Source organism: Cupriavidus sp. 2SB (assembly GCF_005503625.1).
In the GTDB taxonomy this organism is placed as follows: Bacteria; Pseudomonadota; Gammaproteobacteria; order Burkholderiales; family Burkholderiaceae; genus Cupriavidus.
Map to the genome: position 1 here is coordinate 1 of NZ_SCMX01000061.1, position 43,123 is coordinate 43,123.

The following is a 43,123-nucleotide window of genomic DNA, read 5'->3' on the forward strand; positions in this document are numbered from 1 at the left end:
CCCCAGTCAAGCCCCGCCGGATACCCGATCCCGACCACGCGCCCACATCGTCGGACGTCGCCCCCCCTGCACCGGATGCGGGCGATGGCCTGACCGATACCGCTCGGCGTATCCTGGAAATCGCAGAACGGCTATTTGCCGAACAGGGTGTCGAGCAGGTGCCCTTGCGGCAGATCGTGGTGGAAAGCGGCCAGCGCAACAGGTCCGCGCTGCACTACCACTTCGGTTCGCGCGAGGCACTCGTCAGTCATCTGTTGAATCTTCGGCTCCATGAGGTGAACCGCGTGCGCCATCGCCATCTGGACGAACTGGAAGCCAGTGGTCGCCCCATCGACATCCACGCCGTGGTGCAGGCCACCGTCCATCCATTGGTGGAAATCGTGCTGCATACCAGTTGGGGCACCAACTACCTGCAGGTGCTGGCGCAGACCACGTTCAGCCCGGGCCTCCTGAACAAGGGACTCGTCGACAAGACGGCGATGAGCGCGCTGTACCGCGTGCGCGACCACATCCACGCCCTGCTGCCCGGCGTACCCCGCGATGTGATGCGGCTACGCATGATCTGGTTCATGGATACGGTGGTCTACTCGCTGGCCCACTGGGTACGCGAACGCGGCAAGCGCAACCGGGCTGCGCCGCCGGTGGATGAACTGGTGGACTTTTGTGCGGCTGCGCTAGAGGGGCCGCGGCGGGTTGGTTGATCTTTCGCACGGTTGTTGCTCCCCTCTCCCGCTTGCGGGAGAGGGGACCGGCTCGTGGTCAATCAAGGCTCGACGTTCTCACCCCGCCGCCCTCACCCCGTCCATCGCCGTCCGTGCCAGCACCGGCACCAGTGCTGCTCCGGTATGGCTGGCCGCGATGCGCGACAACGCTTCCGGATCGGCCGCACCGACAATCGTGCCGCCCTGCGCGCCGCCTTCCGGACCCAGGTCGATGATCCAGTCGGCTTCGGCAATCACGTCAAGATCGTGCTCGATCACCACCACGCTGTGGCCCCCGTCGGTCAAGCGGTGCAGCACGCGGATCAACCTTGCCACGTCGGCCATATGCAGGCCCACGGTGGGTTCGTCCAGCACGTAAAGCGTGTGCGGCGCCTTCTGGCCTCGGCGGGTAATGTCGTCGCGCACCTTCGACAACTCCGTCACCAGCTTGATCCGCTGCGCCTCGCCACCCGAAAGCGTCGGTGACGGCTGTCCCAGCGTCAGGTAGCCCAGCCCCACGTCCTTCATCAACTGCAGCGGATGGCCGATCTGCGTGATGGCCGAGAAGAACTCCACGGCCTCGTCGATTTCCATCGTCAGCACGTCGCCAATATTCTTGCCGCGCCACGTCACCGCAAGCGTTTCCGGATTGAAGCGCTGGCCGTGGCAGACATCGCAAGGTACTTTCACGTCAGGCAGGAAGCTCATGCCGATCGTACGCACGCCCTGCCCCTCGCAGGCCGGGCAGCGACCATCGCTCGTATTGAACGAGAAACGCGACGCCGTGTAACCGCGCGCCTTGGCTTCGAGCGTATCCGCGAACAGCTTGCGGATGGCATCCCACACACCGATATACGTGGCCGGACACGAGCGCGGGGTCTTGCCGATCGGCGTCTGGTCCACTTCGAGCACGCGATCGATCGTCTCCCAGCCCGTGATGCCTTCGCAGCCATGCCACGCATGCTCGACGTTGAGAGATTTCGTGGCCGTCGGCTTGCCCGCCTTCTCCGCCGCCGAACGCGCCCGTCGCGTGGCCGGCGATGACATCACCGAGCGGCCAACAGCATCGAGCAGGTTCGTCATCAGCACGTCGCGCGCGAGTGTGGACTTGCCAGAGCCCGATACACCGGTGATGGCCACCAGCCGGGCCAGCGGAATCCGTGCCGTGACGTTGCGCAGGTTGTGCAGATGCGCGCCCTGCACTGTCAGCCATTGCTCTGGCTCGGCCACCCTGCCCGCACGCGGCGGCCGCACGGGGCGTCGCTCCTGCAGCGGGTGAACAATCGGATTGGCCAGGAAGCGACCGGTCGTCGAGTCCGATGCCGACGCCAGCGTCTCGACGCCACCTTCAGCCACCAGCCGGCCCCCTCGCTTGCCGGCGCCGGGGCCGATGTCGATGATGTGGTCGGCGCGACGGATCGTGTCTTCGTCGTGCTCCACCACCACCAGCGTGTTGCCCTTGTCGCCCAGCTTGCGCAGCGCATCGAGCAGGATCTGGTTGTCGCGTGGATGCAGGCCGATGGTCGGCTCGTCCAGCACGTAGCAGACACCCTGCAGGTTGCTCCCCAACTGGGCGGCCAGTCGAATCCGCTGCGCCTCGCCGCCAGACAGACTCGGTGCGGCGCGATCCAGACTCAGGTAGCCGAGTCCGACTTCTTCCAGGAACTGCAGCCGGCTGGCGATTTCCGTCACCACATCGCGCGCGATATCGGCCTCGCGGCCCTCGAGTTTCAGGCCATCCACCCAACGGCGGGTGTCGGACACCGTCCACTGCGCCACATCGGAAATCGCCTGCGTATCGAACGTGACCGCGCGCGCAGCCGGATTCAGCCGCGTGCCATGGCAATCCGGGCACGGCGTATCGCCCACGCCTTCGGGTTCCTGCTCCTCGGACGGCAGGCTCTGCTCGCGGCCCCGGTCGTCGCCGCCCAGCACCGTGTCGTCATACACCTCGCGCTGCTCGCCCGTCAGCGCCAGGCCAGTGCCCACGCAGGTGCCGCACCAGCCGTGCTTGCTGTTGTACGAGAACATGCGTGGATCGAGTTCCGGATAACTCGTGCCGCACACCGGACAGGCGCGTTTGGTCGAGAACACCACCGTTTCGCAGGCATGCGGTGTGCCGCACTCCATCGCATTCTTCAATCCATCGAGCGGGGCCAGCAGATGCATCACGCCCTTGCCGGCTTCCAGTGTCTGGTCCAGCAGCTCGCGCAGCGCGGCCTCGTTGTCGGGCGAGACGACGATGTCGCCCACCGGCAACTCGATGGTGTGCTCGCGGAACCGATCCAGGCGCGGCCACGGATCGACCGGCAGGAACTCGCCGTCTACGCGCAGATGCGTGTTGCCGCGCGCCTTGGCCCATTTCGCCAGATCCGTATAAACACCCTTGCGATTGACCACCAGCGGCGCAAGCAGGCCAACGTGCTGGCCACGGTAATCGCGCAACAACTGTGCGGCAATCGACGCCGGGCTCTGCGACGTCACCGGCGCACCATCGTGGACGCAATGCTGGATGCCGAGCTTCACGTACAGCAGGCGCAGGAAGTGCCAGACTTCGGAAGTCGTCGCCACCGTGCTCTTGCGTCCGCCTCGCGACAGCCGCTGCTCGATGGCCACCGTCGGCGGAATGCCGTAGACGGCATCGACTTCGGGCCGGCCAGCCGGCTGCACGATGGAGCGGGCATAGGCATTCAGCGATTCCAGATAGCGTCGCTGACCCTCGTGGAACAGGATGTCGAACGCCAGCGTCGACTTGCCCGAACCGGACACCCCGGTGATCACGTTGAACTTGCCGTGCGGAATGTCGACGTTCAGCGCTTTCAGGTTGTGCTCATGGGCGTTGACGATGCGCACCACGCCCTCGCCTTCCACGGCACGACGCGCCCGCGCGGCCTGTATGGCAGCCTGCAGCGGCTTGCCCTGGCCTTCGGCCTCCGCCTGTTCCGCAGCCAGCGTGCCATCGCCAAGCGCCTTGTCGTAGGCGATCAGCGCATGGCCCGTATGCGATGCGGTGCAAAGCTTGACGTCCTCGGGTGTACCCTCGCACATCAGTTCGCCACCGCCGTCGCCCCCTTCGGGACCAAGATCGACAATCCAGTCGGAGGCGCGGATCACATCGAGGTTGTGCTCGATCACGATCAACGAATGGCCACCATCGAGCAGCTTGCCGAAGGCGCGCATCAGCTTGGCGATATCGTCGAAGTGCAGACCCGTGGTGGGCTCGTCGAACATGAACAGCCGCTTGGGCAACACCACCGCCTTGCGGTTCTTCACCGGCTGCGCGGCAGCGGTCTCGGCCAGGAAGCCAGCAAGCTTCAGACGCTGTGCCTCGCCGCCAGAGAGGGTCGGCACGGGCTGACCCAGCTTCACGTATTCCAGGCCCACGTCGGCGATTGGCGCCAGTACGCGCAGCACCGCGGCATCCCCTTCGAACAGCGCGGTCGCTTCGCTGACCGTCAGTTCAAGCACATCGGCCACGCTGAGCTTGCGCGGCGCCTGCCCCCGGGCAGCGCGCTCGATCTTGACCTCCAGCACTTCGGCCCGATACCGCGTGCCGTCGCAATCCGGGCAGCGCAGGTAGACATCCGACAGAAACTGCATCTCCACGTGCTCGAAACCCGAGCCGCCGCAAGTCGGGCAACGACCATCGCCCGAGTTGAAGCTGAATGTGCCAGCCGTGTAGCCGCGTTGCAGTGCCAGCGGCGCCTTGGCAAACAGCTTGCGAATCTCGTCGAAGGCACCGACATAACTGGCCGGATTCGACCGTGCGGTCTTGCCAATCGGCGATTGGTCCACGAACACCACATCGTTGACCTGGTCTGCCCCGATCAAATCGCGGAACGCACCCGGGGATTCCGTCGCCTTTCCGAAATGGCGGGCCATGGCCGGGTACAGCACGTCCTGCAGCAGCGTCGATTTGCCCGAACCGGATACACCCGTCACGACGACCAGCCGGTTCAGCGGGATGCCGACCGTCACGTCCTTGAGATTGTGTTCGCTCGCGCCTTCCAGCGTCAGGCGCGGCGTATCGGCATCCACGGGCCGCGACTGCCACGCCGACGCATCGGTCACGCGGCGGCGCCCGCCCAGGTAATCGCCGGTCAGCGTCCGTTCCTTGCGGATGGCATCGGGCGAACCGTCGAAAATGATCGAGCCGCCGCGCTCGCCCGGCCCCGGACCCATGTCGATCAGGCGATCGGCAGCCAGCATCACGGACGGATCGTGCTCCACCACCACCAGCGTATTGCCCGCGTCGCGCAGCCGATGCATCGCCTCGACGATGCGGTTCAGATCGCGTGGATGGAGGCCGATGCTGGGCTCGTCAAGCACGAACAGCGTATTGACCAGCGAGGTGCCGAGGGCCGTGGTCAGGTTGATCCGCTGTACCTCGCCGCCCGACAGCGTCCGGCTCTGTCGGTCCAGCGTCAGGTAACCCAATCCCACATCGCACAGGTATTTGAGCCGCGTGCGGACTTCAGCGAGCAGCAGCTTGAGCGCATCGTCAAGCAGCGCGCTCGACAGCGTCAGGTCATCGAAGAAGCGCCGGATGCGCGCGATCGGCATCAGCATCAGGTCGTGCACCGTAAGACCTGGCAGGGCCTCCAACTGCGGCCGATCCCAATCCACGCCGCGCGGAAGAAAGCGCGCTGCCGGGGCCAGCACGGTATCGGCATTATCCTTGCTGCCCAGGCGCCACAGCAGCGCCTCGGTTTTCAGGCGCGCACCGCCGCAGGTTTCGCACGGCGTGTAGCTGCGGTACTTCGACAGCAGCACGCGGATATGCATCTTGTAGGCCTTGGACTCCAGGTAACTGAAGAACCGCATCACGCCATACCACTGCTTGTTCCACTGCCCGTTCCAGTCCGGCGAGCCGTGGATGACCCAGTGCTGTTCGGCCTCGCTCAGCTGATTCCACGCCAGATCACGCGGAATGCCTGCCTTGGCCGCGTAGCGCATCAGGTCGTCCTGGCACTCCTTCCAGGCCGGCGTCTGCATCGGCTTGATCGCGCCATCGCGCAGGGATTTGCGGCCGTCCGGAATCACCAGTCCCAGATCGACGCCGATCACGCGCCCGAAGCCCCGGCACGTTTCGCAAGCGCCATAGGCGGAATTGAACGAGAACAGCGCAGGCTGCGGATCGGCATAGCGGATATCGCTCTCCGGGCTGTGCAAACCCGTCGAGAACTTCCAGACGGGACCGTCGCCTTCGTCGGTCACTACCTGCACACTGACCCGGCCGCTACCGCGCTTGAGCGATGCCTCGATCGCTTCCACCGCACGGGCTTTTTCCACGTTGCCGATGCGGAAGCGATCCGCCACCACATCCAGCACCTTGCGCTTGCCCGTCGCCGATTCCACGATCCGCTGTCCATGGATGCGCGTATAGCCACTGACCGACAGCCACTGCTCGACTTCCGCTTCGGTCGCCGTTTCCGGCAACTCGACCGGAAACGTCATCACGAGCCGCGCATCGGCATACGGCTGCCCGGCTGCCGTACGGGCAACCAGTTCGGAATAGATCGTTTCGGGGGAGTCGTGCTGCACCGGCAGTGCGGTTTGCCGGTCGAACAACTCGGCAGCGCGCGCGTAGAGCAGCTTCAGGTGATCGTTCAACTCGGTCATCGTCCCGACTGTCGACCGCGAGCTGCGCACCGGGTTCGTCTGGTCGATGGCAATCGCGGGCGGCACCCCATCCACCTTGTCGACCTGCGGACGGTCCATCCGATCCAGAAACTGGCGCGCGTAGGCACTGAAGGTCTCGACGTAGCGCCGCTGCCCTTCGGCATACAGCGTGTCGAATACCAGACTCGACTTGCCGGAACCCGAAGGCCCGGTAACCACGGTCATCTGCCCGGTATGCAGGTCGAGATCGACGTTCTTGAGATTGTGCTGACGCGCCCCACGGATGCGGATAGTGCCGGAATCTGACAATTTCTTGCCTCGAATCAATAAGTTGAAACCGATTTCTGAAGTGCTTTCTTGATGCGTTTCGGACGTGCGGAGTCCGAAAGATCTCGTAACTATACTGTATAAACGTACAGGTCTGCAGCTCGATTGGGATATGAGCCGATTCTGAAAAGCGTTCCATGTCCGGGGAGGCTTTGTGGAACGTCAAGCCGATTCCGATGCCTCTTTTCTACAGTGCGCAGCACCCCTGATGCGCCTGTATCTCTTGTTCGTGACTGCCGCTTAGCTGCTGATATGCGCGCTTCAGGCCGTGTCAACAACGCGACACCCATTGCAAATTTAGTTTGCAATGGGTTAGCAATAAGCTAACATCGGCATGTACTCAATCGAATTTACCAAAGTTGCCGGACAGCAGTTGATGACCATGCCGCGCAACATGGCTTGCAATGTCCGCGCCAAGATCAACCTGCTTGCGCAAGACCCCTATGCCACCAACCCGAATGTTCGCAAGCTCGCCGGCCGTGACGGCTGCCGGCTTCGGGTAGGTGACTGGCGCATTCTTTATCGTGTCGAGGCAGATCGGCTTGTCATCGTAGTCATGAACATCAAACCACGCCGGAGCGCATATCAATGACCGCTACAACCATTCAGTTCATCGAACGCGACGGACGTCGCGAATTCGCGGTGGTCCCCATCGACCTTTGGGAGCGGGTAAAGCATCTGATCGAAGATGCTGAAGACGCCCTGCTCTACGATGCCGCCGTTGCGGCGGATGACGGCGTCCGTATTCCAGCCGCCGTGATCGACTCCCAGCTTGCCGGCGACCATCCCATCAAGGCATGGCGCGACTATCGGCGGCTGACGCAGGAGGCGCTCGCCACCTCGGCCGGCCTCAGCAAGCCCTACCTCAGCCAGATCGAGAACCGAAAGCGGGACGGGAGTGTGGAGTTAATGCGAGCGTTGGCGCAAGCCCTTGCCGTGCCGTTAGACATTTTGGTCGAACGACACGCTCAGGCTCCCCAACGAGATGAAACCGATTGATCTCGGTCTTCGTTCGGTATGGCTGGAAACTTCAGATCGCCGCCCAACACCCCTCACCCGCGTGACGGCAGCTTCCACCCCGGTCGCACGAAGTGGCAGGTGTACCCGTTCGGCAATCGCTCCAGGTAGTCCTGATGTTCCGGCTCCGCCTCCCAGAACGGACCGGCCGGGGCTACTTCGGTCACGACTTTGCCGGGCCACAGGCCGGACGCGTTGACGTCGGCTATGGTGTCTTCGGCCACGCGTTTCTGTTCGTCGTCGCGATAGTAGATAGCCGAGCGATAGCTGGTGCCGATGTCGTTGCCCTGGCGATTCTTCGTGCTCGGATCGTGGATCTGGAAGAAGAATTCGAGGATCTGGCGGTAGCTGATCTTGGCCGGGTCGAAGACGATTTCGATGCCCTCGGCGTGAGTGCCGTGATTGCGGTACGTCGCATTGGGCACGTCGCCGCCGGTATAGCCTACGCGCGTGGTCAGCACGCCCGGGTAGCGGCGGATCAGGTCCTGCATGCCCCAGAAGCAGCCGCCTGCCAGGATTGCGGTTTCAGTTTGCGTCGTCATGATGTGTGCCTTGCCAATGAGCGATGGTTCAAGCCCAGTAATATACGCACACCCCGCAAAATTCGCTGAAACGCCATGAATTCCCCTCACCCCGCGATGGGCGCAGTTGAAGCGCTGCGTCGCGAGATCGCGGCCTGCACGCGCTGTGCGGCCGATCTGGCCGCCGGGCCTCGTCCGGTCGTGCAATTCAGTGCCACGTCGCGCATCGTAATCATTGGCCAGGCGCCGGGTGCACGGGTGCATGCCAGCGGCATCCCGTTCGACGATCCAAGTGGTGACCGGCTCAGGGACTGGATGGGAACCGCCAAGGACACGTTCTACGACGCCTCGCGCATCGCCATCGTGCCGATGGGCTTTTGCTACCCCGGCAAAGGTGCGAGTGGCGACCTTCCTCCGCGACGCGAATGTGCGCCGCTCTGGCATGAGCGGGTATTGGGATGTCTGCCTGCCGACCGGTTGACGCTACTGGTCGGCACCTACGCACAGAACTACTATCTTCCGACCGACCACACGCAGACCATGACAAGTCGCGTGGCAGATTTCAGGCGCTTCGGTCCGAACGTCTTACCACTCCCTCATCCGTCCTGGCGCGTGGTGGGATGGATGCGCCAGAACCCATGGTTCGAGGCGGAACTGCTGCCCATGCTGCAGGCCGCCGTGGCGGCCCGTATCGATTTTCGCGAAATCGCCGCGCCGCGAGCGTAGTGGGATTCCCGGCTCCCGTTGTGGCCAGCACGCCCCTCGGCCATCCCTGTTACGCGAAACACCCAATCGGCGCCGCGCTGTCTGCCGTCTTCGCCGTCTTCGCCATCGCGGCATCCATCTGTTCCGGCGCCGCAAGCATGCGCCACAGTTCCAGCAACGTGGCATTGGCGCTGGCGGCTGGCCGGTAGGCCCGAATTTCGAGGCTGGCCTGCCAGGAGGCATCGCCGGCATGGACCAGGGCGCCATCCGAGAGCGCCTTGGCTGCCGTCGACAACGGCAGCCACGCCAGCCCGTGCCCTTCCACCGCCATTTTGAGGAGCAGCATCGCCATGTCGGATTCGTAGCAGCGAATCAGGCCCCGATGGGCGTCGCGCGCATCGAGCACCGACCCTACGACGCGGCCCAGCGTGGTATTGGGCGAATAGGCCAGGAACGGGGTGCCATGGGCATCGGCGAGATCCGCGGGATCGGGCACCGGATAGAGCGGGCGTCCGCGCGAGGTGGGCACCGAGACCGGTATCAGCGTATCGGACCCGACGGACAGGCTCAGGAACCGGTCGGCATCCAGCGAGACCGGCACGCGCGGATGGTGGTAGCCGAGCATCAAATCGCACTGCCCCTCGGCCAGCGCCACCACGGCGTCGATCACATTGGCCGCGCTGACCCGCGCATGAAAGCTGCCAAACCGCTGGCGGCAACGCGTGAGCCAGTCCGGCAGGAAGGCAAGCGACAGTGTGTGTCCCGCCACGATATCGAGCGTCCGGTCCGGCAGCGTCGATTCGCGATGCAGCGTGGCGCGTGCCTCGGTGAGCAGGTCGGCAGCCTGCCGCGCTGTCTCGCAGAACGTGGCGCCGGCAGGTGTGAGCGCCAGCGGGTAGGTATTGCGGTCGACCAGCTGTGCGCCAGCCCAATCCTCCAATGCCCGGATGCGGCGCGAGAGCGCCGACTGGGTGACATACCGCAACTCGGCGGCACGAGAAAAACTGCGCGTGCGTTCCAGCACGAGCAGGTCATCAATCCATTTCAACTGCATGTTGCGCCCCGGCAATACGCTGGCCTGCGGCGGCCGGTGGCCCTGTCCGTGGCACCGTGCCCCGTGGACCCCCTATTCCGCATCCGCATGGGTCCATGGCCAATCGGCATCCAGTCCTGCACAGACCGTGCCTAGAATCGGTTCCACTTTCCCAGCAGCACGCGGTTTCGCCCCGGCGAGACCAGGCATGACCGATGTGACAGAGCTGCATGCCAGCAGCCAGCGCATCAGATGTTCCGCAACCCCTTGCCCCACCGGCGCACCGGGCCGTCCTGGTCCTCGCCGCGAGGCGACGCTTTCTCGGAGTCATCCCGATCATGTTGAAGCAAGTGCATTCGATTTCCCGCACCATCCCGGCGCACCCGCGCACCATCGCGAGCCGCTGGATGGCACGGGCCGGACTGACCTCGGCCATGGTCGCCGTGGCCCTGACCGGCACGCTCGTCGCCCCGGCCGCACTGGCCGAGTATCCCGAACGGCCCATCCAGCTGGTGTTGTCGTTCCCGCCGGCCGGCGCCACTGACGTGCTGGCGCGCGCCGTGGGCCAGCGCCTGTCGCAGGTGCTCAAGCAGCCCGTCGTTGTGGAAAACCGTCCCGGTGCAGGTGGCGCGCTGGGCATGGGCTATGCAGCCAAGGCTTCGCCAGATGGCTACACGCTCTACCTCGCCGCCGTGAGCAACGCTGCCATCGCGGCTGCCACCTACTCCAGCCAGCCGGCCAACCTGGGCAAGGATTTCGTGCCGATCGCCGGTATCGGCAACGTGCCACACATCCTCGTTGTGCCGGCCTCGTCGCCGGTCAAGACGGTGCCGGAACTGGTCAAGATGCTGAAGGCCACGCCGGGCGAGCACAACTTCGCGTCGCAGGGTTCGGGCACGCTGTCTCATCTGGAGTCGGAGCTGTTCAAGCTGCGCACGGGTGTGGATGTCGTGCATGTGCCGTACAAAGGCAGTTCGTTCGCCCTGCCCGACCTGATGGCCGGCCGCTCGGCCATGATGTTCGACAGCATCCCGTCGGCGCTGCCCCATGTGAAGTCCGGCAAGCTGCGCCTGCTGGCCGTGGCCTCGGAGCAGCGCGTGAAGCTGTTGCCCGATGTGCCGACGATGGGCGAGGCGGGCGTCTCGGACTTCCGCGCCAACAACCTGTTCGGACTGGTAGCGCCGAAGGGCACGCCGCCCGCCGTGATCGACAAGCTCGCCGCGGCATCGAAGGCCGTGCTGGCCCAGCCCGAACTGGCCGAGACAATGGCCGCGCAAGGCGTGGAAATCGCCTACACCCCCGCTGACAAGTTCGGCCGCATGATCCAGCAGGAAATGCGCGACTGGGCCAAGGTGGCGCAGGCGGCGCACGTCAAGGTGGACTGAGTCCGCTGAATCTGACGTCGCCCAAGATTTTTCCGATTTTCTACGTCGCACTGCAAGCCTCGACGCGGGCGGCCCTCCACAGCCGCCCGTCTTTGGCGCCCCCAAGCTCATGACCAATTTCTGGGACACCCCCTACCCATCCCGCCGCATGCCGGTGCTGGCCGATAACGTCGTATCGACCTCGCAACCGCTGGCCGCCGCAGCCGGCCTGCGCATGCTGGCCCGAGGCGGCAATGCCGTGGATGCGGCACTGGCTACCGCCATCGCGCTGACCGTTGTGGAGCCCTGCATGAACGGCATCGGCGGCGATGCCTTCGCGCTGATCTGGGATGGCAAGACGCTGCATGGCCTCAATGCTTCGGGCCGCGCGCCACGCGCGTGGACGCCGGAATCGTTCTCGCGCTATAGCGCCATGCCGCCGATTGGATGGGATAGCGTGACAGTTCCCGGTGCAGTGTCCGGCTGGCGTGCCACATGGGAGCGCTTCGGCGACTTGCCGTTCGAAGATCTGTTCGCGCCGGCGATCGAATATGCGCGCAACGGCTTTATCGTTTCTCACACCGTCCATCGGCAATGGCAGGCCCAGGTGCCGGTGCTCGACGGCCAGCCGGGATTTGCCGAATCCTTCGCACCGCGTGGCCGTGCGCCATTGCCAGGCGAGCGCTTTACATGCCCCGGCCAGGCGGAAACGCTGGAGCGCATTGCCCGCTCCGGGGGTGACGATTTCTATCATGGCGAACTGGCCCGACGGATCGCCGATCATGCACGCGCCACGGGCGGCCGCCTTGACGAGGCCGATCTGGCCGCCCATCGCGCGGACTGGGTCGATCCGATCCGCATGCGTTACCGCGATCTGACGCTCTGCGAAATCGGTCCCAATGGTCAGGGCATTGGTGCGCTGATGGCGCTGGGCATGCTCGAACATTGGGATATCGCCGGCTCCGGGCGCGATAGCGCGCGTGCCATGCACCTGCAGATCGAAGCCATGAAACTGGCCTTCGCCGACCTGCACGCCTACGTGGGCGATATCGACGCGATGCGCGCACCGGGCGCCATCACGCCAGAGGCCCTGCTCGATCCAGCTTATCTGGCCGAACGTGCCAAGGCGATCCGGCCCGACCGGGCCACTTACGCAGGCGCGGGCAAGCCCCATAGCGGCGGCACCGTGTACCTGACCGCCGCTGACAAAAGCGGCATGATGGTCTCGTACATCCAGTCGAATTTCAAAGGATTCGGCTCGGGTGTGGTGGTGCCGGGCACCGGCATCGCGCTGCATAACCGGGGCTGGGGCTTTCGCCTCGAAGCCGCCCATCCGAATCAGGTGGCGCCCGGCAAGCGCCCGTTCCACACCATCATCCCGGGCTTCCTGATGCGCGGCGACGCCCCGCTGGCAGCGTTCGGCGTGATGGGTGGCTCGATGCAGGCGCAGGGCCACGTACAGATGGCCAGCCGCATCGCCGATTTCGGCCAGAATCCGCAGGCCGCCAGCGACGCACCGCGCTGGCGCGTGCTCGACGACAACATCGGCGTTTCGGTCGAAGCGCATTGCCCGGCCAGCACCATCGAAGGGTTGCGGGCGCTGGGCCATCGGGTGGAAGTGGCGCCTGCGGACAGCCTCGACTTTGGCGGCGCACAGATGGCGATGAAGTGCGAGCACGGCTACGCCGCCGCCTCGGACCATCGCAAGGACGGCTATCCGGTGGGTTTCTGAGCGTCGTCCGTCCTGCCCCTACCCCAGCGGCAACGCCGTGCTGTACAGCACCTGCTTGAGCGCGAAGCTCGAGCGGATGCTGGCCACGCCGGGAATGCGCGTGATCTGGTCGATGATCAGCCGCTCCAGCGCCTCCACATCGGGCACCACCACGCGCAGCAGGTAGTCGGCATCGCCCGACATCAGGTAGCACTCCATCACCTGCGGCAGTGCGGCGATTTTCCGCTCGAAGGTGTCGAGCGTCTCGCGCCGCTGCTTGTCGAGCGACACCGAGATAAACACCACTACCTTCAGTCCCAGGCGGCGCGCGTCGAGCAACGTCACGCGCCGCGAAATCACGCCAATTTTTTCCAGCCGCTTTACCCGCGCCAGGCATGGGGATGGCGAGAGGTTGATGCGGCTTGCCAGCTCCACATTGGTCAGGCTGCCGTCACGCTGCAGCTCGCCCAGGATTCGTATATCGGTGGCGTCGAGATCGATGTCCAGCATGTTATTCGCTCAAGGAGTTTATCGGCAGCATTCTATGCTGAATCGAGCCGATCACGCAGTGTGATCCGGACAATGCTGCGGCGCAATGAAACGTAGACTTTCCGCCATGGAGCCGGTTGCTCACAAACCCCTCGCCGGCCACGTCTATCGTCACCATGTCTGCCTCCTCGCTCGCCTCATCCTCCGCGAAGTCCTCATTTCGATCATTCCTGCCGCTAATCGGCGCCGTCATCATCTGGGGCGGCAACTGGCCTGTCATGAAGCTGGGGCTGGCGCATGTGAGCCCGCTGTGGTTCGCGGCGTTGCGATTCGGTTCGGCCGCGCTGATCAGCCTGGCCGTGTTGGGATTGATGCGACGCCTGCGCCTGCCCACTCGCGACGAATGGCCGTTGGTGATCAGCGTGGGCTTGCTGCAGATGGGGGCCTTTACCGCGCTGGCGCTCTGGGCGCTGCAATACGTGCCGCCCGGTCGCGCATCGGTGGTGGCCTACGCCACAGCCATTTGGGTGATTCCGCTGTCGTCGCTGGTGTTGGGCGAGCGTCCGTCGCGCTGGCAATGGCTGGCAACCGCGTTCAGCTATGCAGGCATCGGCGTCATCGTCGCCCCCGCGCTGGGCGGCTGGGAGATGCACACGGTGATGGGTCTCGGTATGTTGCTTGGCGCCTCGCTGGCATGGTCGATCAGCATCATCCACCTGCGCGGCAATCGGCATGTGCGACTCGGCGCGGACATGATTCCGTGGGAGTGCGCTGTGGCAACCGCGCCGCTGCTGGCCCTCGCGCTGCTGCGCGATGGCGCTCCCGATGTGGGTGCGATGGTCGATATCTGGCCGGTCATCGCCTATACCGGACCTTTGGCTACGGCGCTGACGTTTATCGTCGTGCTCAACGTCACACAAAGCCTGCCGCCCGCTGCCACCTCGATTGCGATGCTCGGCGTGCCGGTGCTCGGCCTGGTGCTGTCGGCCGTTGCATGGCACGAAAAGATCTCGGCGGATCTCTCGATTGGCCTGGCCCTGATCGGCCTCGGGGTGGTCACTACCGCGCTGGCGCCCCGGCTCGCGCGTCTGTCCGCAAAGGCTTGAGCCAGTCGTTCAAGGTTCCACCGACGGCTCGCGCTTGAGCGTGCGCAGCACGAATGTGGAGTGGCTGTGCCGCAGGCCCGGCAATTTGTAGAGCTTGTGGCGCAGGAACTCCTCGTACCCTTCCGTCCCCGCCACGGCCACCTTGATCAGATAGTCGTACTCGCCCGTGAGCAGATGGGCCTCGATCACCTCGGGCAGTTGCGCCAGTGCCTCGCCAAACTTGTGGAGCATGTCATCGTCGTGCCGGTCCAGCGTCACCTCGATCAGCACGGTATCGGGCAGGCCCAGCGCCTTCTGGTTCAACAGCGCGGCGTAGCCGCTGATCACCCCCGCATCTTCCAGCGCCTTGACGCGGTTCCAGCACGGCGTGGCAGACAGCCCAACACGCTCTGCCAGCTTCGCATTGGAGAGGCGCCCATCGCGGCGAAGTTCGCGCAGGATGCGGCGGTCGGTGTCGTCGAGTTTGGGCAGATTGGTCACGATTTTCTCTGGAGAATGAAGATTTATCCTGCAATCTACACCAATACAGAGATTCATTCTCCAATCATACGATATTCGGAGAATATTCAGAAGCCCATTCTCGCGCTTCGCTGGTAAATTTACCGGACGTTCTACTCATCACTTCCGGACCCGGCCATGTCGCTCCCTTCGCTCCAGCTTGCCCTCCAACTCGACCGCGCCGATGTGTTCGGCAGCCTGGAATGGGTGCTCGCCAACGCGCGCCGCACGGGCCTGTCCTTGCAGGCGATGGAATTCGACGCCAGCCGCGCCAACGCCGTCCGGATGGTCTGCGAAGCGCCAATGGTCGAACTGCTGGAACTGTTCGTGCGGCGGGTGGCGCATGGCGTGGATCTGGAGATCGTCGATGCGGAGTTTTTCGATGCCGTGGAAGACCAGCCTGCCGCCCTCGCGGCCTGACGCTCAGGCTTCCGCCAGAAGCTCGATGCCATCGAGTTCCGCCGCGCAGGTGTCACGCACGATCGTGACGAAATCCCGCACGTAGGGCCGATCGGCCATCGGCGTCGGCACCATCGCGTACAACTCGCTCCATAGTCCCTTGGCGCCGATCCGCTTGGCCAGCACGTAATCGTGATCGACGTAGTTGCGGACGCCCCAGTTCGGTAGCGCCGCCACGCCACGTCGGCTGGCCACCAGTTGCAGCACGGCCACCGTCAGTTCAGCAGTGCGCCGCTCCAGACGAATGCCTGCTGGCTCCAGCACCTCGCGAATCAGGTCGATGCGCTGCTCTGGCACCGGATAGGTAATCAGCGTCTCGCCGGCCAAGTCGCTGGCCTCCAGCCGCCGCTTGTTGCGCAGACGGTGCTCATTGGCGATGACTGCAAGGATCTCGAAGCGGAACAGCGGCGACACATGCAGGCCGCGCCGCGCTGGCGGCTTCGATCCGATCACCATGTCGGCCTTGCCCTGCGCGATCAGACCCAGCGGATCGGCATGGAAGCCGGCCACCAGATCGATCTCCACCTCGGGCCAGCGACGACGGAACTCGTCCATGACCGGCATCAGCCAGTCGAAGCAGGTATGGCATTCAAGCACCACGCGCAGTTCTCCGCGTGTATCCCCTTTCAAACGTTCCAGATCACGCTCGGCGGCGCTGATCGCGGCCAGCGCCTCGCGCGCCAGCGCCAGCAATCGCTCGCCGGCCGGCGTAAAGCGCAAACCCTGGCGCGTGCGGTCGAACAGCGCCATGTCGTAGTGCGATTCGATGGCCTTGATCTGATGGGACAGCGCCGACTGGCTGACGTGAACACGTTCGGCGGCGGTCGCCAACTTGCCGGATTCGGCGATGGCAACCAGCGAACGGAAATGGCGGACTTCGATCATGAGCCGGAACGCTGCAACGCAGTGAGTTGAATGAAATTCATACAATGTTTAAAACATGTCGCTTGATTCATTCTAGCCGCGAACGGACACTGGCCGCCACTCGAACTTACGGAGCACCGGCATGGCACAGACCCACATCCTCGGCTTTCCGCGCATCGGCGCGCGCCGCGAACTGAAATTCGCGCAGGAAGCGTTCTGGCGCGGCGAAACCTCTGAAGCCGCGCTGCGCGAAACCGGCGCCGATCTGCGCCGCCGCCACTGGCAACTGCAGACGGCGGCCAGGCTGTCGACCGTGGCCGCTGGCGACTTCGCCTGGTACGACCAGATGCTTGGCCTCACCACGCTGCTCGGCGCCCTGCCCCGGCGCTTCGGCTTCGATGCCGAAACCCTGACGCTGGCGCAGTACTACGAACTGGCGCGCGGCAATGCTGCCCAGCCGGCCATGGAAATGACCAAGTGGTTCGATACGAACTACCACTACATCGTCCCCGAACTTGATGCGGAGAGCACCTTCGACGGCGGCGCCAATTGGTACTTCGATGAAATCGAAGAGGCGCTGGCGCAAGGGCTTTCGCCGCGTCCGGTACTGGTGGGTCCCGTGACTTACCTGTGGCTATCGAAGTCCCATGTGGCCGGTTTCGACCGTCTGAGCCTGCTGCCCAAGGTGGTGAGCGCCTATCAGCGCATCCTGTCGCAACTGCGCGCCCGGGGCATTGAATGGGTGCAGATCGACGAGCCCGCACTGTGCCTGGACCTGCCGCCGCAATGGCTCGACGCCTTCGATCATGCCTACCCGGCTCTGGCCGACAGTGGCGTGAAGCTGCTGCTGGCCACTTACTTTGACACCGCCGCGCCGCACGCCGCCCGCGCCGCCGCGCTGCCCGTGCACGGCTTTCATATCGATCTGGTGCGCGCCCCGCAGCAACTCGCAGACTGGCTCAAGGTGCTGCCCAAGACCGCCGTGCTCTCCGCCGGCGTGATCGATGGCCGCAATATCTGGCGCGCCGACCTGCGCCGCCTGCTGGAGACACTGCAGCCCTTGCACGCCCAGCTCGGCAACCGCCTGTGGCTCGCCCCGTCGTGCTCGCTGCTGCATGTGCCGGTCTCGCTCGATGCCGAATCCCGCCTCGATCCCGAACTGAAATCGTGGCTGGCCTTCGCCACCGAGAAGCTCGATGAAATCTGCACACTTGCCACGGCATTGAATGAAGGCGAAGCGGCAGTGGCCGCCAGGCTGGACGCCTCGGACGCCGCTCAGGAAGCGCGCCGCACCTCGCGCCGCGTGGTAAACCAGCAGGTGCAGAAGCGCCTAGCCGCCGTGCAGCCCGCCATGGCCGAGCGCCAGAGCGCCTTCGACATCCGCATCGCGCGGCAACGCGACACGCTCAAGCTGCCTGCGTTGCCCACCACCACGATTGGCTCGTTCCCGCAGACCGCCGCTATCCGCCAGACGCGTGCCGCCTACAAGCGCGGCGATATCGGCGCGCTGGAGTACCTGGAGCGCATCCGTGGCGAGATCGAACTGGCTGTGCGCAAGCAGGAAGAACTGGGGCTGGACGTACTGGTGCATGGCGAGGCCGAGCGCAACGACATGGTCGAGTACTTCGGCGAACAGCTTTGTGGCTATGCCTTCACGGAGAACGGCTGGGTGCAGAGCTACGGCTCGCGCTGCGTGAAACCGCCCGTGATCTACGGCGATGTCTATCGTCCCGACCCGATCACCGTGGACACGGCGCGTTATGCGCAATCGCTGACCACCCGGCCGATGAAGGGCATGCTGACCGGCCCGGTGACGATGCTGCAATGGTCATTCGTGCGCGACGATCAGCCGCGCGCCGAGACCACCCGCCAGCTTGCCCTGGCGATCCGCGACGAAGTGGTGGATCTGGAAGCCGCGGGCATCCGCGTGATCCAGATCGACGAACCGGCCCTGCGCGAAGGCTTGCCGCTGCGCCGTGAAGATTGGGCGGCGTATCTCGACTGGGCGGTCAACGCGTTCCGGCTCTCCGCCGCTGGCGTACGCGACGAGACCCAGATCCATACCCATATGTGCTATGCCGAATTCAACGACATCCTGCCGGCCATCGCCGCCATGGATGCTGACGTCATCACCATCGAGACTTCCCGCTCCGCCATGGAACTGCTCGAAGGCTTTGGCGACTTCGACTATCCGAACGAGATCGGACCGGGCGTCTACGACATTCACTCGCCACGTGTGCCATCGGTGGAAGCCATGACGCGCCTGCTCGAACGGGCCTGCGAGGTGATTCCGCCCGAACGTCTCTGGGTCAACCCGGACTGCGGTCTCAAGACGCGCGGCTGGCCCGAGACCGAAGCCGCGCTGGCCAACATGGTGAGCGCCGCCCGCCAGTTGCGCACCAGGCTTGGTGGTGAGGCGTCGATCGCGTGGAAGCGTGTCACGCGGCCGGCGCGCCCTGCACCGGTGGCCGCACATGTGCATGGTGCGGCATGCGGTGCCGAGTGCGTGGGCCAGGCGGCAGTCTGAAAACGCCTGAGCATATGTGGTGATCCGATCCGCTGCGGCGCTGTGCCACATGGCGCCGCAGTGGGCCGCTTCGTATGCTTCCGGTCGAGCCCAACAAGAACATAGGGGCGTGCCGAGGTTGACCCGGTGCAGCCTTCGACCCGATGAAACGACCCACCCCATGGCGCCGCGCGGCGGCGCTACCCGTTGCTGCGCTGTCCGGCGCGGCACTGGCACAAGGCGCCGTCGGCGCCGCAGGCAGCACGCCTGACGAGGCCAGAATCCCGACACTTCCTACCGTCACCGCCACGGCACCCGCCTCCGGTTCGCTGACCGTCCCCGGCGTGGCCCAGCAGCGCGAATCGCTGTTCCAGTCCGCTGGCTCGGTCGGATTTGTCGATGCTGCCACCTATGCCAACACCTACGCCTTCGATCTGCGCGACGTGCTCAAGAACGCGCCCGGCGTCTATGTGCAGGAGCGCTACGGCCAGGAATTGCGGCTCTCGGTCCGCGGATCGGGCATTGCGCGCGGCTTCCACACGCGCGGCATCGAGATCCTGCAGGACGGTGTGCCCACGAACTTTGCCGATGGCAGCGGCGATTTCTATCAGGTCGATCCGCTCGCACTGTCGGCCGCAGAGGTCTACAAGGGTGGCAACGGTCTGGCCTACGGCAGCACCACGCTGGGCGGCGCGATGAACTTCACCACGCCCACGGCGCTCACCGTGGAATCGCCAAACATGGTGCGTATCGATGGCGGCAGCTTCGGCACGATCCGTGGCAGCGGACAGGTGGCACGCCAGATTGGCAACTGGGATTTTCTGGTCAATGCCACGGTCAGCCACTCGGAGGGCTGGCGCAACCACGAGCGCGGCCAGTACGAGCAGATTAACGCCAATGTGGGCTATCGCTTCACGCCGGCTGTGGAAACGCGCTTCTACTTCGGCGCGTATATCGTGGATCAGTTGCTGCCCGGCGCGCTGACGCTGAACCAGGCACTGAACACGCCGCGCATGGCCTCGGCCAGTGCGCTGGCTGGCGATCAGGCGCGCAACACGCGCACCGAGCGGCTGGCCAATGTCACGAGCGTCAAGCTCGATAACGGCCAGATCGATTTCACGACGTGGGCCATCCACAAGAGCCTGTACCACCCGATCTTCCAGGTCATCGACCAGGATTACTGGACCTACGGATTCGCGCCGCGCTACACAGGGCAGTTCACCGTGGGCGGCATGCGCAACCAGTTGATTGCCGGCGCACGCTTCTTCGGCGGCAACAACGATGCGCGCCAGTACGTCAACGTCAACGGCAATCGCGGTGCGCAAACGCTCAACGCCGCGCAGGATGCCTACAACTACGAGGCATATCTCGAAGACCGTCTCTACGTGCTGCCCACCGTGGCGCTGATGGCTGGCGCCAAGGCGTATCGTAACCGTCGCGAATACACGGACTACGGCGGCTTGCCGACCAATCCCACGGCGAAGGCCGATGCCACGACCTATAGCGGCGTGAATCCGAAGTTCGGCGTGCTGTGGGAACCGAAGCCCGATGTGCAGGCGTTCATCGACATCACGCGCAGCGCGGATGTGCCCGACTTCTCGGATCTGAACCAGACCATCGGCACCACGCAGCGCTTCGTCCCGCTATCGGCCCAGCATGGCTGGACGCTCGAAGTGGGCACGCGCGGCAAGACCGATCGCTTCGGGTGGGACATCACGGCCTATCGCTCGCTGCTGCGCGACCAGTTGCTGCAATACACGGTCAATGCCGATATCCCGGCCTCGACGTTCAATGCCAACAAGACCGTGCTGCAAGGCGTGGAGTTTGGGGCCAGCGCCGATGTGTTGCGAGACCTGTTCGGCAAGGGCGACAAGGTCACCGTATCGCAACTGTGGAACTACAGCGATTTCCGCTTCGACAACGATCCGGTCTACGGCAACAATCGCATCGCCGGTGTGCCGCAACATGTGCTTCGCACCACGCTGGCCTACAGCCGCAACACACGGCTGCGGGTGGCAGGCACCATCGACTGGGTGCCGACCGGCGCCTATGTGGACTATGCCAACACGCTGAAGACACCGGCCTACGTGCTGTTTGGCATCGAGGCCAGCTACGAATTCGAGCGTGGCGTGACGCTGTTCCTCGATGCGCGCAACCTGACCGACAAGCGCTACATCAGCGATTTCAGCACCGTGACCGATGCGCGGGCGGCCAATACCGCCGTGTTCTATCCCGGCACAGGACGCGCGTTCTATGCCGGGATGAAGTACCGCTTCTGAGGTGCAGCGGGTCGGGGTCAGACCTTGCCGTCGTGGATGATCACGGACAACGTGGTGCGCGGCGGCACGACAACGTTCTCGATGAAGGTGCCCGTCACATTGCGTCGAACCATCGGCAAGACCGAGTGGGCCGGCAGCGTGGCGCCGGGCGTCGGCAGCTTGCGCTCCGCGGCGAGCGTCTGCAAATCGATTGCAGGCAACGCGTAGCCGGTTTCCGTACGCGCCGGATAGCCATAACCGGAAGGTGCATTCTCGGCCGGTATCAGCGCTCCAACCGATGCAGCCCAGCGCCGCAGTTCCGGCACGGTGCCCGATTGCGGACGCACCGAGCGGATGGCTGCGTCGAGCATGTCCGTGGAAGACTTGTTCGTACTGTCGTTCAGCAGATTCCGGAAGAAATCGATACCGAACTGGCGGTTCAGGTAGCCGCCCCACGCGCCCCAGACCCCATAGCCGTCGCAGGCTTCGCGGTCTTCCGGCCACTGGAACACCGGGCAGGCATAGAGCGGCGTGCGGGTGTATTGCGGCAGGCGGGTGTCCGCGATCTCGTTGTAGGTCGCCAGCAACCGGCCGCTCATGAAGTCTTCCACCATGACCGCCGTGCCTTCATCGAGCCAGGTTTCCATGACATGGTCCGGCCCCAGCCGCACGCCCCTACGATAGAAGTTCTGCATGTGGATCGATTCATGCGCCAACGTCAGCAGCGCCGTGCCGATGCCGCCCCCGTCTTCGGCATACATGATCGATGTATCGATGAACAACACCACCGCCTGATTGCTGCTCAGCGTATCCGCTTCAGACGGATTTCGCGTGAACGCGTTGTTGGCGGAGAAGAATCCAGCCAAGCCCGTCTCGTCCATTTTCATGAAGACGATATTGACCGTCTGCCCGGTGCCGCCAATCAGTTCGGGCAGGTTGTGGGCGCCCCACAGCGGGCCGCCTACTCCGATCAGGAAGTCATAAATGCCGTCTGCAACGGTGTACTGCGTGGATAGGGTGTCGAGCATCTCTCCGGTGACTTTCTCCGCATCGGACTCACTGTCCTCCAGCCAGAAGTTCACCGTGACGCCATCGCTTGTCGTCGATTGCCGCATCAGAGTGGTGTCGCGTGGCGTGTCGGTCTTGCCGTCGTGCCACTGACGCGAATCGCCAAGCTGGGCAGCTGGCGTTGGCTCGGGCAGATCGCCCCCGTCCCGCGCCGTCGGCGGCACCTCGCCACGCAATGCGCGAAGTTTCTCGATGCGTTGCACCCAGCCGGACTGATTGAAGGCGCGGACCTGATCGCCAAACGATGGTGACACTTCCCGCTGTTCCGCTGCCTGCGGACGACTCCGTGTCGTATCGCCTTGCGCAGTCATCGGCATGAGCTGTGCGTCGCCGCTGTCATTGGAAAACACCAGCGATACGTTCTGCCCTTTTAAATTGCGGAGCGAGACTGGAATTGAGACTGGCTGGTCTGTCTCGTTGGAATAGGCCCACACGCCCGTGCCCTGCCCGCTGTACTGCGTGGGCGAGACCGCACTGCAACCGGAGCACGCCGGTTCGATTGTGGCAACGGGTGCGATAGGTGTATCCGGCTTGCCAGTGCCGGGCGAAGGATTGGACGATGGGCAGCCGGCCACCAGCAGTGCAACGGCCAGCAACGCGCCCGATCTGAAATGATGTGACGTCATGAAGAAACTCCTGTCCGATAACGAGGCACGTGGCCTCTCGGTCAGGATGCTTCCGAGGGAACGTCCGAATATTGACGCCGTGCAATGCGATCACGGCATTCGTAAAACGGCGAGAAATCCGTCCGGCAAAGACAAAGCCCCTCCGCTGTGGGAGGGGCCTTGTCGACACGGCGACGACTACAACACGAATCAGTTCACGCGCTGCACGGGCGGCGGCATCCACTTGCCGTCGAGCAGCACCTGATCAGGCCAGTAGGCGCGCATCATCAGGTTGAAGCCGTCGGGCGGCGCCGGCAACCAGTTGGCCATCTGGTTCGGGGCCGGCCGTTCGTACTGGATGTAGATGTCCAGCGAACCATCGCGGTTGTAGCGCAGGCGGTCGCGGCTGCCGATGGCGTAGCGCTGCAGTTCGTTGCCGACGAATGCCTGCTTGTCGTTGTACATCGTCAGCGACCAGAACGCCTTCACAGGCGGCAACTGGCCTTTCTCGAAGTGCATGACGTAGCGGGCACCACCATCGAACGGACGGCCCGTGGCGTCGGCACGGGCCGTCGGGTAGATCGCGTCCTCGGGCAGGTTGGCGCCGAGCCCGAACATCGCCACGGCCGCACGCCGCGCATAGTCCATGCCATAGGCACCCATATCGCGCGACACGCGCCAGCCCGAACCGCCTGCGGCGCTCTTGCGCGCGTTGGCCGTCACGGTGGCCAGGGCCGCTGTGGCACCTTCCTGCACGGCACGCGCGGTCGACGGTTCCAGCACGGTGGTCTTGAAGGGCTCGCCGGGACGGATACCCATGCGCAGCATCTTCTCCACCATGGCGTCATCGTCCGGGGACGGCGGATTGTCCTGCAGCAGAGAGGCCAGGCGGCTGAAGTATGCCTGCGCGTCCATGGCGGCCACCTGCTCGACCGGCGGCGTTTCCGTATCCACCAGCGTCGCGCGGGGCGTGGCCGGCGGCAGGCTGCGTGTGCCCTTGCGCCAGGCGGACAGCGGCACCAGCCGGAACTGGTCCTGCAGGCGATGGACGTTGCCGTAATCGGCCTTGCCGTTGGTCTGAATCCGGCCGATCAGCCACACCATGTCCGTGGGCGAGCGGATTTCCTGCACGCCCTTCGGCAACGTGCCCTGCCAGTCAGGCCCGACGATCGCGAACGCGCCGCGCTTGGTGCCGGTGGTGCGCTTACCCGGTGAGGCGAACACGTTGGTCCAGGCATCGAGCATCTGCATGACGTAATAGCGTCCGGCGGTATCGGGCACCGACATGACGACGGGCTCCTTCGACACATCCAGCCAGGCCGTGGAGTACAGCGTATCGGCATTCGGACTCACCACGTCCGCAAACGAAGCATCCGGAAAGACACGCTTGTGCGTGAACGTGTTCACCGGCACCCGCGCTGTCATCACCTCTCGCGTGACATCCATCAGGACGAGCGGATACGCGAAGGTGAAGACCTCGGCCGACAGCGATTTCATCGCCTGATCGGAAGGTGGCTGTTCGGCAGCTGGCGCCTTGACTACCGGCTCGGGTGCGGATGCGCAGGCGGACAGCAAGACGGCAAGCGCGACCACGCTTGCCAGTTGGCGGATTGATCGGTTCATGACCCCGTTTCCCTTTGGAGTGGCGGCCTTCCGAAATAACGTGTCACAACGACTGGGGGCGCGTGAGTTGCTCCGGAGGCGCATCTATTCCGGACGAATGATGGGCTGGGGGTTGTCCACTGTCAATGACCCCGACGGCCGGTTCGGGGGGAAAGCGAACACTATGGTAGGAACGGAGGCGGAGGCTGCGAGGACCTGTGTCGAAAACAGCACGTTGAGGACGGGTCGGGCAGAAATCCGGCAAAGAAAAAGGGCTTCCGTTTCCGGAAGCCCTTCCTCATTGCATAGGTGGCGCGGCTGGCAGGATTCGAACCCACGACCCCTTGGTTCGTAGCCAAGTACTCTATCCAACTGAGCTACAGCCGCACGCGAGGCCCGAATTATATAGAAACTGATTCGGCGCGCAAGTGTTTTTTGCACGCCATCTTTTTCAAGCCGCTACCAGCGGTATCGTGCCCCCACCGTCCCCCCGGCATTGCGTCCTGCCCGCGCCTTGACCCACACCTTCAGTCCCGTGTTCGACCGGCTTTGCGCGCCCACATTGAACGAGAGCAGTCCGCGCAGCAGGTCGGTGTCGATACGCGTGCCGTTGATGTTGATGGTGCGCGCACGGTTATCCTGCCACCAGTCGGCTTCGACATAGGGATAGACACCGCTCACCCGCGTGGGCCGGGAGTTGTAGAGCCGCACCGCCAGGCCCGTGGCACTGCTCTCGCCGGGGGGCGCGTCCCAGTTGCCGGGAACCGGCGACAACCCAGGACGATAGGCCATCTCCACGCGCGGTTGCAGGGTCAGCCCGCTGCGCGACAGCGGCGCGTCAAATGCCAGCGCCATGCTGCGCACACGGCTGTCCACGAAATTGGAACCTGTCGAGTTGTCGTCGATATGCAGCGCCGCATCACGCGGCCCGCTGCGAAAACGCTCCACGACGCGATCGATCGATGCCAGGTTGATCGTTACCGTCTCCACATCGACCGATACCTGTCCTTCAGGCATGCGCGAGGCATGCACGGGAATCGGCAGATCCGGCTCGTCGTTCTCTACCACCATGCGGGGCGGAACCAGGGACAGCGTCACGTCCTGGACTGGCGTTGGCAAGGGCGCGGGTGATGCGGCCTCTTCGATCTGCGGCGGCGCCTCGCCGAACGGCGGCGCTTCGGCAAACGCCCGGGCATGCTCGACCGCGCAGGCCAGCAACATGAACGCAACGCACAGGGGAAGACCAGGATGATACGAAGGATGCGCAGGCACACAGCACCCCCGCCCGGACTCACGCCCGGTGCTCTCCTCTCTTCCGCACATCAACAGTACGGACATGATGACCACCCTTGCCGAGCGTTGTGTGAACCATGCCCGGTCAGCTTGAGCATAGGTCAAAGGCTTGCGGATCGTTAGCTGCGAATGTGGGATCGGCCGCCCGACAGAGGGATGAGAAACGGGTTGCGGTGGGGTTAATGCGGAGCTGCTTTTGGTGGTCTCCCCGCTGTCGGTTTTCTCCCCTCTCCCGCGATGCGGGAGAGGGGAGAAAACCGTCGGGGGTATCAAATGGCACGACCGTAAACGGAAAAACCCCTGTTCTTGCGAACAGGGGTTTTCTGAATTTGGTGCCCAGAAGAGGACTCGAACCTCCACAGTGTTGCCACCGCTAGGACCTGAACCTAGTGCGTCTACCAATTCCGCCATCTGGGCTTCGTTTCGCTGTATTGCTACGGCGATGCGAAGAACGAGATCTTAAGAAGGATCGTCACATCTGTCAACAGCTTTTTATCCGAGCCTCGACAAATTCCAGAACTCATTGCCGATGTAACCGGAAATCGACTTGGCCCGGGCGTTCCGGCAGCGATAGCGTGGCCGTGGCCGGTGCCGTACGGGCGATGACCTTGCCGGCGCGCATCACGAGCAGCCGCGCGGCACGCAGGCGGATGGCTTCCACCGGATTGCCGGCTTGCAGCAGCACAAGGTCCGCGCGGCAGCCTGGTTCCAGGCCGTAGCCTTCCAGACCGAGGATCTTTGCCGGCGTTTCGGTCACGGCCGAGAAGCAGGCGCGAATCGCTTCCTGCCCGGTCATCTGGGCGACGTGCAGACCCATGTGCGCCACCTCCAGCATGTCGCCCGAGCCCAGTCCGTACCACGGGTCCATCACGCAGTCATGCCCGAAGGCCACGGGGATGCCGGCGGCGAGCATTTCGGGCACGCGCGTCATGCCGCGACGTTTCGGGTAGGTGTCGTGCCGGCCTTGCAGCGTGATGTTGATCAGCGGATTGGCGATGGCCGCCACGCCAGCCTCCCGCATCAGCGGCAGCAGCTTGGAGACGTAGTAGTTGTCCATCGAGTGCATCGACGTCAGGTGCGAGCCCGTCACGCGGCCCTGCAGTCCGAGTCTTACCGATTCACTCGCCAGCGTTTCGATATGGCGCGACAGCGGATCGTCGCTCTCGTCGCAGTGCATGTCCACGCGCAGGCCCCGGTTGGCCGCTTCCTCGCAGAGCAGCTTGACCGAGGCCGCGCCGTCCGCCATGGTCCGCTCGAAATGCGGAATGCCACCCACCACGTCCACGCCCATGTCCAGCGCACGGCGCAGATTGTCGAGTGCGCCCGGTGCGCGCAGCACGCCGTCCTGCGGAAACGCCACCAGTTGCAGATCGAGATAGGGCTTCACGCGCTCGCGCACATGCAGCAGCGCTTCGGTGGCCAGCAGTCGCGGATCGCAGATATCTACGTGCGAGCGGATCGCCAGCAGGCCCTTGGCAACCGCCCAGTCGCAATAGGCCAACGCACGCTCGACGATGGCCTCCTGCACCAGCAGCGGCTTGAGTTCGCCCCACAGCGCAATGCCTTCGAGCAGCGTGCCGGACTGGTTCACGCGCGGCAGGCCGTACGACAGCGTGGAATCCATATGGAAATGCGCATCGACGAACGGCGGCGAGACAAGCTGCCCGCTGGCATCGATTTCCTCGCCGGCAGTGCCCGGCAGTTGCGGTGCCACGGCAGCAATCTTGCCGCCGGTGATGCCGATATCGATATCGGCACGGCCGTCAGGCAGGTTGCAATGACGCAGGATGGTGTCGAACATGGGAATGGTCTCTTTGTTATCGGTTCGGATCAGCGCTCGCCCTTGCGGTACGGCTTCATCAGCGCTTGCGGATAGGCCGCGCGCCGCGCCACCAGGATCAGGGCAACGATCGAGAGGATATAGGGAAGCATCAGGTAGACCTGATACGGCAGCGTGGGCAGGCCCGGCAGGCTGGCACCGCCCTGCTGGAGACGCAGTTGCAGCGCATCGAACGCAGCGAACAGCACCGCGCCGAGCAATGCCCGGCCGGGACGCCACGACGCGAACACCACCAGCGCCACGCAGATCCAGCCGCGTCCGTTGATCATGTTGAAGAAGAACGCGTTGAAGGCTGATAGCGTCAGGAACGCGCCGCCAATCGCCATCAGCGCGGAACCCGCCATGATCGCGCCGATACGTACTGCATTGACGCGAATGCCCTGCCCTTCGGCCGCAGCCGGGTTCTCGCCGACCATGCGCACGGCCAGCCCCAGCGGCGTGCGATAGAGCAGCCATGCCAGCACCGGTGCCATCAGCAGGGCGAGCAGCGTCAGCGCGGTCTCGGCGGCCATGACGGGACCAATGATCGGCACGTCCTGCCACCACGTCATCGGCGCAAACGGTGTGATCGTGGGCGGCGACGAGACCTGCGCGAAGCCAAGCCGATACGCGTAGTAGGACACGCTCGTCGCCAGCATCGTCACGCCGAGCCCTGCCACATGCTGCGACAGCGCCATCGACACCGTCAGCCAGCCGTGCAGCAGGCCGAGGCACAGCCCCACGCCCGCCGCCACGGCCACGCCACCCCAGAGCGGCATGCCCTGGTACACCGCCAGCCAGCCGGAGAACGCGCCGGCCACCATGATTCCCTCGATGCCGAGGTTCAGCACGCCCGCCCGCTCGCACAGCAATACGCCAAGCGTGCCAAAGATCAGCGGCGTGGCCACGCGCAGCACGGCGATCCAGAACGGGGCGCCGGCCAGAATATCGAACAGTTCCATCAGGCCACCTTCCCCATGCGGTCGAAACGGACGCGATAGCGCGTGAGCATCGTCGCCACCAGCATCGACAGCAGCGCCACCGCCACGATGACATCGGCGATTGCGTTCGGCACACCCACCGCGCGGCTCATGCCATCGGCACCCACCAGAATGCCGGCCACAAATACCGCCGAGGCCACGACGCCTATCGGATGCAGTCCCGCCAGCATGGCGATCACCACGCCCGTATAGCCGTAGCCGGGCGACATATCGAGTGTCAGGTAACCGGTGCGCCCTGCCACCTCTACCACACCGGCCAGCCCCGCCAGTGCACCGGACAGCGCCGCCGCCAGCAGCGTAACGCGTGCCACGGGCATGCCCGCGAATGCCGCCGCGCGCGCGTTGGCGCCCACCGCACGCATCTGCAAGCCGAACACGGTGAAGCGGTTGATGGCCCAGACGAGCACCGCCAGCGCGAGCGCCATCAGCAAGCCCGCATGGACACGCGACCGCTCCATCAATCGCGAGAGTTCCAGCTCCGGCACCAGTGCCACAGATTGCGGCCAGCCCATGGCGAGCGGGTCTTTCATCGGTCCATCGAGCATGGCCGATACCGCCAGCAGCACGATGAAATTCAGCAGCAGCGTGGTAACCACTTCATCCACGCCGAGCCGCATCTTGAGCACTGCGGGCAAGAGCAGCAACAGTGCGCCGGCCAGCATGCCTGCAGCCACCATCAAGCCAAACAGCACGCCATTGGGCAGCGACGCCGCCCAGGGCGCCGCCGCGCCATCGACCTGCCCGCCCACTGCCACGGCGGCGAGCGCGCCGAGATAGAGCTGCCCTTCGGCGCCGATATTGAACAGGCGCGTGCGGAATGCCACGGCCACCGCCAGCCCAGTGAGGATCAACGGCGTGGCGCGCGTCAGCGTCTCCGACCACGCAAAGCGCGAGCCGAAGCCACCTTCCAGCAGCAGCAGATAGGCTTTGCCGACGGGAGCGCCGGCAAACGCCACGAGGATCGCGCAGATCAGCAGCGTCACGACGATAGCGGCCAGCGGTGCCACTACGAGCGCGCTGCGCGACACGGAGGTTCGGGCTTCAAGCCGCATGGGCTACCTCCGCATCGTTGCTGTTTGCGCTGTCGGCACCGGCCATCGCGAGGCCCAGTGATGCCAGCGTCCATGCGGATGTCGGTCGCGCGGCGGTCAGATGCCCCGCATGCATCACGGCGATGCGATCGGACAACGCCATCAATTCATCCAGATCTTCGGAGATCAGCAGCACGGCGGCACCCGCCGCTGCCGCTTCGAGCAACTGGCGATGGACATACGCCACCGCGCCGATATCGAGTCCCCAGGTTGGCTGACTTGCGACCACTAGCCGAGGTGTCTCCGCGCCACGCACGGACAGCGCACGCCCCAGAATCAGTTTCTGCATATTGCCGCCGGACAGCGCGCGCGTGGGGACGTCGATGCCGCCGCCGCGCACATCGAACCGGCTCACCAGTTCGCCCGCAAAGCGACGGGCCGCCGCACGGCGGATCACGCCTGCGCGTACGAAAGTCTCGTTGCCCAGTTGTTCGGCAATGGCGTTCTCCCAGACAGCAAGGTCGCCTACCGCGCCTTCGGCGTGGCGATCTTCCGGGATACGCGCCACGCCCGCGCCGATCCAGCGTCTGGGCTGCGCGGGCAACGCATCGCCATGCAAGGTCACGCGACCCGTGGATGGACTTGCCATGCCGCTCATCAACTCGGCCAGCGCGACTTGTCCGTTACCGGACACCCCGGCGATGCCGACGATCTCACCGGCATGCAGATCGAGCGAGATATCGTGCAGGCCCATGCGGCCCGCCGCTGCCACGCTCGCGCGATCGAGCGAAGCGATTACCTTGTCACTGGCAGTTGTTGTGGTTCGCGCCGGCATTTCCACGCGGCGCCCCACCATCAGCTCGGCCAGTTCGGGCTTGCTGGTGCCCTGCGCTGCCAGGGTCGCCACCAGTCGGCCACCGCGCAGCACTGCCACGCGATGGGATACGCGCAAGACCTCGTCCAGCTTGTGGCTGATGAAGATCACCGCCAGTCCCTCGGCAATCAATTGATTGAGCGTGCGGAACAGGCTCTCCACCTCCTGAGGGGTCAGCACGGCGGTAGGTTCGTCGAGGATCAGCACGCGCGCGCCGCGATACAGCGCCTTGATGATTTCCACGCGCTGGCGTTCGCCAACGGAGAGCGATCCCACTTTGGCATGCGGCTGCACCGCCAGTCCGAAGCGCGCAGCCAGATCCTGTATCCGCGCGAGCGCGGCACGTCGCCGCTGGCGTGGTTGCCAGAGCGACTCGGTGCCGATCACGATGTTGTCGAGCACGGACAGGTTGTCGGCCAGCGTGAAATGCTGATGCACCATGCCCACGCCTGCGGCCAACGCCGCGCGCGGGTTGCCGGGTGGCAGCGGCGTGCCATCCACGTCGACGCTGCCCGCATCGGCCGTGTAGTGGCCGAACAGGATATTGACGAGCGTGCTCTTGCCGGCGCCGTTCTCGCCGAGCAGCGCCAGCACCTCGCCGCGATGGAGATCGAGCGAGATATCGTCGTTCGCCACCAGTGAGCCGAAGCGCTTGCTGATATGGGATAGCCGGAGAACCGGCGGAGAAACCTGGGACATCTAATGTTCGTCAGCAAATAGAAGATGCCCCGTTCACATGCACACCTGCACGGAACGGGGCAGAGACAATCAAGAAAGGCGGATCAAGGCATCGCCATCACGGCGTTGACTTCGGTTCGGTCTCCACGACCTTGACCGCGAACTTGCCGTCGAGAATCGCTTTTTCCTTTGCGCGCACCTTTGTCATCAGATCCGCCGGCACCTTGCTCTCGAACGTGCCCAGCGGCGCCAGTTCGGCACCCTTGAATTTCATCAGCGAATACTGGCCGTAGTCCTCGTTCTTGAACTGGCCGGCCTTGACCTTGGCAAGTGCCGCCGCAACAGTCGGCTCCATGTTCCAGAGCGCTGACGCCACCACCGTGGCAGGATATTGCGGCTGGGTGTTGATCACGTTGCCGATGGCCAGCTTGCCGCGCTCCTTGGCGGCATCCGACACGCCGAAGCGCTCCGCGTAGAGCACGTCCGCGCCCTTGTCGATCATGGCGAAGGCCGCTTCCTTGGCCTTGGGCGGATCGAACCACGAGCCGATGAAGCTCACGGTGAACTTCACCTTCGGATTCACCTCGCGCGCGCCTTCCATGAACGCGTGCATCAGCCGGTTCACTTCGGGGATGGCGTAGCCGCCGACCATGCCGATGTGGTTGGTCTTGGTCATGCCGCCCGCGATCATGCCGGTGAGGTACGACGGCTCCTGGATGTAGTTATCGAATACCGAGAAGTTGGGCGCCTGCGGCTTGCCCGACGAGCCCATCAGGAAGGCCGTCTTCGGATAGTCCTTGGCTACCTTGCGGGCGGCGCCTTCCACGGCAAACGATTCGCCGAGGATCAGTCCCGAACCCTGCTCGGCATACTGGCGCAGCACGCGTTCGTAGTCGGCGTTCGAGACGCTCTCCGAAAACACGTAGTCGATCTCGCCACGCGCCTTGGCCTCGTTCAGCGCCTTGTGGATGCGCGACACCCACTGCTGCTCCACCGGCACCGTATAGACCGCTGCCACCTTGATCTTCGACTGCGCGTGCGCCAGCGGCGACAGACCCAACCCGGCCAGCGCGGCAGTTGCCGCCAGCGCCTTCATCCAGTGACGGCGATCGCTTCCCATGTGCATGACTTCACTCCCCTTTTGCATTGTGTGACGTTGGAATGCTTTGAAAACTTGTTTGGAAACTTCTTCGAGAACTTGCGCGGCTCAGGCCAGTTCCGCTTCGTGGAGCCCGCAGCCACGCAGCAGCAGCGCTACCAGATGCTCGGTGGCACGCTCGAAATCGTCGGCATCGAGCTGGCTCACGCCGAGCACAGCGCAAACCTGCGCATCGAAATCGGCATAGGTCTGCGTGGCGGCCCATATTGTGAAGAACAGGTGATACGGATCGACGGGCGCCATCTGCCCGCCATCGATCCATGCGCGGATGACCCGGGCCTTCTGCGCCACCAGTTCGTGCAGCGCTTCACGCAACACGTTGCCGATCTCGGGCGCACCGTGCAGCAGTTCATTGGCGAAGACACGCGAGGCATCGGGATGACTGGCCGACAGCCGCATCTTGGCGCGGATGTACTGCTCCAGCGCGCGACGCGGCGCGTGATCGGCGCTGATGATGTCGGTCTCGGACAGCCAGAGTTGCAGCGTATGCGCCAGCACCGCGCGATATAACGCCTGCTTGGTGCGGAAGTAGTAGTGCAGGTTCGATTTCGGCACGCCAGCGCGCAGCGCAATGTCGGCCATCGTGGCCCCGGCAAACCCCGCGCGCGCGAACACGTGCTCCGCCGCGCGCAGGATCAGCGCCTCGTTCTCCTGCCGGATCCGCCCACCGGATTCGCGCGCCACCGGCACGCGTGCCAGCGCGTCCATCATTTGGTGCCGTACAGCCGGTCGCCGGCATCGCCAAGGCCCGGCACGATGTAGCCGTGCTCGTTCAGCTCCTCGTCGATTGCGGCGGTGACGATTCCCACGTCGGGATGCGCCGCACGCAGCGCGGTCAGCCCGGGACGCGAAGCGATCAGGCACACGTACTTCATGCCGGTCACGCCCGCCTCCTTGAGCCGGTTGATGGCCGCGATGGCGGAGTTGCCCGTGGCCAGCATCGGGTCCACCACGATCACGAAGCGTTCCTCGATATCCTCGGGCATCTTGAAGTAGTACTCGATCGGCTCCAGCGTCTCGGGGTCGCGGTACAGGCCGATATGGCCCACGCGCGCGGCGGGCAGCAGGTCGAGCATGCCATCGAGAAAGCCGTTGCCTGCACGCAGGATCGACACCAGGCAGAGCTTCTTGCCCGACAGCACCGGCGACTGCATCGGCGCGATGGGCGTCTTGATGGCAATGGTCTCCATGGCCAGGTCGCGCGTGGCCTCGTAGGTCAGCAACTGGCTGATCTCTCGCACCAGGCGGCGGAAGTTGTCAGTGGTAGTGTCCTCGCTGCGCACCAGCGTGACCTTGTGCTGCACCAGCGGATGATTGACGACCATCACGGCAGGCGGTGCCGTGCCCGCTTCGGCTGCGATGGCTGCGTTCGACATATCGGTCATGGTGCGCTCCCTGGCGATTCTGGGTTCTGACAATTCAGTGAAACCTGGCGCAGCGGGTCATTGGCCCGCCGTGCCGGCTGCCTGCAAACCTGGTTTCCCGCGCGCTGGCTCACGCGCGAGGCCGGTAAGTTCTAGAACACGGTGCCGTCGCTCTGGATCGCGAATGGCGGCGGCCCGCCCGGTGCCCGGCGCTGTGCGGCAACGCGACGCCCCGCCGCCCATGTGCCACCCTCCAGCACGCGCGCCAGCGGAAAATCGGCGGCGCTGATGCCCAGCGCCTGCCGCACGGCGTCGGCCACGAGATCGAGACCGGTCACGGTCAGCGCGCGCCATTCCACGATCTCGGGCTCGTCCACGGTATGCGTACGAGCGGCAAATTCGGCATCGCGCGGCACGGTGAGTTCGAAGTCGTAGAGCAGTCCGCCGTTACGGTACTCCGGTAGCCCGGTCAGCGCGTCGAGTCCTGTGACCGTCAGCCCGCCATCTTCCAGCGGCTCCAGCAGCGAGTAAGTCAGCCACTGCGTGAGCTTGTGGAATGGCACCAGCCCGCCCGGCGCCGCCGGATGCCGCCAGCAGTCGCCCAGCGACACACCCTCTACCTGCACGCGTCCCGGCCACACCGGACCGAGCGCCACCAGCAGCGTGCGCAATACGAAGGCCGCTTCGATGCGTCCATCCTGCGCATGGCTGCTCAGGTAATCGAACAGGTTGCCCAGCCGCGCCGGCGTGCCGAACACGGCGGGCGTGGCCTGCATGACCTCGCCCAGTCGACGCAGCAGGCCGGCCCGTCCTTCGAGGCCAACCAGCGGATTGTGCTGGGCCACCTGAAAGGCCGTGGCAATGGTGGAGGCGTCGATCGACGCCAGGCGCTCGGCGTCCGCGCGCAGCGGATCGCCCATCTCGGCCGAGAAGCCGCCACGCGCGAAAAGATCGAAACTGGCCACGCCGAGACCTTCGGAGCGCGTCAGCATCATGTCGCTGGCCGGATCGCGATAACGCCAGTCCGGCCCGGCCCCGGCGTCGAGCAGCACGCTGGGGATCACGAGGTCGATGCCGATACGGGCGCGGTCGGCGCAATGATCGGCCCCGGTCATGCCCGCCCGCTCGCACAGGATCTGCCAGCGGTTGATCGCATCGTTGCCCGGCCCGCCGCTCTCGAAGTGTCGCCAGCGGCTGTGATACGGCACCTTCAGGTCCGGATAGCGGCGCTTGATCGTCCCGGCCACGTAATCGGCAATGGCTGCCACGCGGTCGGGATGCCATGTGAACAGCTCCGATTCGCCCGACGCGACGAATTCGGTCACCACCGCGCAGTGCGTACGCACCGCTTCCCCGCTCAGCAATACGGAGGCGGGATGTTCGGCGGGCACGGGCGTGTGCCAGCCGCGGGTTTCCCCTTCGGCATACTCGGTCATTCGTTCAACCCCCTGCCCTTGGCCAGGGCCAGTTCGTTGGCGTCCGGCGGCGTGAGACTGGTGAAGTAACCCGCCGCCACCTTCGCATCGATTTCCACGCGCGCGTCAGCCGGGATCAGCGCCTCGGGGATGGCCACCTGCTCCACCACCTCGATCCCCTGCGCCGTCAGCGCGCCATGCTTCATGTTGCTCATCGAGGCCCAGCGGTCGATCCGCTTGATGCCGAGCCAGTGGAAGACATCGGGCATCAGCTCCTGGAACCGCATGTCCTGCACGCCTGCCACGCATTCGGTGCGCGCGAAGTAGGTTTCTGCGCGGTCACCGCCCACCTGGCGCTTGCGGGCGTTGTAGACCAGGAACTTGGTCACCTCGCCCAGCGCGCGGCCCTCCTTCCGGTTATAGACCACCAGGCCTACGCCGCCCTGTTGCGCCATCTCGATACACACTTCGATACCGTGGGCCAGATAAGGTCTGCACGTGCAGATGTCCGAGCCGAAGACATCGGAACCGTTGCATTCGTCGTGCACGCGGCAGGCCACGCGGGTCTCCGGCTGTCCCAGCTTGCTCACATCGCCGACGAAATACAGCGTCATGCCACCGATGGGGGGCAGGAAGACTTTCAGGTCGGGTCGCGTCACGAGTTCCGGAAACATGCCGCCGGTCTGCTCGAACAGGCTGCGGCGCAGGATGCTTTCCTTGATGTCGAAGCGGCGCGCGATGCCGGGCAGGTACCAGACCGGATCGATGGCGGCCTTGGTCACGCGCACATCGCCGTTGGCATGGAGGATGTCGCCATCGGGCTTGAGCCGGCCCGCCGCGATGCCGGCCACCAGTTCGGGCATGTTGATATGCGCGCGGGTAACTGCGATGGTGGGACGGATATCGACACCCGCCGCGATGCGGTCGGCAAACACCGTGGAGACCAGATGGCCCCAGGGGTCCAGCGACACGATCTTGTCCGGGTCGCCCCATTGCGCGTGCGGGCCGATGGCCTCGGCCGGCGCGGTATCGGTCAGGTCCGGCCGGTGCCCGCGCGGCAGCGTACCCGAGGCAACGGCCAGCGCACGATAGATGGCATAGGCGCCCGAATGGGTGCCGATCACGTTGCGCTGCGCGGGGTCGGTCAGGCTGGCAATCACAGGTCCGCGCTCCGCCGCCGTGGAGGCACCCCAGTGAATGGCCTCGGCGGGCTTGTCGCGCCGCGCGTGCGAAGTCAGGACGATGTGATCGGACATGGCAGCCTCGTCTTCCGGGTATGGACCGGTACCTGAATCCTGACCAGATGGTCAGGTTTATATGTCCATACTAGGCAACCATCATGCCAACGCCCAACTGGGGTTGTTACCGTTAGTGGCATCCCGTACGCACCGCGCCTGTGCAAGACGGGCACCCACCTGTGGCGGACACGGTACATCGCGGTGCACGCGCACCGAATCCTGAACCTCAAAAGAAAAACGGCACGCCGAGAGACGTGCCGTTTTCCTTCCCGAAGCCGCCGCGTCAGCCGCCCGCGCGCTCTTCGATCCCTGTCTTGCTGCGCGCTGGCGAGCCAGCGATGAGCCATGCCACAACTGCCCGGATCGGATCGGCGGACTCCACATAACGGTGGAACACGGCACCGGCCACGTTGCTGGCGCCCCACGCGACGGCCATGCCCAGGGCATTCCACCACGGCTGGCCCGGTGCAAGATGGAACACGATGGCATTGACGACCAGGCACACCGGGAAATGCACCAGGAACACCGAATAGGAGATGGCGCCAAAACGGGCCGACAAGCGCGCAAACCATCGTGCGGACAGACCGCCGGACCCCCAGTGCTCCATCCATCCACCCCGGCGCGCCAGCGCCAATAGCAGCGCGGTAGCCAGCGCCACGGCAATTCGCAGCCGGAAGTCCACCGCCAGTGCCGCCACTCCCATCGCAGCCAGGAATACCAGCGGCAGCAGCGAACGCCCCGGGCTCGATGCCCAGAAAGCCAGGGCGCCCAGGCCGTACGCACCGAAGAAGTAGACCGCCCAGATGTCCCAATGGGCATCGCGGTTGAACCAGAACAGCGAAGCCGCGGCCAGCACCGCCACGATCGGCACGCCCAGCGAGAGCCACTGGCGAGACACCCCGCGCGCCAGCCACAGCGCCATCACCAGCAGCGCAAAGAGTTGCAGGTCGATGGCGATATACCAGACACCCGCCGACAGCGCGTCCACATCCAGAATGTTGTGCAGCAACAGGATATGGGCGACGAACTGCGCCAGTTCCGGCGCAGCCGGAATCGAGTCATGGTGCATCCATGCACGCGCGATGGCGGCACCGACGATCGCCACGACAATCGCGAAGGCATACGGCACCACAAGCTTCTGGTAACGGCGCCACAAGGCGGCCAGTGGACTTTGCAGGGTCAGGACGCCGCCCGGCGCCAGGCTACGGGCGGCAAGGAATCCACTGATGACAAGGAAGACCTGGACCGCAATGCGCGCGTAGTCGGCTAGCCAGCCAATCAGGCCAGGCGCCAGCGACTGGGCGGCGTCCGACATCGGTCCGTAGAACGCCAGGTGATGCAATACGATCAGCTGCGAGCTGACCGCCTTCAGTGCGTCGACGCAAGCCAGACGGGAAGGACGGGGGCCCATTTGTTATGTAAAAGGTACAAAGTGGGCGCGATTGTAACCGGATTGGTGCGCCCGGAATCGACATCGGGCGTAACGCCGGTAAGCATTTGATACGGCCACAACGGTCGGCGCGCGCACCGGAATGGCGCATTAGCTCATAAGAAAACAGTTGTTTGGGGCAGCCACCGCCGGGTATACCCTCGCGTCTTTGCCTGCACTCGCTCCTGAACCCATGCTGCTCTCCGCCCTCCCGACTGCCTTGCAACGCCTGCTCGCCGGTATCGCGCTTGCCGCCGTGCTGCTGCCCGCCGCCCAGGCGCAGCCGTCGCAAACCCCGGTCCTCGACAAGATCCGCGACACCGGCACGATTACGCTCGGCTACCGCGAATCGGCGCTGCCGTTCTCGTTCGGTGACGACAAAGGCCAGCCGGCTGGCTACGCCGTGGACCTGTGCCTGCGCGTGGCGGAGGCCGCCAAGCAGAAGCTCGGGCTCAAGGATCTGAAGGTGCGCTGGCTTCCGCTGACGCCGCAGAACCGCGTGCCTACCGTGGTGAACGGCCTTGTCGATCTGGATTGCGCGCCGAATACCAATACGCTGGAGCGCCAGAAGCAGGTGGCATTCAGCGTGTCGCACTATGTCTCTACCGTGCGCATGCTGGTCCGTGCCGATTCGGGCATCAAGTCGTTCGACGACCTGCGCGGCAAGACCGTGGTCACCAGCGCTGGCTCCACGGGCGACCGCCACGTTCGCCGCCTCAAGGGCGAATATGGCTTTCATGACGTCTACGCCAAGGATCATGGCGAATCGTTCCTGCTGCTGGAAACCGGCCGCGCCCAGGCATTCGTCATGGACGATGTGCTGCTGGCCGGCCTGCGCGCCAAGTCGAAAGATCCCTCGCAATATGTGATCGTCGGCCCGGCGCTGTCGGTGGAACAGAACGCGCTGATGCTCTCGAAGGCCGATCCGGCCTGGAAGCAACTGGTCGACCAGACGCTGGCCAGGACATTCGCCAGCCCGGACGCCTCGGCGCTGCAAAAGCGCTGGTTCCAGCAGCCCATTGGCACGCGCGGCACCAACCTCGCCCTGGCCCCGTCCGCCGAAGTGGTCAACGCCTGGAAGCATCCGTCGGACGCTGTGACGGAGTAAGCATTTCCGGGGCACAACCCCCGGAGAACTCCTGAGTTGACGGCCCATCCACCGTTGTCCACACTGGCTTGGGCGCGATCTACCTTCCGGTACATCGTGCATAACGCGAACCGCCGGAAAGCGGCAAACTCAGGAGAAACACCATGCAGAAAGTCATCGCCACCGCCATCGCGCTGGGTCTCGCCGCCGCTTCCGTGACGGCCATTGCCCAGGACAAGAAGTCCTTCGACCCGTATTCGCAAGGCGCCAAGGCAGGCGAGAAGTTCGACACGTACAGCCAGGGCGCCAAGTCCGGCGACAAGTTCGACCCGTATTCGCAGGGCGCGAACAAGAGCACCCGTGCCGACCTGACTGACCAGTCCGCCGCCCCGAAGAAGCCGAAGGCCAAGAAGGAAACGAAGAAGGCTGCACCGGCGAATTAAGACAGACAACCGATTGTTGAGGCAATCGGACTGCAACAAAAAAGGAGCCTTTGGGCTCCTTTCTCATTTTGTGCCTCAAACTGCATCAGAGCGGTTCAAGCAGAGTCGTTCTGCCTAAAATGGGTCGCTTCTTTCACATGCGAAGCAACCACTGTTATGGGCGAAGACGAGGCATGTTTGCAAGAAGTTGAGCCACCCAAAGAGTGCCATCAGTGCTTTCCAACTGTCCGATTCCAGGATTCGCACTGGGATCTGCGCCATCTGGATTCGTTTGCGTTTAGGTCGGACATCGGCTTCGAGGCTACGGTGATCGTTCTCTTCTCGTGCCATTGCTTTTCTCGCAGCCTTGGCGCGGATACACGCTCACAAGAGTTGATACCACCGGAGGAAATTTACCGGGACAATCGCGAAATCCGTGTTCTCGATCCACTGCGCTATTGGCTTTCGCGTCGCTATTTGCGCCAGATGGTTCTACACCTGCCGAAGCAACATATTGTTTGTGCCGGCGGCCGGAACCGCAACTTCATGACATGGCGCGTGCGGTCAGAGGAAGGTTTGGATTCGATCTACGCCGCGTTCTTCAGCGTGGAACGCGACAGACGACGCAAAGCTCGCTTGATCATGCGTTTGCAGTCGGCCTACCCGTTGGACGACGGTTTATCCGCCTCACAGAGAAACGGCCGAAAGGTAAGGCTGCACACGCTGTTGAAAGCGGCCTACGAAGGCAGAACAATCAAAGCGTGACGCCACAAAGACCGACGGCTGCCCGGAGGCAGCCGTCGTAGGCGGGGTTCTCTATCTGCATCGCTGCAGACTTCCCACTCCAGGTGGGACCTGGTTTCCCAGGCGGCGCTACGGTCTTGCACCCGCTCGCACGTAGTTTTCGCCAATTCTAGCAATGAGCCTCAGTAGCGTCAACGCTACCTACCGCTGCCCCACATCCTCCATCTCCAGCGCCGTCACATCCACCCGCTGCACCTTGTTGTTCTGACGGATCTCGGTCCGCAGGACGAAGGCTTCGGCGGGGCAGAACCAATCGGTGACGTGCAGCACGCTCGGTTCCACGTGCAGGATTTCGTCGCCCACGCGCAGCGGGCCCAGTGAGGTGCGTTTCTCGTAGGTGATGGGCAGGCACTCCTTGCGGCCCATCACGGTGTCGATCATCTGCTTGCGGCCTACATGGCGGGTACCCACGATGATCGATGCGCGCTGGGCATCCATGTTGCCGACCACCTCGTCGGCGCCCAGCGGATAGATCTTGAGCGACACGCTCGACTGGAAGGTTTCGCCGTCGAGCATTGCGCCTTCACGAATCTCCTGGCCCGCGTAATTGAACACGCCGCTGCCCGTGAACGATGCCTCGCCGAACATCCGGGCATAGCGGCCGCGCGCGTTGATCACCGCGTTCCGGCTATCGATCCGGGTACGCGACGTGGTGGCGTTACGGTCGATGTTGATCTCGTGGACTTGGTCCATGACCACGGGCGGCCCCATGAGCGCCGCCAGCGCCGACTTCGAGCGGACCTCCAGTTGGGCACTGCAGCCACGCGCGGTGCGCATGACATCGCGCAAGGTCATCGTGATCGACACGGGCAGTTCGCCATCGCCCTCCATCTGGACACGCGAGCCAGAGCGGAACCACGGGGCATCGCACAAGGCGGCGGCTCCGGGCATGGGAGGCGTCATGCCGGACGTGGGCACGGATTCCGTCAGCAGGACTTCCTGCGATTGCGCCCCATGCATCACACCCAGAAAGGCGAGGCACAGGCACGGCAGCGCCGATCTCGCGCGTTTCGTCGACTTCATATTGTGTTGTTCCGTTGGATCGACCTTCGGGTATGTCCACCCACAGCGACATCCCCGCTGGCCGAAGTATTGCGCATTGCGCGAAACTTTGCGTCCGGAATTGGTCCGATCAAATTCAATGCCGCCATCCCGGCCCGCTGACCGGCCAGGACGGCCAGGCGGGGAAGTGGCTCGTGCTACCATTGCGCGCCCGCGCAGGCCGCGCCTCCGGATCTGGCGCTTCTGGTGCTGCACAAAGCTGTCCACCAATCCCGGGCGTCGCACGTTGTGGGGTGTTCGCCACAGAGAAGCGATGCGGTACGTCCCGTTTCCGGCAAATTCAGGAGAGATATGCGTAGTTCTTCGCCCGTGCGTGACGCTGGCCTGCCCATGGGCGTGATCGCGCTGGTAGCCATCGCCGTACTGCTGGTCTGGTTTGGCACGCTCGACGCGCGCCATCTGCTACGACCCGACGAAGGACGATACGCCGAGATCGCGCGTGAAATGTTCCGGTCCGGTGACTGGATCACCATCCGCTACAACGGCTACAAGTATTTCGAGAAGCCGCCCTTCCACCTCTGGATCACGACCCTCGGCTACGAGCTGTTCGGTGTAGGCGACTGGCAGGCCCGACTGGCCGTGGCGCTGTCCGGCATCGCCGGCATCGGCGCCATGATGCTCGCCGCCTCGCGCTGGTATGGCTGCCGCGTGGCGCTGCTGACTGGCCTTGCGATGCTCGCCATGCCGATGTGGAGCGTGGCCGGGCATTTCAATTCCCTCGACATGACGTTGTCCGGCGCGCTCGCGGGTGTGCTGGCCTTCATGCTGCTGGCGCAGCATCCCGATACCACGCCCTCTGCCCGTCGCGGCTGGATGCTGGCCTGCTGGGTAGCCATGGGCGTTGCGATCCTCACCAAGGGGCTGGTCGGCATCGCCCTGCCGGGTCTGGCGCTGGTGGTTTATACGCTGGTGACGCGCGACTTCGGCCTCTGGCGCCGGCTGCATCTCGTCACGGGCATCGCCGCCATGCTGGTGGTCACCGTGCCCTGGTTCTGGCTGGTATCGGCCCGCAACCCCGAATTCCCGCATTTCTTCTTTATCCACGAGCACTGGGAGCGCTACACCTCCACGGTGCACGCCCGCAAGGGATCCATCTGGTATTTCGTGCCCCTGCTGCTGGCCGGCCTGCTGCCCTGGCTCGGGTTGACGCCGCGCATGTGGACTGTCGTGCGCGAACGCGCGGGCGCCGTACGCGGCGCGGGGGGCAAGCCGTTCCAGCCGGCACTGATGTGCCTGATCTGGTTCGCCGCGATCTTCGCGTTCTTCAGCCTTTCCAGTTCGAAGCTGCCTGGCTATATCGTTCCGGTCTTCCCGGCACTGGCCCTGCTGGTGGCCGTGGCGCTGGACCAGATCAACGAGAAATCGTGGAATCGCCAGATCAATGCGCTACTGGTGCTCGCCGTGGTCGGAGTCGCCGCCGCGCCGTACGTGGCCACGCTGAGCCGCGACAGCAACCCCAACGAGGTCTTCCGCGCCTTCGCGGTTTACGTGGGCGTGGCCTTCGCGGTACTGCTGGCCGGGATGCTGCTGGCGCGCCGGTTGCTGCGCACGCACGGCCTGCTGCCGAGCATCGCAGCGTTCGCGTTGTCGATGTTCCTGACCTGCACCATTGGCCTGCTGGGCCATGAAGTGATGGGCCGCCGCGCCTCGGGCGTCGATATGGTGCCGGCCATCAACGCCGTACTCAAACCCGATATGCCACTGTATGGCGTGGGTATGCTGGATCACACCCTGCCGTTCTACCTGGGCCGGACACTGACGATTGTCGCGGAACCGGACGAACTCGAATTCGGTGCGCAACAGGAGCCCCAGAAGTGGATTCCGACCATGGAAGCCTTCGTTGCCAAATGGCGCGATGGCCGGCCGGCGCTCGGCATCATGGGCCTGCACACTTTTGATGCATTGACCGCGCAGCAGGTGCCGATGTACGTGGTGGCGCGCGACGGACGCCGCGTCGTGGTCAGCAACTTCCCGCTGCCATCCTCCCCTTC

34 protein-coding genes and 2 tRNA genes are annotated in these 43,123 nt (G+C 64.5%); 14 read left to right on the plus strand and 22 right to left on the minus strand.

All coding sequences use genetic code 11. From position 1 onward, the window contains the following. Window positions 1-20 precede the first annotated feature (20 nt). Complete coding sequence (locus FFS21_RS23465; RefSeq protein WP_249359605.1) at window positions 21-701, plus strand: TetR/AcrR family transcriptional regulator; 681 nt, start codon at window positions 21-23, stop codon at window positions 699-701. 78 nt (window positions 702-779) lie between these two features. Here the strand turns inward: FFS21_RS23465 and uvrA are convergent, their stop codons facing one another. After that, window positions 780-6,632 (minus strand): excinuclease ABC subunit UvrA, encoded by a 5,853-nt coding sequence (gene uvrA / locus FFS21_RS23470; RefSeq protein ID WP_137927138.1) that lies wholly within the window; start codon window positions 6,630-6,632, stop codon window positions 780-782. A gap of 352 nt (window positions 6,633-6,984) precedes the next feature. Between uvrA and FFS21_RS23475 the strand changes: the two genes are divergently transcribed. Both FFS21_RS23475 and FFS21_RS23480 read left to right on the plus strand, forming a co-directional pair. Beyond that, on the plus strand, window positions 6,985-7,242 hold the full coding sequence (locus FFS21_RS23475; RefSeq protein ID WP_137927139.1) for a type II toxin-antitoxin system RelE family toxin: 258 nt from the start codon (window positions 6,985-6,987) through the stop codon (window positions 7,240-7,242). Further along, on the plus strand, window positions 7,239-7,649 hold the full coding sequence (locus tag FFS21_RS23480; protein ID WP_137927140.1) for a helix-turn-helix domain-containing protein: 411 nt from the start codon (window positions 7,239-7,241) through the stop codon (window positions 7,647-7,649). The genes FFS21_RS23475 and FFS21_RS23480 overlap by 4 nt, the downstream gene beginning before the upstream one ends. A 53-nt stretch (window positions 7,650-7,702) precedes the next feature. Here the strand turns inward: FFS21_RS23480 and msrA are convergent, their stop codons facing one another. Then, window positions 7,703-8,209: a peptide-methionine (S)-S-oxide reductase MsrA gene (msrA, locus tag FFS21_RS23485; RefSeq protein WP_137927141.1), complete on the minus strand. Its 507-nt coding sequence runs from the start codon at window positions 8,207-8,209 to the stop codon at window positions 7,703-7,705. A 75-nt stretch (window positions 8,210-8,284) separates the two neighbouring features. On the opposite strand from msrA, the gene FFS21_RS23490 reads away from it, so the two are divergent. Beyond that, window positions 8,285-8,914, plus strand: coding sequence for a uracil-DNA glycosylase family protein (locus FFS21_RS23490; protein ID WP_249359603.1), 630 nt, complete (start codon window positions 8,285-8,287; stop codon window positions 8,912-8,914). Window positions 8,915-8,963: 49 nt separating this feature from the next. On the opposite strand, the gene FFS21_RS23495 is transcribed toward FFS21_RS23490, so the two are convergent. Next, a complete protein-coding gene (locus FFS21_RS23495) occupies window positions 8,964-9,947 on the minus strand; it encodes a LysR substrate-binding domain-containing protein (RefSeq protein WP_137927142.1) in 984 nt (327 codons plus the stop codon). A 317-nt stretch (window positions 9,948-10,264) separates the two neighbouring features. On the opposite strand from FFS21_RS23495, the gene FFS21_RS23500 reads away from it, so the two are divergent. Both FFS21_RS23500 and FFS21_RS23505 read left to right on the plus strand, forming a co-directional pair. Next, window positions 10,265-11,311, plus strand: coding sequence for a Bug family tripartite tricarboxylate transporter substrate binding protein (locus tag FFS21_RS23500; protein ID WP_137927143.1), 1,047 nt, complete (start codon window positions 10,265-10,267; stop codon window positions 11,309-11,311). Window positions 11,312-11,420: 109 nt separating this feature from the next. Continuing rightward, window positions 11,421-13,022: a gamma-glutamyltransferase family protein gene (locus tag FFS21_RS23505; RefSeq protein WP_137927144.1), complete on the plus strand. Its 1,602-nt coding sequence runs from the start codon at window positions 11,421-11,423 to the stop codon at window positions 13,020-13,022. 18 nt (window positions 13,023-13,040) lie between these two features. On the opposite strand, the gene FFS21_RS23510 is transcribed toward FFS21_RS23505, so the two are convergent. Beyond that, window positions 13,041-13,511 carry an Lrp/AsnC family transcriptional regulator gene (locus tag FFS21_RS23510; RefSeq protein WP_137927145.1) on the minus strand — a complete coding sequence of 157 codons (471 nt, stop codon included), beginning with the start codon at window positions 13,509-13,511 and terminating at the stop codon, window positions 13,041-13,043. Window positions 13,512-13,666: 155 nt separating this feature from the next. On the opposite strand from FFS21_RS23510, the gene FFS21_RS23515 reads away from it, so the two are divergent. Next, window positions 13,667-14,596 carry a DMT family transporter gene (locus tag FFS21_RS23515; RefSeq protein WP_137927146.1) on the plus strand — a complete coding sequence of 310 codons (930 nt, stop codon included), beginning with the start codon at window positions 13,667-13,669 and terminating at the stop codon, window positions 14,594-14,596. A 9-nt stretch (window positions 14,597-14,605) separates the two neighbouring features. Here FFS21_RS23515 and FFS21_RS23520 read toward each other — a convergent pair whose 3' ends face one another. After that, complete coding sequence (locus FFS21_RS23520; protein ID WP_137927147.1) at window positions 14,606-15,076, minus strand: Lrp/AsnC family transcriptional regulator; 471 nt, start codon at window positions 15,074-15,076, stop codon at window positions 14,606-14,608. A gap of 156 nt (window positions 15,077-15,232) precedes the next feature. Between FFS21_RS23520 and FFS21_RS23525 the strand changes: the two genes are divergently transcribed. Next, window positions 15,233-15,514 (plus strand): AsnC family transcriptional regulator, encoded by a 282-nt coding sequence (locus tag FFS21_RS23525; RefSeq protein ID WP_137927148.1) that lies wholly within the window; start codon window positions 15,233-15,235, stop codon window positions 15,512-15,514. A 3-nt stretch (window positions 15,515-15,517) separates the two neighbouring features. On the opposite strand, the gene FFS21_RS23530 is transcribed toward FFS21_RS23525, so the two are convergent. Beyond that, entirely contained in the window at window positions 15,518-16,438 is a 921-nt protein-coding gene (locus FFS21_RS23530; protein ID WP_137927149.1) for a LysR family transcriptional regulator, read from the minus strand. Window positions 16,439-16,559: 121 nt separating this feature from the next. On the opposite strand from FFS21_RS23530, the gene metE reads away from it, so the two are divergent. Both metE and FFS21_RS23540 read left to right on the plus strand, forming a co-directional pair. Then, entirely contained in the window at window positions 16,560-18,944 is a 2,385-nt protein-coding gene (gene metE, locus FFS21_RS23535; protein ID WP_137927150.1) for a 5-methyltetrahydropteroyltriglutamate--homocysteine S-methyltransferase, read from the plus strand. 143 nt (window positions 18,945-19,087) lie between these two features. Beyond that, complete coding sequence (locus FFS21_RS23540; RefSeq protein ID WP_137927151.1) at window positions 19,088-21,202, plus strand: TonB-dependent receptor family protein; 2,115 nt, start codon at window positions 19,088-19,090, stop codon at window positions 21,200-21,202. 17 nt (window positions 21,203-21,219) lie between these two features. Here FFS21_RS23540 and FFS21_RS23545 read toward each other — a convergent pair whose 3' ends face one another. The 15 genes from FFS21_RS23545 to FFS21_RS23615 all read right to left on the minus strand — a co-directional run bounded on the left by FFS21_RS23545 (window position 21,220) and on the right by FFS21_RS23615 (window position 37,739). After that, window positions 21,220-22,875 (minus strand): M30 family zinc metallopeptidase, encoded by a 1,656-nt coding sequence (locus FFS21_RS23545; protein WP_137927152.1) that lies wholly within the window; start codon window positions 22,873-22,875, stop codon window positions 21,220-21,222. A 189-nt stretch (window positions 22,876-23,064) separates the two neighbouring features. After that, window positions 23,065-24,477: a DUF1254 domain-containing protein gene (locus tag FFS21_RS23550; RefSeq protein WP_137927153.1), complete on the minus strand. Its 1,413-nt coding sequence runs from the start codon at window positions 24,475-24,477 to the stop codon at window positions 23,065-23,067. Window positions 24,478-24,766: 289 nt separating this feature from the next. Further along, a tRNA-Arg gene (locus tag FFS21_RS23555) sits at window positions 24,767-24,843 on the minus strand. A 72-nt stretch (window positions 24,844-24,915) separates the two neighbouring features. After that, window positions 24,916-25,677: a hypothetical protein gene (locus tag FFS21_RS23560; RefSeq protein WP_237380539.1), complete on the minus strand. Its 762-nt coding sequence runs from the start codon at window positions 25,675-25,677 to the stop codon at window positions 24,916-24,918. A 402-nt stretch (window positions 25,678-26,079) separates the two neighbouring features. Then, window positions 26,080-26,166, minus strand: a tRNA-Leu gene (locus tag FFS21_RS23565). Window positions 26,167-26,269: 103 nt separating this feature from the next. After that, window positions 26,270-27,550, minus strand: a complete 1,281-nt coding sequence (locus FFS21_RS23570) for an amidohydrolase family protein (RefSeq protein WP_137927155.1) — start codon at window positions 27,548-27,550, stop codon at window positions 26,270-26,272. Between the two features lie 29 nt (window positions 27,551-27,579). After that, the gene (locus tag FFS21_RS23575; protein WP_171020479.1) at window positions 27,580-28,530 is read right to left on the minus strand and encodes an ABC transporter permease; all 951 of its coding nucleotides are present in this window, start codon (window positions 28,528-28,530) and stop codon (window positions 27,580-27,582) included. Continuing rightward, entirely contained in the window at window positions 28,530-29,621 is a 1,092-nt protein-coding gene (locus tag FFS21_RS23580) for an ABC transporter permease (protein WP_137927157.1), read from the minus strand. Before FFS21_RS23580 ends, FFS21_RS23575 begins: the two co-directional genes overlap by 1 nt. Then, window positions 29,611-31,173: an ABC transporter ATP-binding protein gene (locus FFS21_RS23585; RefSeq protein ID WP_137927158.1), complete on the minus strand. Its 1,563-nt coding sequence runs from the start codon at window positions 31,171-31,173 to the stop codon at window positions 29,611-29,613. Before FFS21_RS23585 ends, FFS21_RS23580 begins: the two co-directional genes overlap by 11 nt. Window positions 31,174-31,270: 97 nt before the next feature. After that, a complete protein-coding gene (locus FFS21_RS23590; RefSeq protein WP_370459334.1) occupies window positions 31,271-32,278 on the minus strand; it encodes a BMP family protein in 1,008 nt (335 codons plus the stop codon). 81 nt (window positions 32,279-32,359) lie between these two features. Continuing rightward, window positions 32,360-33,022: a TetR/AcrR family transcriptional regulator gene (locus FFS21_RS23595; RefSeq protein ID WP_237380541.1), complete on the minus strand. Its 663-nt coding sequence runs from the start codon at window positions 33,020-33,022 to the stop codon at window positions 32,360-32,362. Continuing rightward, the gene (gene upp / locus FFS21_RS23600; protein ID WP_137927159.1) at window positions 33,019-33,696 is read right to left on the minus strand and encodes a uracil phosphoribosyltransferase; all 678 of its coding nucleotides are present in this window, start codon (window positions 33,694-33,696) and stop codon (window positions 33,019-33,021) included. Before upp ends, FFS21_RS23595 begins: the two co-directional genes overlap by 4 nt. Before the next feature lie 131 nt (window positions 33,697-33,827). Then, complete coding sequence (locus FFS21_RS23605) at window positions 33,828-35,111, minus strand: URC4/urg3 family protein (RefSeq protein WP_137927160.1); 1,284 nt, start codon at window positions 35,109-35,111, stop codon at window positions 33,828-33,830. Continuing rightward, on the minus strand, window positions 35,108-36,346 hold the full coding sequence (locus FFS21_RS23610; protein ID WP_137927161.1) for a GTP cyclohydrolase II: 1,239 nt from the start codon (window positions 36,344-36,346) through the stop codon (window positions 35,108-35,110). Before FFS21_RS23610 ends, FFS21_RS23605 begins: the two co-directional genes overlap by 4 nt. 265 nt (window positions 36,347-36,611) lie before the next feature. Continuing rightward, entirely contained in the window at window positions 36,612-37,739 is a 1,128-nt protein-coding gene (locus tag FFS21_RS23615; protein WP_137927162.1) for an acyltransferase family protein, read from the minus strand. A gap of 211 nt (window positions 37,740-37,950) precedes the next feature. On the opposite strand from FFS21_RS23615, the gene FFS21_RS23620 reads away from it, so the two are divergent. From FFS21_RS23620 to FFS21_RS23630, 3 genes are all read left to right on the plus strand, one after another. Continuing rightward, a complete protein-coding gene (locus FFS21_RS23620; RefSeq protein WP_137927163.1) occupies window positions 37,951-38,865 on the plus strand; it encodes an amino acid ABC transporter substrate-binding protein in 915 nt (304 codons plus the stop codon). A gap of 143 nt (window positions 38,866-39,008) precedes the next feature. Continuing rightward, on the plus strand, window positions 39,009-39,287 hold the full coding sequence (locus FFS21_RS23625) for an amino acid ABC transporter permease (RefSeq protein WP_137927164.1): 279 nt from the start codon (window positions 39,009-39,011) through the stop codon (window positions 39,285-39,287). Between the two features lie 156 nt (window positions 39,288-39,443). Further along, entirely contained in the window at window positions 39,444-40,031 is a 588-nt protein-coding gene (locus tag FFS21_RS23630) for a YjaZ family protein (protein ID WP_137927165.1), read from the plus strand. Between the two features lie 180 nt (window positions 40,032-40,211). Here FFS21_RS23630 and FFS21_RS23635 read toward each other — a convergent pair whose 3' ends face one another. Then, complete coding sequence (locus tag FFS21_RS23635; protein ID WP_237380780.1) at window positions 40,212-40,973, minus strand: hypothetical protein; 762 nt, start codon at window positions 40,971-40,973, stop codon at window positions 40,212-40,214. Between the two features lie 450 nt (window positions 40,974-41,423). Here FFS21_RS23635 and FFS21_RS23640 point away from each other — a divergent pair. After that, window positions 41,424-43,123, plus strand: a 1,700-nt coding sequence (locus tag FFS21_RS23640; RefSeq protein ID WP_137927167.1) for a glycosyltransferase family 39 protein, incomplete at its 3' end; no start/stop codon positions are given.

Bases quoted from the DNA above. Each gene is read 5' to 3' on its own strand.
- FFS21_RS23475 (WP_137927139.1), top strand. From the start codon at position 6,985: ATGTACTCAATCGAATTTACCAAAGTTGCCGGACAGCAGTTGATGACC.
- FFS21_RS23480 (WP_137927140.1), top strand. From the start codon at position 7,239: ATGACCGCTACAACCATTCAGTTCATCGAACGCGACGGACGTCGCGAA.
- msrA (WP_137927141.1), bottom strand. From the start codon at position 8,209: ATGACGACGCAAACTGAAACCGCAATCCTGGCAGGCGGCTGCTTCTGG.
- FFS21_RS23490 (WP_249359603.1), top strand. From the start codon at position 8,285: ATGAATTCCCCTCACCCCGCGATGGGCGCAGTTGAAGCGCTGCGTCGC.
- FFS21_RS23495 (WP_137927142.1), bottom strand. From the start codon at position 9,947: ATGCAGTTGAAATGGATTGATGACCTGCTCGTGCTGGAACGCACGCGC.
- FFS21_RS23500 (WP_137927143.1), top strand. From the start codon at position 10,265: ATGTTGAAGCAAGTGCATTCGATTTCCCGCACCATCCCGGCGCACCCG.
- FFS21_RS23505 (WP_137927144.1), top strand. From the start codon at position 11,421: ATGACCAATTTCTGGGACACCCCCTACCCATCCCGCCGCATGCCGGTG.
- FFS21_RS23510 (WP_137927145.1), bottom strand. From the start codon at position 13,511: ATGCTGGACATCGATCTCGACGCCACCGATATACGAATCCTGGGCGAG.
- FFS21_RS23515 (WP_137927146.1), top strand. From the start codon at position 13,667: ATGTCTGCCTCCTCGCTCGCCTCATCCTCCGCGAAGTCCTCATTTCGA.
- FFS21_RS23525 (WP_137927148.1), top strand. From the start codon at position 15,233: ATGTCGCTCCCTTCGCTCCAGCTTGCCCTCCAACTCGACCGCGCCGAT.
- FFS21_RS23530 (WP_137927149.1), bottom strand. From the start codon at position 16,438: ATGATCGAAGTCCGCCATTTCCGTTCGCTGGTTGCCATCGCCGAATCC.
- metE (WP_137927150.1), top strand. From the start codon at position 16,560: ATGGCACAGACCCACATCCTCGGCTTTCCGCGCATCGGCGCGCGCCGC.
- FFS21_RS23540 (WP_137927151.1), top strand. From the start codon at position 19,088: ATGAAACGACCCACCCCATGGCGCCGCGCGGCGGCGCTACCCGTTGCT.
- FFS21_RS23545 (WP_137927152.1), bottom strand. From the start codon at position 22,875: ATGACGTCACATCATTTCAGATCGGGCGCGTTGCTGGCCGTTGCACTG.
- FFS21_RS23550 (WP_137927153.1), bottom strand. From the start codon at position 24,477: ATGAACCGATCAATCCGCCAACTGGCAAGCGTGGTCGCGCTTGCCGTC.
- FFS21_RS23560 (WP_237380539.1), bottom strand. From the start codon at position 25,677: ATGTTGCTGGCCTGCGCGGTCGAGCATGCCCGGGCGTTTGCCGAAGCG.
- FFS21_RS23570 (WP_137927155.1), bottom strand. From the start codon at position 27,550: ATGTTCGACACCATCCTGCGTCATTGCAACCTGCCTGACGGCCGTGCC.
- FFS21_RS23575 (WP_171020479.1), bottom strand. From the start codon at position 28,530: ATGGAACTGTTCGATATTCTGGCCGGCGCCCCGTTCTGGATCGCCGTG.
- FFS21_RS23580 (WP_137927157.1), bottom strand. From the start codon at position 29,621: ATGCGGCTTGAAGCCCGAACCTCCGTGTCGCGCAGCGCGCTCGTAGTG.
- FFS21_RS23585 (WP_137927158.1), bottom strand. From the start codon at position 31,173: ATGTCCCAGGTTTCTCCGCCGGTTCTCCGGCTATCCCATATCAGCAAG.
- FFS21_RS23590 (WP_370459334.1), bottom strand. From the start codon at position 32,278: ATGCACATGGGAAGCGATCGCCGTCACTGGATGAAGGCGCTGGCGGCA.
- FFS21_RS23595 (WP_237380541.1), bottom strand. From the start codon at position 33,022: ATGATGGACGCGCTGGCACGCGTGCCGGTGGCGCGCGAATCCGGTGGG.
- upp (WP_137927159.1), bottom strand. From the start codon at position 33,696: ATGACCGATATGTCGAACGCAGCCATCGCAGCCGAAGCGGGCACGGCA.
- FFS21_RS23605 (WP_137927160.1), bottom strand. From the start codon at position 35,111: ATGACCGAGTATGCCGAAGGGGAAACCCGCGGCTGGCACACGCCCGTG.
- FFS21_RS23610 (WP_137927161.1), bottom strand. From the start codon at position 36,346: ATGTCCGATCACATCGTCCTGACTTCGCACGCGCGGCGCGACAAGCCC.
- FFS21_RS23615 (WP_137927162.1), bottom strand. From the start codon at position 37,739: ATGGGCCCCCGTCCTTCCCGTCTGGCTTGCGTCGACGCACTGAAGGCG.
- FFS21_RS23620 (WP_137927163.1), top strand. From the start codon at position 37,951: ATGCTGCTCTCCGCCCTCCCGACTGCCTTGCAACGCCTGCTCGCCGGT.
- FFS21_RS23625 (WP_137927164.1), top strand. From the start codon at position 39,009: ATGCAGAAAGTCATCGCCACCGCCATCGCGCTGGGTCTCGCCGCCGCT.
- FFS21_RS23630 (WP_137927165.1), top strand. From the start codon at position 39,444: ATGGGCGAAGACGAGGCATGTTTGCAAGAAGTTGAGCCACCCAAAGAG.
- FFS21_RS23635 (WP_237380780.1), bottom strand. From the start codon at position 40,973: ATGACGCCTCCCATGCCCGGAGCCGCCGCCTTGTGCGATGCCCCGTGG.